54 protein-coding genes and 3 pseudogenes (2 of these 57 cut by a window edge) are annotated in these 55,466 nt (G+C 71.1%); 26 read left to right on the plus strand and 31 right to left on the minus strand.

Annotated elements, in window-relative coordinates; genetic code table 11:
* The 9 genes from IEY89_RS18395 to IEY89_RS18435 all read right to left on the minus strand — a co-directional run.
* Positions 1-53: the 5' end (the start) of an asparaginase gene (locus IEY89_RS18395; protein WP_189148634.1), read on the minus strand. 955 nt of this gene lie to the left of the window's left edge; only the first 53 of its 1,008 coding nucleotides appear in the window; the start codon lies at positions 51-53; its stop codon lies beyond the left edge, outside the window.
* Positions 54-103: 50 nt separating this feature from the next.
* Complete coding sequence (locus tag IEY89_RS18400; RefSeq protein ID WP_189148512.1) at positions 104-1,594, minus strand: amino acid permease; 1,491 nt, start codon at positions 1,592-1,594, stop codon at positions 104-106.
* Positions 1,591-2,280: a FadR/GntR family transcriptional regulator gene (locus IEY89_RS18405; protein WP_189148635.1), complete on the minus strand. Its 690-nt coding sequence runs from the start codon at positions 2,278-2,280 to the stop codon at positions 1,591-1,593. The genes IEY89_RS18400 and IEY89_RS18405 overlap by 4 nt, the downstream gene beginning before the upstream one ends.
* 141 nt (positions 2,281-2,421) lie before the next feature.
* Positions 2,422-3,255, minus strand: a complete 834-nt coding sequence (locus tag IEY89_RS18410; RefSeq protein ID WP_189148513.1) for an undecaprenyl-diphosphate phosphatase — start codon at positions 3,253-3,255, stop codon at positions 2,422-2,424.
* 82 nt (positions 3,256-3,337) lie between these two features.
* A complete protein-coding gene (gene crcB, locus IEY89_RS18415; protein WP_189148514.1) occupies positions 3,338-3,694 on the minus strand; it encodes a fluoride efflux transporter CrcB in 357 nt (118 codons plus the stop codon).
* Positions 3,695-3,812: 118 nt separating this feature from the next.
* On the minus strand, positions 3,813-4,271 hold the full coding sequence (gene crcB / locus IEY89_RS18420; RefSeq protein WP_189148515.1) for a fluoride efflux transporter CrcB: 459 nt from the start codon (positions 4,269-4,271) through the stop codon (positions 3,813-3,815).
* Between the two features lie 445 nt (positions 4,272-4,716).
* Complete coding sequence (locus IEY89_RS18425; RefSeq protein WP_189148516.1) at positions 4,717-5,004, minus strand: ArsR family transcriptional regulator; 288 nt, start codon at positions 5,002-5,004, stop codon at positions 4,717-4,719.
* A 198-nt stretch (positions 5,005-5,202) separates the two neighbouring features.
* On the minus strand, positions 5,203-6,774 hold the full coding sequence (locus IEY89_RS18430) for a glycoside hydrolase family 53 protein (RefSeq protein ID WP_189148517.1): 1,572 nt from the start codon (positions 6,772-6,774) through the stop codon (positions 5,203-5,205).
* A gap of 128 nt (positions 6,775-6,902) precedes the next feature.
* Positions 6,903-8,924 carry a beta-galactosidase gene (locus IEY89_RS18435; protein WP_189148518.1) on the minus strand — a complete coding sequence of 674 codons (2,022 nt, stop codon included), beginning with the start codon at positions 8,922-8,924 and terminating at the stop codon, positions 6,903-6,905.
* Between the two features lie 203 nt (positions 8,925-9,127).
* On the opposite strand from IEY89_RS18435, the gene IEY89_RS18440 reads away from it, so the two are divergent.
* The 5 genes from IEY89_RS18440 to IEY89_RS18460 all read left to right on the plus strand — a co-directional run bounded on the left by IEY89_RS18440 (position 9,128) and on the right by IEY89_RS18460 (position 13,775).
* On the plus strand, positions 9,128-10,444 hold the full coding sequence (locus IEY89_RS18440; RefSeq protein WP_189148519.1) for an ABC transporter substrate-binding protein: 1,317 nt from the start codon (positions 9,128-9,130) through the stop codon (positions 10,442-10,444).
* Positions 10,441-11,364: a carbohydrate ABC transporter permease gene (locus IEY89_RS18445; RefSeq protein ID WP_189148520.1), complete on the plus strand. Its 924-nt coding sequence runs from the start codon at positions 10,441-10,443 to the stop codon at positions 11,362-11,364. Before IEY89_RS18440 ends, IEY89_RS18445 begins: the two co-directional genes overlap by 4 nt.
* Positions 11,361-12,266, plus strand: a complete 906-nt coding sequence (locus IEY89_RS18450) for a carbohydrate ABC transporter permease (RefSeq protein WP_189148521.1) — start codon at positions 11,361-11,363, stop codon at positions 12,264-12,266. Before IEY89_RS18445 ends, IEY89_RS18450 begins: the two co-directional genes overlap by 4 nt.
* Positions 12,263-13,294 (plus strand): LacI family DNA-binding transcriptional regulator, encoded by a 1,032-nt coding sequence (locus IEY89_RS18455; protein ID WP_189148522.1) that lies wholly within the window; start codon positions 12,263-12,265, stop codon positions 13,292-13,294. The genes IEY89_RS18450 and IEY89_RS18455 overlap by 4 nt, the downstream gene beginning before the upstream one ends.
* A gap of 61 nt (positions 13,295-13,355) precedes the next feature.
* Positions 13,356-13,775, plus strand: a complete 420-nt coding sequence (locus IEY89_RS18460; RefSeq protein WP_189148523.1) for a MarR family winged helix-turn-helix transcriptional regulator — start codon at positions 13,356-13,358, stop codon at positions 13,773-13,775.
* 69 nt (positions 13,776-13,844) lie between these two features.
* On the opposite strand, the gene IEY89_RS41925 is transcribed toward IEY89_RS18460, so the two are convergent.
* A complete protein-coding gene (locus IEY89_RS41925) occupies positions 13,845-14,066 on the minus strand; it encodes a hypothetical protein (protein WP_373287257.1) in 222 nt (73 codons plus the stop codon).
* Between the two features lie 49 nt (positions 14,067-14,115).
* Here IEY89_RS41925 and IEY89_RS18470 point away from each other — a divergent pair.
* Positions 14,116-14,316, plus strand: a pseudogene (locus IEY89_RS18470) (FAD-linked oxidase C-terminal domain-containing protein); the annotation flags it as partial.
* Between the two features lie 113 nt (positions 14,317-14,429).
* Here IEY89_RS18470 and IEY89_RS18475 read toward each other — a convergent pair.
* Positions 14,430-14,840 carry an SseB family protein gene (locus IEY89_RS18475; protein ID WP_189148524.1) on the minus strand — a complete coding sequence of 137 codons (411 nt, stop codon included), beginning with the start codon at positions 14,838-14,840 and terminating at the stop codon, positions 14,430-14,432.
* A 239-nt stretch (positions 14,841-15,079) separates the two neighbouring features.
* Here IEY89_RS18475 and IEY89_RS18480 point away from each other — a divergent pair, with 239 nt between their 5' ends.
* Positions 15,080-16,345, plus strand: coding sequence for an alpha-L-fucosidase (locus tag IEY89_RS18480; protein ID WP_189148525.1), 1,266 nt, complete (start codon positions 15,080-15,082; stop codon positions 16,343-16,345).
* Between the two features lie 100 nt (positions 16,346-16,445).
* Here the strand turns inward: IEY89_RS18480 and IEY89_RS18485 are convergent, their stop codons facing one another.
* From IEY89_RS18485 to IEY89_RS18500, 4 genes are all read right to left on the minus strand, one after another.
* Positions 16,446-16,940, minus strand: a complete 495-nt coding sequence (locus IEY89_RS18485) for an NUDIX hydrolase (protein ID WP_189148526.1) — start codon at positions 16,938-16,940, stop codon at positions 16,446-16,448.
* 66 nt (positions 16,941-17,006) lie between these two features.
* A complete protein-coding gene (lnt, locus tag IEY89_RS18490) occupies positions 17,007-18,617 on the minus strand; it encodes an apolipoprotein N-acyltransferase (protein WP_189148527.1) in 1,611 nt (536 codons plus the stop codon).
* A gap of 201 nt (positions 18,618-18,818) precedes the next feature.
* A complete protein-coding gene (locus tag IEY89_RS18495; protein WP_189148528.1) occupies positions 18,819-19,361 on the minus strand; it encodes a hypothetical protein in 543 nt (180 codons plus the stop codon).
* 84 nt (positions 19,362-19,445) lie between these two features.
* A complete protein-coding gene (locus IEY89_RS18500; RefSeq protein WP_189148529.1) occupies positions 19,446-20,231 on the minus strand; it encodes a glutamate racemase in 786 nt (261 codons plus the stop codon).
* 58 nt (positions 20,232-20,289) lie between these two features.
* On the opposite strand from IEY89_RS18500, the gene IEY89_RS18505 reads away from it, so the two are divergent.
* The gene (locus tag IEY89_RS18505; protein WP_229695300.1) at positions 20,290-21,468 is read left to right on the plus strand and encodes a glycosyltransferase; all 1,179 of its coding nucleotides are present in this window, start codon (positions 20,290-20,292) and stop codon (positions 21,466-21,468) included.
* Positions 21,469-21,478: 10 nt separating this feature from the next.
* Here IEY89_RS18505 and IEY89_RS18510 read toward each other — a convergent pair whose 3' ends face one another.
* Positions 21,479-22,759, minus strand: a complete 1,281-nt coding sequence (locus IEY89_RS18510) for a TerD family protein (RefSeq protein ID WP_189148637.1) — start codon at positions 22,757-22,759, stop codon at positions 21,479-21,481.
* Between the two features lie 274 nt (positions 22,760-23,033).
* Between IEY89_RS18510 and IEY89_RS18515 the strand changes: the two genes are divergently transcribed.
* The 4 genes from IEY89_RS18515 to IEY89_RS18530 all read left to right on the plus strand — a co-directional run bounded on the left by IEY89_RS18515 (position 23,034) and on the right by IEY89_RS18530 (position 27,708).
* A complete protein-coding gene (locus IEY89_RS18515; RefSeq protein ID WP_189148530.1) occupies positions 23,034-23,465 on the plus strand; it encodes a DUF6643 family protein in 432 nt (143 codons plus the stop codon).
* 43 nt (positions 23,466-23,508) lie between these two features.
* Entirely contained in the window at positions 23,509-24,333 is an 825-nt protein-coding gene (locus IEY89_RS18520; protein ID WP_189148531.1) for an MOSC domain-containing protein, read from the plus strand.
* Between the two features lie 213 nt (positions 24,334-24,546).
* Positions 24,547-25,152, plus strand: a complete 606-nt coding sequence (locus tag IEY89_RS18525) for an Rv1733c family protein (protein ID WP_189148532.1) — start codon at positions 24,547-24,549, stop codon at positions 25,150-25,152.
* Between the two features lie 117 nt (positions 25,153-25,269).
* Complete coding sequence (locus tag IEY89_RS18530; protein WP_189148533.1) at positions 25,270-27,708, plus strand: right-handed parallel beta-helix repeat-containing protein; 2,439 nt, start codon at positions 25,270-25,272, stop codon at positions 27,706-27,708.
* Here IEY89_RS18530 and IEY89_RS18535 read toward each other — a convergent pair.
* Complete coding sequence (locus tag IEY89_RS18535) at positions 27,678-30,074, minus strand: hypothetical protein (RefSeq protein WP_189148534.1); 2,397 nt, start codon at positions 30,072-30,074, stop codon at positions 27,678-27,680. The two genes, IEY89_RS18530 and IEY89_RS18535, sit on opposite strands and share 31 nt — an antisense overlap.
* 344 nt (positions 30,075-30,418) lie before the next feature.
* Between IEY89_RS18535 and IEY89_RS18540 the strand changes: the two genes are divergently transcribed.
* On the plus strand, positions 30,419-31,237 hold the full coding sequence (locus IEY89_RS18540; protein WP_189148535.1) for a DeoR/GlpR family DNA-binding transcription regulator: 819 nt from the start codon (positions 30,419-30,421) through the stop codon (positions 31,235-31,237).
* Between the two features lie 110 nt (positions 31,238-31,347).
* Here the strand turns inward: IEY89_RS18540 and cds1 are convergent, their stop codons facing one another.
* Positions 31,348-32,481, minus strand: a complete 1,134-nt coding sequence (gene cds1 / locus IEY89_RS18545; protein ID WP_373287258.1) for an L-cysteine desulfhydrase Cds1 — start codon at positions 32,479-32,481, stop codon at positions 31,348-31,350.
* A 335-nt stretch (positions 32,482-32,816) separates the two neighbouring features.
* On the opposite strand from cds1, the gene IEY89_RS18550 reads away from it, so the two are divergent.
* A complete protein-coding gene (locus IEY89_RS18550) occupies positions 32,817-33,140 on the plus strand; it encodes a hypothetical protein (RefSeq protein ID WP_189148536.1) in 324 nt (107 codons plus the stop codon).
* A gap of 243 nt (positions 33,141-33,383) precedes the next feature.
* Positions 33,384-33,956, plus strand: a complete 573-nt coding sequence (locus IEY89_RS18555; protein ID WP_189148537.1) for an ATP-binding protein — start codon at positions 33,384-33,386, stop codon at positions 33,954-33,956.
* 45 nt (positions 33,957-34,001) lie between these two features.
* On the opposite strand, the pseudogene IEY89_RS41675 reads toward IEY89_RS18555, so the two are convergent.
* From IEY89_RS41675 to IEY89_RS18565, 3 genes and pseudogenes are all read right to left on the minus strand, one after another.
* Positions 34,002-34,290: pseudogene (locus IEY89_RS41675) on the minus strand (FtsX-like permease family protein); the annotation flags it as partial.
* Positions 34,291-34,523: 233 nt separating this feature from the next.
* A complete protein-coding gene (locus IEY89_RS18560) occupies positions 34,524-35,744 on the minus strand; it encodes an ROK family protein (protein WP_189148538.1) in 1,221 nt (406 codons plus the stop codon).
* 48 nt (positions 35,745-35,792) lie between these two features.
* Positions 35,793-36,434 carry an alpha-ketoglutarate-dependent dioxygenase AlkB family protein gene (locus IEY89_RS18565; RefSeq protein WP_189148639.1) on the minus strand — a complete coding sequence of 214 codons (642 nt, stop codon included), beginning with the start codon at positions 36,432-36,434 and terminating at the stop codon, positions 35,793-35,795.
* 61 nt (positions 36,435-36,495) lie between these two features.
* Between IEY89_RS18565 and IEY89_RS18570 the strand changes: the two genes are divergently transcribed.
* Positions 36,496-37,644: a methyltransferase gene (locus IEY89_RS18570; protein ID WP_229695301.1), complete on the plus strand. Its 1,149-nt coding sequence runs from the start codon at positions 36,496-36,498 to the stop codon at positions 37,642-37,644.
* Between the two features lie 41 nt (positions 37,645-37,685).
* Here the strand turns inward: IEY89_RS18570 and IEY89_RS18575 are convergent, their stop codons facing one another.
* From IEY89_RS18575 to IEY89_RS18585, 3 genes are read right to left on the minus strand one after another with little or no spacing between them, the layout of a single operon-like run.
* Positions 37,686-38,474 carry an AraC family transcriptional regulator gene (locus IEY89_RS18575; RefSeq protein ID WP_189148539.1) on the minus strand — a complete coding sequence of 263 codons (789 nt, stop codon included), beginning with the start codon at positions 38,472-38,474 and terminating at the stop codon, positions 37,686-37,688.
* Positions 38,475-38,502: 28 nt separating this feature from the next.
* Positions 38,503-39,351 (minus strand): class II fructose-bisphosphate aldolase, encoded by an 849-nt coding sequence (locus IEY89_RS18580; RefSeq protein ID WP_189148540.1) that lies wholly within the window; start codon positions 39,349-39,351, stop codon positions 38,503-38,505.
* A 51-nt stretch (positions 39,352-39,402) separates the two neighbouring features.
* Positions 39,403-40,302 (minus strand): SIS domain-containing protein, encoded by a 900-nt coding sequence (locus IEY89_RS18585; protein ID WP_189148541.1) that lies wholly within the window; start codon positions 40,300-40,302, stop codon positions 39,403-39,405.
* Positions 40,303-40,449: 147 nt separating this feature from the next.
* Between IEY89_RS18585 and IEY89_RS18590 the strand changes: the two genes are divergently transcribed.
* On the plus strand, positions 40,450-41,229 hold the full coding sequence (locus IEY89_RS18590) for a DeoR/GlpR family DNA-binding transcription regulator (protein WP_189148542.1): 780 nt from the start codon (positions 40,450-40,452) through the stop codon (positions 41,227-41,229).
* 59 nt (positions 41,230-41,288) lie between these two features.
* Here IEY89_RS18590 and IEY89_RS18595 read toward each other — a convergent pair whose 3' ends face one another.
* A complete protein-coding gene (locus IEY89_RS18595) occupies positions 41,289-41,744 on the minus strand; it encodes an RpiB/LacA/LacB family sugar-phosphate isomerase (RefSeq protein WP_189148543.1) in 456 nt (151 codons plus the stop codon).
* Between the two features lie 747 nt (positions 41,745-42,491).
* Between IEY89_RS18595 and IEY89_RS18600 the strand changes: the two genes are divergently transcribed.
* The 4 genes from IEY89_RS18600 (at position 42,492) to IEY89_RS18615 (ending at position 46,146) form a co-directional block, all read left to right on the plus strand.
* On the plus strand, positions 42,492-43,331 hold the full coding sequence (locus tag IEY89_RS18600) for an alpha/beta fold hydrolase (protein ID WP_189148544.1): 840 nt from the start codon (positions 42,492-42,494) through the stop codon (positions 43,329-43,331).
* A 93-nt stretch (positions 43,332-43,424) separates the two neighbouring features.
* Complete coding sequence (locus IEY89_RS18605) at positions 43,425-44,192, plus strand: maleylpyruvate isomerase family mycothiol-dependent enzyme (RefSeq protein WP_189148545.1); 768 nt, start codon at positions 43,425-43,427, stop codon at positions 44,190-44,192.
* A gap of 73 nt (positions 44,193-44,265) precedes the next feature.
* Complete coding sequence (locus IEY89_RS18610) at positions 44,266-45,750, plus strand: MFS transporter (RefSeq protein ID WP_189148546.1); 1,485 nt, start codon at positions 44,266-44,268, stop codon at positions 45,748-45,750.
* A 72-nt stretch (positions 45,751-45,822) separates the two neighbouring features.
* Positions 45,823-46,146: a DUF6332 family protein gene (locus tag IEY89_RS18615; RefSeq protein WP_229695302.1), complete on the plus strand. Its 324-nt coding sequence runs from the start codon at positions 45,823-45,825 to the stop codon at positions 46,144-46,146.
* Here the strand turns inward: IEY89_RS18615 and IEY89_RS18620 are convergent.
* Both IEY89_RS18620 and IEY89_RS18625 read right to left on the minus strand, forming a co-directional pair.
* Positions 46,107-46,545 (minus strand): annotated as a pseudogene (locus tag IEY89_RS18620) (LuxR C-terminal-related transcriptional regulator); the annotation flags it as partial. The gene IEY89_RS18615 and the pseudogene IEY89_RS18620 overlap by 40 nt on opposite strands.
* Positions 46,546-46,568: 23 nt before the next feature.
* Entirely contained in the window at positions 46,569-47,270 is a 702-nt protein-coding gene (locus IEY89_RS18625) for a TetR/AcrR family transcriptional regulator (RefSeq protein ID WP_189148547.1), read from the minus strand.
* 178 nt (positions 47,271-47,448) lie between these two features.
* Here IEY89_RS18625 and IEY89_RS18630 point away from each other — a divergent pair, with 178 nt between their 5' ends.
* Positions 47,449-47,904, plus strand: coding sequence for a nitroreductase family deazaflavin-dependent oxidoreductase (locus IEY89_RS18630; protein WP_189148548.1), 456 nt, complete (start codon positions 47,449-47,451; stop codon positions 47,902-47,904).
* 26 nt (positions 47,905-47,930) lie between these two features.
* Here IEY89_RS18630 and IEY89_RS18635 read toward each other — a convergent pair whose 3' ends face one another.
* On the minus strand, positions 47,931-49,139 hold the full coding sequence (locus IEY89_RS18635) for a geranylgeranyl reductase family protein (protein ID WP_189148549.1): 1,209 nt from the start codon (positions 49,137-49,139) through the stop codon (positions 47,931-47,933).
* Between the two features lie 135 nt (positions 49,140-49,274).
* Between IEY89_RS18635 and IEY89_RS18640 the strand changes: the two genes are divergently transcribed.
* Positions 49,275-50,630 carry a dipeptidase gene (locus IEY89_RS18640; protein ID WP_189148550.1) on the plus strand — a complete coding sequence of 452 codons (1,356 nt, stop codon included), beginning with the start codon at positions 49,275-49,277 and terminating at the stop codon, positions 50,628-50,630.
* Positions 50,631-50,646: 16 nt separating this feature from the next.
* Here IEY89_RS18640 and IEY89_RS18645 read toward each other — a convergent pair whose 3' ends face one another.
* Together IEY89_RS18645 and IEY89_RS18650 are read right to left on the minus strand one after the other, a co-directional pair.
* A complete protein-coding gene (locus tag IEY89_RS18645) occupies positions 50,647-51,705 on the minus strand; it encodes an NUDIX hydrolase (protein WP_189148551.1) in 1,059 nt (352 codons plus the stop codon).
* A gap of 141 nt (positions 51,706-51,846) precedes the next feature.
* The gene (locus IEY89_RS18650) at positions 51,847-52,050 is read right to left on the minus strand and encodes a hypothetical protein (RefSeq protein WP_189148552.1); all 204 of its coding nucleotides are present in this window, start codon (positions 52,048-52,050) and stop codon (positions 51,847-51,849) included.
* Between the two features lie 118 nt (positions 52,051-52,168).
* Here IEY89_RS18650 and IEY89_RS18655 point away from each other — a divergent pair, with 118 nt between their 5' ends.
* Positions 52,169-52,600: an ester cyclase gene (locus IEY89_RS18655; protein WP_189148553.1), complete on the plus strand. Its 432-nt coding sequence runs from the start codon at positions 52,169-52,171 to the stop codon at positions 52,598-52,600.
* A gap of 127 nt (positions 52,601-52,727) precedes the next feature.
* On the opposite strand, the gene IEY89_RS18660 is transcribed toward IEY89_RS18655, so the two are convergent.
* The gene (locus IEY89_RS18660) at positions 52,728-53,684 is read right to left on the minus strand and encodes an ROK family protein (RefSeq protein WP_189148554.1); all 957 of its coding nucleotides are present in this window, start codon (positions 53,682-53,684) and stop codon (positions 52,728-52,730) included.
* A gap of 250 nt (positions 53,685-53,934) precedes the next feature.
* Here IEY89_RS18660 and IEY89_RS18665 point away from each other — a divergent pair, with 250 nt between their 5' ends.
* Together IEY89_RS18665 and IEY89_RS18670 are read left to right on the plus strand one after the other, a co-directional pair.
* Positions 53,935-54,972, plus strand: coding sequence for a LacI family DNA-binding transcriptional regulator (locus IEY89_RS18665; protein ID WP_189148642.1), 1,038 nt, complete (start codon positions 53,935-53,937; stop codon positions 54,970-54,972).
* A gap of 8 nt (positions 54,973-54,980) precedes the next feature.
* Positions 54,981-55,466, plus strand: partial view of a hypothetical protein gene (locus tag IEY89_RS18670; protein ID WP_189148555.1) — the 5' portion only. Its footprint extends 324 nt past the window's final position; 486 of the gene's 810 nt are visible here — the first part of the coding sequence; the start codon lies at positions 54,981-54,983; its stop codon lies off the right edge, out of view.

Here is a 55,466-nt window from a genome sequence, read left to right on the forward strand (position 1 = left end):
GAGTGGAGGGGTTCGCGGATCGCGGGGGCGTCCGCGAGAGTGCTGCCGTACATGCCTGCCTGCGCTGCTTCGTGCATTACTTCATCCTGCATCACGGCGTGGTTCACGCGTCGGCCCCGGCCGACCCGGTGGCTTCGGTGGGTCCGTTCGCCTCGGCGGCCTTGCGGGCCACCTGGCCGCGGACGCCGTACCAGCCCGCGACCAGTGCCCCGGCGATCAGCGGCAGACACAGCACGGTGGTGCGGCCGGCGCCGCCGTCGGCGTACATCAGGACGAGGACGGAGGCGAGGAAGGCCAGCGTCACGAGTTCGGTCCACGGGGAGCCGGGGAGGCGGTAGCTCGGCCTGTCCAGCTCGCCGTTCTCGGACTTCCGCCAGAACACCAGGTGGCAGATCATGATCATGCCCCAGGTGGCGAGGATGCCGATCGCGGCGAAGTTCAGCACGATCTCGAAGGCGTCGGCGGGGACGACGAAGTTCAGGCCGACACCGAGTACGCAGAATCCGCTGGTGAGCAGGATGCCGCCGTACGGGACCTGGCTGCGGCTCATGTTGCCGGTGAACTTCGGCGCGGAGCCGGACATCGCCATCGAGCGCAGGATGCGGCCGGTGGAGTACAGGCCCGAGTTGAGGGACGACATGGCCGCCGTGAGGACGACCAGGTTCATCACGCCGCCGGCCGCCGGGATGCCGATGTTGGAGAGGACGGTCACGAAGGGGCTCTCGCCCGACGTGTACTTGTTCCACGGCAGCAGCATCGAGAGGAGGACGACCGAGCCGACGTAGAAGAGGCCGACGCGCCACATGATCGAGTTGATCGCCTTCGGCATGATCTTCTCGGGGTTCTCGGTCTCGCCCGCCGCGACACCGACGAGTTCGACGGAGGCGTAGGCGAAGACGACGCCCTGGATGATCAGCAGCATGGGCAGCAGGCCGTTGGGGAATACGCCGCCGTTGTCGGTGATCAGGGACGGGCCGGGGGTGGTGCCGGCGACCTCGTGCTGGGTGACCAGCAGGAAGATGCCGATCAGCATGAAGACGACGAGGGCGCTGACCTTGATGATGGCGAACCAGAACTCCAGTTCGCCGAACATCCGCACCGATATCAGGTTCACGGTGAGGACGACCGCCAGGGCGATCAGCGCGAGCACCCACTGCGGGATGTCGGAGAACAGACCCCAGTAGTGGGTGTAGAGGGCCACCGCGGTGATGTCGGCGATGCCGGTGGTCGCCCAGTTCAGGAAGTACATCCAGCCCGCGGTGTACGCGCCCTTCTCGCCCAGGAACTCACGTGCGTACGACACGAACGCGCCGGACGAGGGCCGGTACAGGACGAGTTCGCCCAGCGCCCGGACGACGAGGAAGGCGAAGACGCCGCAGACGGCGTAGGCGATGAAGAGGGACGGGCCGGCCTCGGCCAGCCGACCGCCGGCGCCGAGGAACAGGCCGGTGCCGATGGCGCCGCCGATGGCGATCATGTTGACGTGCCGGGCCTTCAGCGACTTGCTGTAGCCCGCGTCACCGGCGTCGACGTGCACGGCCTTCTTCCGCGTCGTTCCGTTCGCCGTGCCGTCCTGGAGGGATTGCTCGCTCACGCCTCGGGTCCGCCTTCCGGGGAGGTCTCGTGGGGGGTGTCCGTGTGCGCGGCGCGCACGATGTCGGTGAGGGTCGTGGAGACCCGGTCGAGATGGTGGGACATGGCCGCCACCGCGTCGTCCTCGCTGCGGTCGATCAGTGCCTCGACGATCGCCCGGTGCTCACGGTTGGACTGCTCACGCCGGCCGCCCAGCTCGTTCAGGAAGGCCGACTGACGGGCCAGCGCGTCCCGGATCTCCTCGATCACCCGGCGGAACACCGGGTTCTGGGCGGCCTGCGCCACGGCCAGATGGAAGAGGGTGTCCATGGCGACCCACGCGGTGGTGTCGGTCTCGTGCTCCATACGGTCCAGCAGGTGCGCGAGGTGGTCGAGATCCTCGGGGGTCCGTCGTACGGCCGCGTAGCCGGCGACCGGGATCTCGACGTGCCGGCGGACTTCGAGGAGGTCGCTGGCCGCGTAGTCGCCGAAGGTGGGGTCCTCGACGGTGCTGGACACGACGAAGGTGCCCTTGCCGGTCCGGGAGACGGTCAGGCCCATGGTCTGCAGGGCCCGCAGGGCCTCCCGCAGCACGGGCCGGCTCACCTCCAGGCGTCGGCACAGCTCGGCCTCGGAGGGGAGCTTGTCCCCCACGGCGTAATCTCCGCGCTCGATGGCGCTGCGCAGATGACCGAGGACCGCTTCCATCGCGCTGACGCGCCGCGGTACCGAGCCACCTGTCTGGCTGTCTGACAGGTTCACGGGGGTGATCCTGCGGGTGAAGGGACGGGACTGTCAAGGGTGTGCGGCCGGTCCGCCCTCGGACCGGCCCCGGCATCCCGCCCCGCCTCAGTTCAGTACACCGGCGCCCAGCAGCCCGAAGAGCAGTACGCCGACGACGATCCGGTAGATCACGAAGGCGTTGAAGGAGTGCTTGGCGACGAACTTCAGCAGCCAGGCGATGGACCCGTAGGCGACGACGAAGGAGACCACCGTGCCGACGGCCAGCGGCGCGGCGCCCACACCCGCGCCCAGGGCGTCCTTCAGCTCGTACAGCCCGGCGCCGGTCAGGGCGGGGATGCCGAGGAAGAAGGAGAGACGGGTGGCGGCGACCCGGTCGAGGTCGAGCATCAGCGCCATGGACATGGTGGCACCGGAGCGGGAGAAGCCGGGGAACAGGAGGGCGAGGATCTGTGAACTGCCCACCATCATCGCGTCCTTGAAGGTGGTCTCGCCCTCACCACGCCTGTGCCGGCCCATCTGGTCCGCCGCCCACATCACCCCGCTCCCGACGATCAGCGAGGCGGCGACCACCCAGAGCGAGGCGAGGGGGCCCTCGATCAGCGGCTTGGCGGCAAGGCCCACGACGACGATCGGGACCGTGGCGCAGATGACCCACCAGGCGAACCTGTAGTCGTGGTGGTGACGCTCGTCGCGGTTCCTCAGGCCCCTCCCCCAGGCCGAGACGATCCGGACGATGTCCTTGAAGAAGTACACGAACACCGCGGCGATCGCGCCGACCTGGATGACGGCCGAGAACCCGACCACGGCGTTGTCGTCGACGGGGATGTTCATCAGCCCCTCGGTGATCTTCAGATGTCCGGTCGAGGACACCGGCAGGAACTCGGTCACACCCTCGACGGCTCCGAGGACGACGGCCTGACCGACGGAGATGGCGCTCATGGAATCCAGTTCTGCTGGGGAGGGACGGGCTGACGGCCGGGTCAGTCCTACTACACGCCGGTAAGGCCCCGACGCCCTCCGCCTACAGCACGCCGCCCAGCCAGACGCCCGCGAAAGCCGCCCCGAGACCGGCGACCACGCTCGCCATGACGTTGACGGCGGCGAGCAGGCCGGCCCCGTCCTCGGCCAGCCGCAGCGTCTCGTAGGAGAAGGTCGAGTACGTGGTCAGCGCGCCGCACAGGCCCGTACCCAGGAGCAGTTGGAGATTCGGCCCCGGCGCGGCGCCGGTGAGCAGGCCGAGGATCAGGCACCCGGTGACGTTGACGGCGAAGGTGCCCCAGGGGAAGGCCGTGTCGTGCCGGGACCGGACCATCCTGTCGGTGAGATAGCGGAGGGGTGCGCCGACCATTCCGCCCGCGATCACGAGCAGCCAGTTCACAACGACTCCTTACCCTTCCTGTCCGCTTCGCCCGGTTTCACATCGGTCCCGTCGGCGGGCCGGACGACCTCGCGGTCGACGATGACGGTCACGCACGGGACGCTGCCGGTCCGCCCTGTCATCGTCGGCTCCGCTTCAGGACCCGGCGGGTCGCGGTCGCCGCGAGTGTCACGGCCGCGAGGGCCGCGAAGAGGGTCGCGGCGAGGTAGGCGAGCCCGATGCCGGGACGGTCGTGGTCGACCAGCTTCTGGATGTCGACGGCGTACGTCGAGAAGGTGGTGAAGCCGCCGAGCACTCCGGTGCCGAAGAACGGGCGTACGAGACGGTGGGCGGTCCGGATCTCCGTGACGGCCACCATGAACACGCCGATCACGGCACAGCCGACGACGTTGACCCAGAAGGTGGTCCAGGGGAAACCGCCGGTCTGCGCGGGCCAAACAAGCGAGGCCGCGTACCGGGCGCAGGCGCCGATCGCGCCGCCGATCGCGACCACCGCGACGAACGGGGCCTGACCACGCAGAACGGAGGGGCGAGGCCGGGCGGCGACGGTCCCGGTGGGGATGTCGGGGGCTGTCATGGACGTACGTCTCCTACTCGCCGGCGCCCGGGCATGCGGGCGCGCCTGTGTGCGCAAGTAGGGACCGTTGGCGGCGGTGCTGCCGCGGTTCGGGTACGGCGGGCCCCACCGCCGCGCCGCGATCGGGGATCGCGGCCGGTCAACAGGGTAACGCCGGGGGCGTGAGGGCTGCACCCGGGTCGGTCGGCGCCCACGGTCGAGATCGCGTTCGCGGCCGTACGACAGCTGCTGCGCCGAGTGAGCGGGGCCTATGAACTGCGGTGCGACGAAGTGCCCCTGAAGGGGCGCGGGGCGGTGTCCGTATGCGGCTCCGCCGCGCGGGCGCGACCAGCCGCCACCGGCCCGCAGGCAACTCCACGCACCAAGTCGCGCGGCATCCCCGGCATCCCAGCCCCGCGGCGGCTTACCGCGCGCAAAAGACTGCCGCCCAGCCGTCGGCAGACAGCTACCAGCCCTTCTCGAACATGCGGGCCACCTCGGCGATCCGCACCTCGTCGGGGCGGTAGAAGGTTCGCCAGCGGATCTTCTTCGTCCGGACCGCGCCGATGCCCGCGAGCAGGCCCAGGTGGGTGGTGGCGACGGCCAGGGGGACGCCGAGTTTCGCGGCGACGGCCGCCGCCGTGACGCCGTCCTCGACGGGATCGCCGTGCCGTTGGGGCGGGAAGTGCGCGGCCGGGTCCCTCAGCCACTCCAGGATCTCCAGGCGTTGGCCGCCTACCGGTCTCTTCAGCATCGCGCCTCCTCGTCCCGGTCACCGCGTGCCGTGCCTCCCAATGTCCCGCAGTCGGGGCCGCCGCGTCCGGGGCTTCACACCTCTTGGCCGAGGTCGAACCTTCCCCGAGATGCACATACGTTCGAGCAAGCCCTTGCATCCCAACGCGCAGAGGCCCGGCCACCCCCCTCAGGCAGCCGGGCCCCCGTCCCTGTCGGCTCAGCGGTGGCTGAACCACGTCATCGCGGGGAGCGCCTTGTCGTCGTAGCCGAACAGGGCCTGGTTCTCCCAGCCGTTGCCGGAGGACGGGGCCGTGGGGTCCCAGCCGTTGCCGGTGACCGCGGTCCAGGTCGCCTCCCAGTAGAAGACGCCGAGCCCACGGCCGTTCGGAACGGCCTCCACGATGTTCAGGATGTCCCGGAACCAGGCCGACTGCCCGGCCGTGGACGCCGCGTACCCGGAGACGAGCTCACCAGTCGTGTCGATGATGTTCTCGTGCGAGTCCTTGCTGTCGAGACGGAAGGGGTAGGCCGTCTCGGCGACGAACACCGGCTTGCCGTAGCGCGCTGCCGCGTCGTCCAGGGTGGTCTGGAAGTCGTGGAGCGAACCGTGCCAGTAGCCGTAGTAGGACAGGCCGATGGCGTCGAACTTCACTCCGTTGGAGACCGCGCTGTCGAACCACCAGCGGGTGCCCGACAGATCGCCGCCCTTGGCCAGGTGCAGTGCGACGGTCGTGCCTGAGCTGACCGCCTTGACCGCGTTGTAGCCGGAGTTGAGCAGCCCGGCGAGCTGCGACCAGTTGTCGGTCGAGCCCTCGGACCACAGCATGCCGCCGTTGATCTCGTTGCCGACCTGGACCATGTCGGCGGTGGTGCCCTGGGACTTGAGGGCGTTCAGGACGTCGTACGTGTGGTTGTAGACGTCCGTCTTCAGCTGGCTGTAGGAGTGGCCGGCCCAGGCGGAGGGCTTGGACTGGGCGCCCGGATCGGCCCACGTGTCCGAGTAGTGGAAGTCGACCAGGAGCTTCATGCCCTGCGCCTTGACGCGCTTGGCGAGGGCGAGGACGCGCGCCTTGTTGTTGTAGCCGTCGGCCGGGTTGACCCAGACCTTGACGCGCGCGTAGTTCATGCCGGAGTTCTTCAGGACGGTGAGCGCGTCGCTCGTCGTCCCCGAAGCGGTCTTGTATACACCGCCCTTGGCCTCGCTCTTGGGGAGGGAGGAGATGTCGGCGCCCTTGACGGACACCCCGCCCGTGCCTGAGGCGAAGGTCAGGTCGTCGACGTTGATCCAGTTGCCCGCGTTGGCATCGGAGTTGACGCTGATCGTGCACTGGTTGTTCGTCACGGCGATCGGCACGACGATCCGGATCCACCCGCTGGCGGAGACGGGCAGGTCGGTGCGCTGCTCGGAGCTGCCGCAGTTCTTCAGCGCCAGGTAGGCCGACTTCTGGCCGCCGCCCGAGCGCACCCACGCGGTGAGCCTGTAGTTGCCGTTGGTCAGCCCGGACAGGTACTGGTAGGTCTCCACCTTGTAGGCGGAGGCGGAGTAGTGGGACAGGCGGTAACTGCCGCTGCGGCCACCGGACTCCACGTACGAGGCACCCGTGTCGCCGTACTCCGACCAGCTGTTGGGAACAGCCGCGCCCGAACCGTCGGCCTCGAAGCCGCCGTTGGTGAGCGTGCTGGCGGCCTGCGCGGAGGTCGCGGGAAGGGTGGTGAGGGCGAGGCCTGCGGCGAGCGGGAGCAGCAGGGCCCTGAGGGTGCGCCTGGGTGTGCGTCTGGGATGGAACATCGTCGTCCGTCGTCCCTTCGACGTGATGGGTTGGGGATGTCCCTCCTGAGGGGCGGGAGGGAACCCCTCCGCCCGCGGCTCTCGTGGCACGCACGGGCGGAGGGGAACTTGCGGCTCAGCCGTCGGGTTCAGCCGTCGAGCCGTACGACCCGGACGGCTCCGGCGGGCACCGCGAGGCGGCCCGCGGCCCGTTCGCCGGTCAGCAGCTCGGTGCCGGGGGCCTCCAGGGTCACCTTGGCGTCCGACGCGGTGTGGTTGACGGCGAACAGATAGGTGCCCGACTCGCCGGTGCGGCGCACGAGTTCGACGTCGTGCGGGAGGTCGGCGCGGGGCGCGACGTCGGCGTCCTCGGTGGCCCAGCCGAGCAGGGCGTCCAGGCCGTGCGCGTCGAGGCGGGTCGACACGTACCAGGCGGTGCCCTCGCCGAGGCGGTGGCGGGTGACGGCCGGGTGGCCGGCGGCGAGTCCGTCGGCGTACGTCCAGACCGTGTCGGCGCCGCGCGGGACGACGAACTCGGTCCACACGTCGCCGGTCAGCTCGGAGCCGTCGGGGCCGGTGATGCGGACGGTGTCGCCCTGGAGCAGCGGCGAGAACTCCTCGACGGTCAGGCCGAGTACGTCGCGCAGGGCACCCGGGTAGGGGCCCTCGTGCACGGCGTCGTGCTCGTCGACGATGCCGGAGAAGTACGAGACGACGAGGGTGCCGCCGTTCTCGACGTACTCCCTGAGGTTGCTCCCGGCGGCCTCCGTCATCAGATAGAGGGCCGGGACGACGACAAGTGGATAGGCCGACAAGTCGGCTTCCGGGTGGGCGAAGTCGACCGTGAGGTGGCGGTCGTACAGGGCCTCGTAGAAGGCGTCGGCGCGCTCGCGCGGGTCGTGGTCCTCGCTGGGGCGCCACTGGAGGTTCTGCGCCCACCAGGAGTGCCAGTCCCACAGGACGGCGACGTCGGCGACGGTTCGGGTGGAGCGGACGGAGGCCAACGAGTCGAGACAGGCGCCGAGTTCGACGACCTCGCGCCAGACACGGGTCTCCGTGCCGCCGTGCGGGAGCATCGCCGAGTGGAACTTCTCGGCGCCGCGCCGGGACTGGCGCCACTGGAAGAACATCGCGCCCTCGGAGCCCCGCGCCACATGGGCGAGGGAGTTGCGGGCCATCTGGCCCGGTGCCTTCGCGGGATTGCGGGCCTGCCAGTTGACGCCCGAGGTGGAGTGCTCCAGCAGGATCCAGGGGGCGCCGCCGCCGACGGAGCGGGTGAGGTCGGCGGCCATCGCCAGGTTGACGTGGGTGCGGCGGCCGTCGGTGATCAGGTAGTGGTCGTTGGTGACGATGTCGACCTCGCGGCCCCAGGCCCAGTAGTCGACGGAGTCGCACTGGCTGAGCGCGGTCATGAAGTTGGTGGTGACCGGGATGCCGGGCGAGAGGCGGTGCAGGATGTCCCGCTCCATACAGAAGTTCTCGCGCATGGTGGCGTCGGCGAACCGCTTGTAGTCGAGGGCCTGGCCCGGGTTGCCGACCGTGGGTGCGGCGCGCGGCGGGTTGATCTGCTCGAAGGTGGCGTACCGCTGGCCCCAGAAGGCCGTCCCCCAGGCCTCGTTGACACCGTCGACCGTCTCGTACGCCGACTCCAGCCAGCGGCGGAAGTGGGCCGCGCAGGAGTCGCAGTAGCAGGCCGAGACCGGGACGCCGTACTCGTTGTGCACGTGCCACATCGCGAGCGCCGGGTGGGCACCGTAGCGCTCGGCGAGCTTCGTGGTGATGCCGGCGGCGGCGGCGCGGTAGTCGGTGTTGCTGTGACAGATCGCGGCGCGGGAGCCGAACTCGTAACGCACGCCCTCGGGGGTGACTGGCAGAGCGTCCGGGTGCTCGCGGTAGAACCAGGCCGGCGGGGCCACCGTGGGCGTACCGAGGTCGGCGCGGATGCCGTTCTCGTGCAGGAGGTCCAGGAGCCGGTCGAGCCAGCCGAAGTCGTACGCCCCGGGGGTGGTCTCCAGCAGTGCCCACGAGAAGATTCCGACGCTGACCATCGTGACGCCGGCCTCGCGCATCAACCGGACGTCCTCCGGCCAGACGCTTTCCGGCCACTGCTCGGGGTTGTAGTCCCCGCCGAAGGCAAGCCCTGTGAGGCCCGTGGGGGTGGTCTCCGGCATGGAATGTCTCCCGGTTGGTGGGTCACTGTGGAACATGTCTTGGGAACGTGCACACACCGCTTTCGCGGTGCGGGCCCTAGATAACCGCACGGCAACAACCATTGACAAGTGTCCAGTGTGTTTCTCTACTGTGAACGCTCACAGACAGCATGGCGGGCTCTCGCAGCAGGCGAGGGCCCCACCAGGTCAGGGGAGAACGTTCCATGCCGAACACGAAGCAGTGGCGCCTCGTGGCAACCGCGGTCGCCGTCACGCTCGGCGCCACCACACTCGCCGCTTGCGGGTCCGACGACGACAGCGACGCCCGGTCGGGCCCGGTGTCGCTGACGTACTGGACCTGGACGCCCGGCATGGACAAGGTCGTCGACCTGTGGAACAAGGGGCCGGGCAAGGAGCAGCAGATCACCGTCACGGTGAAGAAGCAGGCGTCCGGTGACACCCTGGTCACCAAGATCCTCACCGCGCACAAGGCGAAGAAGGCACCGGACCTGGTGCAGGCCGAGTACCAGGCGCTGCCGACGCTGGTCAGCAATGACGCGCTCGCGGACATCTCGGGCGAGGTCGGCGACGCGAAGAAGGACTTCGCCGAGGGTGTCTGGCAGCAGACGACGCTGGGCACGGACGCGGTGTACGCGGTGCCGCAGGACATCGGGCCGATGATGTTCTACTACCGCGAGGATCTCTTCAAGCAGTACGGCCTGAAGGTCCCGGCCACCTGGGCCGAGTTCGCGGACACCGCCCGTGCGTTGAAGGAGAAGGCCCCGGACAAGGACCTCACCACCTTCTCCGCCAACGACTCCGGTCTCTTCGCGGGTCTGGCCCAGCAGGCCGGCGCCAAGTGGTGGACGACCTCCGGCGAGAAGTGGAAGGTCGGTATCGACGACGCGGCGACCCGGAAGGTCGCCACGTTCTGGGGCGACCTCGTCAAGGAGGACGCCATCGACAACCAGCCGATGTACACCCCGGCCTGGAACAAGGCGCTCAACACAGGCAAGCAGATCGCGTGGGTCAGCGCGGTGTGGGCGCCGGGCACGCTGACGACGGCCGCCCCTGACACCAAGGGCAAGTGGGCCATGGCCCCGCTCCCCCAGTGGTCGGTGAGCGAGGACGTGACCGGCAGCTGGGGCGGCTCCTCGACCGCCGTCACCACCGACTCCGGCAACAAGTCGGCCGCCGCGAAGTTCGCCGCCTGGCTGAACACCGACCGTGCCGCGCTGGCCGCACTCGCGAAGGAGGGCGGGATCTACCCGGCCGCCACGGGCGCCCAGCTCAGCGGCGCGTTCGTCAAGTCCCCCGAGTTCTTCTCCAACCAGGCGGACTTCTACACGCAGGCCGCCGAGATCGCGAAGACCACGGCGCCGTCCGCGTGGGGCCCGAACGTGAACGTGGCGTACACCTCGTTCAAGGACGCGTTCGCCTCGGCGTCGAAGAACAAGTCGGACTTCGGTGCCGCCCTGAAGACGATGCAGGACGACACCGTCGCGGACCTGAAGAAGCAGGGCTTCGGAGTCGCGGAGTGAGCATCGCACGCCGGAGGTCGTACGGGGTCAGGTCGGCCCCGTACGCCTTCCTCCTCCCCGCGGTGATCCTGTTCGCCCTCTTCTTCGCGCTGCCCATCGGCTACGCGCTCTGGCTGAGCCTGCACAAGGTGAAGGTGTCCGGCCTGGGCCTCGGTGCCGGGGCACGGAAGGAGGTCTGGGCGGGCATCGGGAACTACGCCGACGCCCTCACCGACAGCGAGCTGCTGGACGGCGCGCTGCGCGTGGTCGGTTACGGCGCGATCGTGATCCCGGTGATGCTGGGGCTCGCCCTCGTCTTCGCGCTGATGCTCGACGCGGACAAGGTGCGGCTCACCTCCTTCACCCGGCTCGCGATCTTCCTGCCGTACGCCATTCCGGGCGCCGTCGCCGCGCTGCTGTGGGGTTTCCTCTACCTGCCCGACGTCAGCCCGTTCTACTTCGTCCTCGACAAGCTGGGGATGCCGCAGCCGGACCTGCTGGACGGCGGTCCGCTGTATCTCGCCCTGTCCAACATCGCGGTGTGGGGCGGTACCGGATTCAACATGATCGTCATCTACACCTCGCTGCGGTCCATCCCGGCCGAGGTGTACGAGGCGGCGACGCTGGACGGCGCCACCCCGCTGCAGACCGCCCTCAGGATCAAGATCCCGATGGTGGCGCCCTCGCTGGTGCTGACCTTCTTCTTCTCGATCATCGCGACGCTCCAGGTGTTCAGCGAGCCGACCACCCTCAAGCCGCTCACCAACTCCGTTTCCACGACGTGGAGTCCGCTGATGAAGGTGTACCAGGACGCCTTCGGCAAGGGTGACATCCACTCGGCCGCGGCCGAGGCGACGATCATCGCGATCGTCACGCTGGTCCTGTCGTTCGGCTTCCTGCGGGCCGCGAACTCCCGTAACAAGCAGGAGGCAGCACGATGAGTTCTCTTGCCGTGGGCACGGCCGAGGCGGCGGCGGCCACCAGGCCCGGCACCGACCGGCGGCCACCACTGCGCAGCCGGATCGCCCTCGTCCCGACGATCACCCTGCTCCTGGGCGCCCTGTACTGCCTGCTGCCGGTGGCGTGGGTGGTGATCGCGGCGACGAAGTCGGGCAGTGAGCTGTTCTCCACGTTCACGTTCCTGCCCGGCAGCGGCTTCACCGGCAACGTGAAGGAGCTGAGCGCCTACCGCGACGGCGTCTACTGGAAGTGGATGGGCAACTCCGCCCTCTACGCCGGCCTCGGCGCCCTCGCCTCGACGGCCGTCTCCGCGATCAGCGGCTACGCGCTGGCGATCTACCGCTTCCGCGGCCGGGAGACGGTGTTCAGCGTCCTGTTGGCGGGCGTGCTGATGCCGCCGGTGATCCTCGCGATCCCCCAGTACCTGCTGCTGGCGAAGGCCGACATCACGGACTCCTACGCGTCCGTGATGCTGCCGCTGATCCTCTCCCCGTACGGCATCTACCTCGCGCGGATCTACGCCGCCGCGGCGGTGCCGGCCGATGTGGTCGAGGCCGGGCGGATGGACGGCGCGGGCGAGTGGCGCATCTTCACCAGGATCGCGCTCCCGATGATGATCCCTGGCCTCGTGACGGTGTTCCTGTTCCAGTTCGTGGCCGTGTGGAACAACTTCCTGCTCCCCTACATCATGCTCAGCGACGACGAGAAGTTCCCGATCACGCTGGGTCTGTTCACGCTTCTCGAACAGGGAGCGAACACCCCGGCCCTCTACACGCTGGTGATCACGGGCGCGTTCCTGGCGGTCCTCCCGCTGATCGCGCTGTTCCTGGTCATCCAGCGGTTCTGGAGCCTGGACCTGCTCTCCGGAGCCGTAAAGTCATGACCATGAGCAATACCGGGGGCCGGCGCAAACCGCCGACGATCCATGACGTGGCCCGCGAGGCGGGAGTGTCCCGAGGCACCGTCTCGCGCGTGCTCAACGGCGGGCACTACGTCAGCCCGACCGCCCACGAGGCGGTGAACGCCGCGATCCGCAAGACGGGTTACGTGGTGAACCGACACGCCCGCTCGCTCATCACAGGCCGCTCGGACTCGATCGGCTTCCTGCTGACGGAGCCTCAGGAACGCTTCTTCGAGGACCCCAACTTCAATGTTCTGCTGCGGGGTTGCACCCAGGCACTGGCGGCCCACGACATCCCGCTGCTGCTGATGCTGGCGGGCACGGAGGACGAACGGCGCCGCATCACGCGGTACATCACCGCCGGTCATGTCGACGGGGTGCTGCTGGTCTCCAGCCACTCCGGTGATCCGGTCGCGCAGGAGCTGTGCGAGGCGGGCGTACCGCTGGTGGCGTGCGGCAAGCCGATCGGCCTCGGCTCCAAGGTGAGCTACGTGGCGGCGGCCGACCGCGACGGTGCCCGGGACATGGTCCGCCACCTCCTGTCATTGGGCCGCCGCCGTATCGCCGTGGTGACCGGCCCGCTCGACACCCCGGGCGGTGTGGAGCGCCTCGCCGGCTACCGCGAAGTCCTGGCCGAGGAGGGCATCGAGTACGACGAGCGCCTCGTCGTCTCCGGCGACTACAGCCGGGCCAGCGGCGAGGCGGGCGCGGAGCGGCTGCTGGCCCAGGCCCCGGACCTGGACGCCGTGTTCGTCGCGTCCGACCTGATGGCCCAGGGTGTGCTCACGGCACTGGAGCGCGCGGGACGCGGCGTCCCCGGGGACGTGTCGGTGGGCGGCTTCGACGACTCCTCGGCCGCCCTGGCCGCCCGCCCCCAGCTGACGACCATCCGGCAGCCCTACGACCGGATCAGCGCCGAGATGGTCAGGGTGCTGCTCGCGCAGATCGGCGGCGAGGATCCGGCGGCGGTGATCCTGCCCACCGAGCTGATCAAGCGGGGATCCGCCTGAGCCGGCGGTCACACCACCTCAGCCACGTCGGTATTTATGCACACGCATTAACATGGGGTGCATGGCAACGAACAAGGCCGGTGCGGGGCTCGCGGACCAGTGGCGGGACATCCTGGTGACGCATGCGCGCACGATGTGCGAGATCGACCGTGTGCTGCATCCGCACGGCCTGGGCGCCAGTGACTTCGAGGTGCTCGACGTCCTCGTCTCCGAGGCCGGTGGCGCGAGAGAGGTCTCCGACTCGGGCGAGCAGTGCCGGGTGCAGGACATCGCCGGGCGGGTCCACCTCAGCCAGAGCGCGCTGTCACGGCTCATCGGGCGGCTGGAGAAGGACGGTCTGGTGGAGCGCAGCATGTGTGTGGAGGACCGGCGGGGGGTGTGGGTGGCTCTGACAGCCCGGGGACGAGAGCTGCACGAAGAGGTTTTGCCGCTTCAACGTGCCGCTCTGGCCCGGACGTTGGGGACCGGGGCGGACAGGTAGTCCGTTTGCTGCGGGCCGGTGGGGCTTGTCACGCGGTTCTCCGCGCCCCTTGCGGGGGCCCGGGAATCATCAGTGCAGCAGTTGTCGTACCGCCGCGAACGCCGCCTCGACCGTGGCCGGGTCCGCGCCCGGGCGGGCCAGGGCGCTCATCGGGATCGGGGGGACCGGGGGCAGGCCCCCGTACGGGGTGAGGCCGTCGGGGGCCGGGCCCACCATGGCCAGCCGGGCCACGCCCCGGCCGGTGCGGGCGAGGTCAAGGACCCCCGCCGGATAGCCCGCGTCGCCGACCACCGACGCCGCGACGCCCTGCTCGGCGAGGGTCGCGATGGCCCGGCGGCGGATGGCGCAGAAGTCCCCGATCGCGACCAGCGGGACGGGCTCCGGGGCGGCCGGGGGCGCCCAGCCGATCATCGTGGTCGACCCGGACCTGAACGGGCTGCCGGACGCGGCCTGGGAGGCTGCGGGCGAGAGCTTCGCCCTGGCACTGCGGCTCGGCGGGACACTGAGCGGCGAGCACGGAGTGGGAGTGCTGAAGCGGCAGCGGGTCGCCGACGAACTGGGGCCCGCCGCCCACGCGTTGCAGCGGCGCGTCAAGGACGCGTCGATCCGCTGGGCGTCCTCGACCCCGGCAAGTCCCTTTGGCCGGCTGAGGGTTCAGTACTGGAACGGCCTGGCCAGCAGGGTGCGTACACCCTCGGAGGTGACCGTCATCCCGTGCGGGGAGGCCGCGTCGATGGTGAGCGAGAGATCGCCGGTGGGCCACTGGTCGGCGAGCGCGCCCAGCGGGATCAGACGGTAGCGGGCGACGGACGGCAGCAGCTCGGCCAGTTCGGGTTCCGAGGTGAACACGGGCACGGCCTCCCGCCCGTCCCGCTCCTCCAGGACGGGCAGGGCCACGGTCGAGGGATTTCCGGCGTCCACGTCACTGACGTCGTCCGGTACAGGGACCAGGACGTCACTCATCGCGAGGACGTCCAGCGCGGCCGGATCCTGGGTGTTGTCGGCCAGGGCGTCGAGCGCCCGTCGGGCCGGAGTGGCGGTGTGATGGTGTGCGGGCGTCTCCATGGGGGGATCCTCCGGTCGTGGCTGTCGTGCGGACCGCCCGGGACGCTGTCGGTCCCGGGCGCGGTGTGCGTCGCCTACCCGACCGGGTCGCGGGCATGCGTCCTGCCGACAGGGGACGTCGGGGACGCGCTGTGTCGCTGATCCAGATCCCACAGCGATCGCCACCCATGGTGAGAACGGACCAGTAATGGTGACCGTCACCCACGCGCGCGCCGACAGCCCGTGCCTAGCGTGGGCGTATGCCGATGCAACCCTGGTTCTCCGATGCCAAGCTGGGCATCTTCATCCACTACGGCATCTACGCCGTGGACGGGTGGGCCGAGTCGTGGTCCTTCTACACGGGCGAGGTCACGCACGAGGAGTACATGAAACAGCTCGACCGTTTCACCGCCTCCCGCTACGACCCGCAGGCCTGGGCGGAGCTGTTCGCCCGCGTCGGCGCCCAGTACGCCGTCCTCACCACCAAGCACCACGACGGCGTGGCCCTGTGGGACACCGACCACCGCGGTCTGGACGTGGTCCGGAACACTCCGGCCGGCCGCGACCTGGTCACCGGCTTCGTCGACGCCCTGCGCGAGCGGAACCTGAAGGTCGGCCTCTACTACTCGCACTCCGACTGGAACCACCCCGACTATGCGAGCGAGCGTCGCCCGGGACCGCACATCGTCGAGCCCAACGACTACTCCCAGGCCCGCCCCGGCGAGGAGGACCCGGAGGCCTGGGCGCGCTATCTCGCCTACCGCGACGGCCAGGTGGGCGAGCTGGTCGAACGTTTCCGCCCCGACATCCTCTGGTTCGACGGCGAGTGGGAGCGCACCGAGGAGCAGTGGCGGATGCGGGAGCTGTCCGAGCTGATCCTCGCGGGCAACCCGGACACCGTCCTCAACGCCCGCATGCTCGGCTACGGCGACTACGCCACCCCCGAGCAGGGCGTTCCGCTGGTCGCCCCGGACGGCCCGTGGGAGCTGTGCCTGACGATCAACGGCTCATGGAGCCACCGGGCCGAGGACCGCGACTTCAAGTCGGTGCGCCAGCTGGTGCGCTACTTCACGGAGACGATCGGCATGGGCGGCAACCTGCTGCTCGCGGCCGGCCCGAGGGAGGACGGCACGATTCCCCCGGAGCAGGTCGAGCGCCTGGAAGGGCTCGGTTCCTGGGTCACGAAGCACGCCGACGCGGTGTACGGCACGGTCGCGGGCCTGCCCGCCGGGCACCACTACGGGCCGAGCACCCTCTCCGCCGACCGGCGCACCCTGTACCTGATCTGCTTCGACGCGCCCCGCGAGGCAGTGTCGATCCGGGGCCTGCGCAACGCCGTACGGCGCGTCTCGGTCGTCGGTACGGGCACCGAGCTGGGCCACCACGTCACCGGGGGCCTGGACAAGGTGCCGGGCGTGACCTGGATCGACGCACCCGGGGCGGCCGACCTCGACGTGTACGCGACCGTCCTGGCGGTGGAGCTCGACGGTGAGCTGGACCTCTACCGGGGCACGGGCCGCGACTGACGGGCGAACGCGGCACGGCCGGCCTGCCGCTGGATACGGAATCCAGGAGCAGGCCGGCCGGATCGTCCGCCAGGCCGTTCTCCGCGCCGCGACGGTCAGGTCATGCGAAACTCGCGAAACCCGTGGTGTCGAACCAGGTGGGAATCTCGGCGTCGGGCATCGCCTGCTTGATCCGGAACAGCGCGAACTCGTTCAGTTCGGGCAGGGCGTCCACCGCGAACCAGCCGACGTCCAGGGACTCGTCGTCGTTGACCCGCGCCTCCCCGCCGACGGCCCGGCAGCGGAAGGTGATGTCCATGTACTGGCAGACGTCCCCGTTCTCGTACGTCACCGGGTCCAGGGCCTGGACGAGCACCACCCGTTCGGGCACGCACCGGACCGCCGTCTCCTCGTAGACCTCCCGCACCGCGCAGGCCGCCGGCTGCTCGCCCGGGTCCGGGATGCCGCCGACCACCGACCACTTGCGGGTGTCGGTACGCCGTCCCAGGAGCACTCTGCCCTCGTCGTCGAAGACAAGGGCGGTGACACCGGGCAGCCAGAGCAACTGACGGCCGGCGGAGGCACGGAGAGCGCTGATGAAGTCAGGAGTAGCCATGCCCCGACCCTAACCGGGTGGCCCTGTCACTCCTGTTGATCACGGGGGCGTGCGACCGGCGTACGACTACACGCCACCGGCGCGCCGCCCGCGCACACCCGCGCCGATCGCCCAGCCGAGACCGCCGGCGGCGACCAGGACGAGGAGCATCTCCGGCAGGATGCCGAGTTTGGTGGCCGGCGTCTCCGAGGAGCGCAGCGGCACCTTCTGGACGAGCGAGTCGGCGACGAACATGCCCGTCCTCTGGGTGATCCTCCCGTCCGGCATGATGATCGCGCTCACACCGCTGGTCACCGGGACCGTGACGGTCCGGCTGTGCTCGACGGCGCGGACACGGGACATCGCGAGTTGTTGGTAGGTCATCTCGCTGCGGTCGAAGGTGGCGTTGTTGCTCGGCACGGAGATCATCTGGGCGCCGTGGGTGACGGTGTCACGCACCGCCCAGTCGAAGGCGGCCTCGTAGCAGGTGGCCAGGCCGACCTTGGCGCCGTCCATGGTGAACACACCCGGCTCGGAGCCCCGGCTGAAGTCCTGGCGGACCATCGTCGTCCAGTTCTTGTTGATGTGGTCGAGCATCGAGCGCAGCGGGAGGTACTCGCCGAAGGGCTGTACCTGCCGCTTGTCGTAGGTGTCGGTCGGGCCCTTCTCCGGGTCCCACAGGATCTGCTCGTTGTAGAGCTTGCCGTCCCGTTCGACGACACCGCCGACCGAGATGGGCGCGTCGATCGCCCTGGCCGCGTTCTCGATGACCGCGGCGGCGTCCGGGTTGGCGAAGGGGTCGATGTCGGAGGAGTTCTCCGGCCACAGCACGAAGTCGGGCTGTGCCACCTTGCCCGCCCTGACCTGCGCGGCCAGCCGCTCGGTCTCACGTGCGTGGTAGTCGAGCACGGCACGCCGCTGGGAGTTGAAGTCGAGGCCCGCGCGGGGCACGTTGCCCTGGATGACGGCGACCGTCGCGGTGCCGACCTCGGCCTTGTCGCTCACCAGCGTCCGCGCGGCCAGGGTGCCCACCACGGGGACGACCACGCTCAGCGCGGCGACGACCGCTGCAACGTGCGGTACGGCACCGGTACGACGCCACTCGATCACCTGGCGGACAACCTCGTTCAGGCCGAATCCGCACAGGACGACCGCGAAGCCGAGTACCGGAGTGCCGCCCAGCGCGGCCAACGGCAGGAAGACGCCGTCCGCCTGGCCGAAGGCGATCTTGCCCCAGGGGAAGCCGCGGAACGGCACACGCGCGCGTGCCGCCTCGCCCGCGATCCACACGGCCGCCGCCCACAGGGGCCACCCGGGCAGCTTCGACACGACGGAGACGCCCGCGCCGACCAGCGCGACGAAGACCGCCTCGATGACGACCAGCGCCAGCCAGGGTCCCGGGCCGACCTCCACGCCCGTCCACACCAGCAGCGGCAGCAGGAACCCGAGACCGAACAGGTAGCCGAGACCGAGCCCCGCCTTCCAGGACCGGCCGCGCAGCACCCAGCCGAAGATCCCGAAGGCCGGCAGGGCGAGCCACCACAGGGTGCGCGGCGGGAAGCTGACGTACAGCAGCACTCCGGCGAGCGCGGCGGTGGCGGCCGGCCAGAGGCGCAGCAGCCGCGCGCGGCGCGAAGCGGGCGCGAGCTGCGGTTCGAGCTGGTCCGGCTCGTCTATGGAAGGAACGGTGGCGGTCACTCCGGGAGTGTACGGCGCCTGCCCAGAGCGCCGACAGCACGGTCCGGCCCGTTCCGGTGGGCCCGCTCCGGCCCGTCTGCCGCATCGTTCCTGCACAACTTGTCCACACGTCCGATCGTGTACGAGATGACGGCCACCGCGCCGACACGCGCGCGGGAAGTGCGGGAACGCCGGTAGGTCCCCGGAGGAGCGACCGGAACGTCAGTGCGCGGCCCCCGCCGCACCCGACCGCAGCTGGTCCCTGATGACGCGTACGGCCGCCTCCGCGTTGTCCACCGTGATCGTGAACAGATGCCCGTCCCCGAGGCGCAGCACGACTCCCTCGCCCCGGCGTACGACGACCGCGGTGCCCTGATGGGGCCGCCAGCGGTAGCCCCAGCCGCCCCACTGACGCGGGGTGACCCTGGCCACGAAGTCGGCGCCGACGATCTGGGACAACGGAATACGGCGGCGCGGCACACCGATGTGGCCGCAGCGCACTTCCAGGGAGTCCTTGTCGATCTTCACGGAGACGTGCACGAACGCGAGGGTGCCGAAGAGGACGAGCAGCCCCGCCGCGATGCAGCCCACGACGGACATGGCGAGCGGTGCGACGCCGGACGTCCACGCCGAGTCGACCGCGAGCTCGATACCGAGCGCCATGAAGGCGCAGCCGCCGAGCGCCAGCAGCCACTGGACGCGGTTGGTCGCCCGGCCGGTCCAGATCTCGCTCGGCACGGTTTCGTCGCGGGGGAGGTCCCTCATACCTACGAGACTACTCAGGTTCCGCTGCGCGGGCACCGGCTTGCGGAGGGTGACTGCTCCGCCTGGCCGCCCCACGGCCCCCGGTCAGCGCACGGGCGTGGCCGCCTGCAGCAGCCGGCCTTCCTCGTAGGCCAGCGCGGCGGCGGGCAGCGGGCTCGCGGTGCCGTTCAGCAGCGCGGTGAGGGTGCCGTCCGCCGGTGCCTCCGGAGCGGGGTGCGCGCCGAGCCTGCGGAGCGTCTGGGCGACCACAGCGCCGGCCGAGCCGTGCAGGACGAGCGGCGGGCGGCCGGGCTGCTGAACGGCCGTGCGGATGCGCTCGGCGACGAGTTCGTAATGGGTGCAGCCCAGGACGACGGTCGTTACCTCGTCGGGGGTGAGGGCAGCCGCGGCGGCGATGGCGGCGTCGATCGCCGTTTCGTCCGCGTGTTCGACGGCTTCGGCCAGTCCCCGGCAGGGCACCTCGGTTACCTGCACGCCCTCGGCGAAGTTCCGGATGAGGCCGCGCTGGTAAGGGCTGCCGGTGGTGGCGGGGGTGGCCCAGATCGCGAGGGGCCCGCCTCCGGCGGCGGCGGGTTTGATCGCCGGAACCGTGCCGATGACGGGAAGTTCCGGTTCGAGGCGGGCGCGCAGGGCGGTCAGGGCATGCACGGTCGCGGTGTTGCAGCCGACGATCAGAGCGTCGGGCCGCTGTGCGGCGGCGGCCTCGGCGACGGCCAGGGCACGCTCGGTGAGATCCTCCAGGGTGCGCAGGCCCCAGGGCATGCCCGCGGGGTCCAGGGAGAGGACGATATCCGCGTCGGGCCGCAGCCGCCGTACCGCTGCGGCGGCCGGCAGAAGTCCGATTCCGGAGTCCATGAGCGCGATCTTCACCCGGTCACTATAAACGGCGTCCCCCTACGGCCCCCTGGGGTGGGGCAGACTGCGGCGGGTGAGCGCCGTTGTGTGGATCGCCGCCGGATCACTCGCCGCCTGGCTGTGGCTGCTGCTGTGCCAGGGCTTCTTCTGGCGTACGGACGTCAGGCTGCCGTCCTACGACCGGGAGCCGGAGTCCTGGCCGTCCGTCTGTGTCGTCGTGCCGGCACGCGACGAGGCCGCCGTACTGCCCGCGAGCCTGCCGTCGCTGCTCGCCCAGGACTATCCGGGGCGGGCCGAGGTCTTCCTGGTCGACGACGGCAGTTCGGACGGCACCGGGGAACTGGCCAGGGAGTTGTCACGCCGCCATGGCGGGCTGCCGCTGACCGTGGACCCGCCCGGTGAACCGCCCGCGGGCTGGACGGGCAAGCTGTGGGCCGTACGCCATGGAATCGGCCTGGCACGCGCGCATGGACCCGAGTTTCTGCTGCTGACGGACGCGGACATCGCCCACGCGCCGGACAGCCTGCGGGAGTTGGTGGCTGCGGCGCGGGGCGGCGGCTTCGACGCCGTGTCGCTGATGGCCAGGCTGCGGGTGGAGAGCACCTGGGAGCGGCTCGTCGTGCCGGCCTTCGTCTACTTCTTCGCGCAGCTCTACCCCTTCCGCCGGATCGGCAGGAAGGGGACCCGGACGGCGGCCGCCGCGGGTGGGTGCGTGCTGCTGCGTACGGAGGCGGCCGAGCGTGCGCGGATCCCGGACGCCATCCGTCACGCCGTCATCGACGACGTGGCACTCGCGCGGGCCGTCAAGGGCGGTGGGGGCCACATCTGGCTGGGGCTCGCCGAGCGGGTGGACAGTGTGCGGCCCTACCCGCGGCTGCACGACCTGTGGCGGATGGTCTCGCGCAGCGCGTACGCGCAGTTGCGCCACAGCCCGCCGCTCCTGCTCGGGACGGTGCTCGGCCTCGCCCTGGTGTATCTGGTGCCCCCGTTCGCCCTGCTGGCCGGGCTCGCCACCGGGACGACGCCCGCGGCGGTGTGCGGCGGCCTCGCGTGGCTGGTGATGGCGGGGACGTACGCCCCGATGCTGCGCTACTACGGACAGCCGCTGTGGCTCGCTCCCCTGTTGCCGTTCACCGCGTTCCTGTACCTGCTCATGACGGTCGACTCGGCGGTGCAGCACTACCAGGGGCGCGGCGCCGCCTGGAAGGGCCGCACTTACGCGCGTCCGGAAACCGTCGTGGACGAGACCTGAGCCGCGTGGGTCACTTGCGGCCGGGGGTCCAGTTCATGCCCCAGCCGTAGACGTGGTCGACGGTCCGCTGCGGGCTCACCCCGCGGTCGGGCACCAGGTAGCGGGCCTCGCGCTGGACAATCAGATCGCCGCCGTTGTTGGTGATCAGGGCGAGCGCGCAGACCGTGGAGGGCACCGTGCACTCGTCGAGCGAGAAGTCGACCGCCGCTCCGTTCGCCGGGGTCAGGGTGACCGTGGCGTGCAGGTCGGCGAAGGAACGCGCCCCGGCGTAGATGGTCACGAAGATGAGGATGCGCCGGAAGGCCTGCTTGTGGTCCAGGTTGACGGTGAGGTTCTCGCCGCTGGACACGGCCCCGGTGCGGTCGTCACCGTCGAGGTGGATGTACGGCGGCTGATGGAGCGCCCCGAAGGCGTTGCCGAGCGACTGTACGACGCCCTTGCTGCCGTCGGAGAGCTCGAAGAGGGCGCACAGGTCGAGGTCGAGATCGGAGTGCTGGGCGACCGCGCGGCCGAGCTTGGCGGCCCAGCCCGAGAACTGCTTGTGGACCTGCCAGTTGAGGTTGACGCGCAGGGCGCCCGAGGTGCCGCCCTGCTTGGTGAGCGAGACGGACGGGGCCTCCTTGGTGAGCGTCACCTTGGTCAGGCGCACCGGCGCCGCAGGAGGGGTGGCCGGGGGCGCGGTCGCGGGCCGTGCGGGCGGCGGGGGCATGGTGGCCGGAGGTGCGACGGGCGGAGCGGCGGGAGCGGCGGCCTGTGGCGTGGGGGCGCGCCGGGGCTCGTCCACGGTGATGCCGAAGTCCGTGGCCAGGCCTGCCAGTCCGCTGCTGTAGCCCTGGCCGACCGCGCGGAACTTCCAGGCACCCTGCCGACGGTAGAACTCGCCGAGCACGAACGCGGTTTCGACACTGGCACCGGCGTTGTCGAAGCGGGCCACCACCGTGCCCTGCGCCGCGTCACGGACCTCGATGTACAGGCCGGGGATCTGCCCGAACGTTCCTCCGTCGGTGGAGGCGGCGAGGACCACGGTCTCGACGGCCGGCTCCACGCGCGCGAGGTCGACGAGGAGGGTGTCCGTCACCCGTCCTCCGGCGTCCCGCTTGCCCTCGTGCCGGACCGCCCCGGAGGAGTGCACGGGCTGGTTGTAGAACACGAAGTCGCTGTCGGACCGAACCCTTCCGACCACCAACAGCAACGCGGAGGCGTCCGCGTCGGGCACGCCCGGTCCGGAGCGCCAGCCCAGTTCGACACGGAGTGCCGCCGTGGGCACTGGTGCATTCGATCCCTTAGCCATGGACATGACCGCCCCCATCTCTCCGGACTCGCGACCAAACCCTATTCTCCCGATCCTGTGAACTCCTGTTGAACCGCCCAGTCGAACGCGGGAAGAACGCGGGGCGACCCGTCGGTAACCAGCCCGGAACCTGGCCTTTACCTGATCTCCGCAGCACCTGGTGCCCCTTTTCGGCGAGTTCGCTCGCATTGGGGATCCCGCGTCGCAGCCGACACGGAAAACAACCCTCTTATCGGTCTCCCCAACCAGCTGATGTGGGTTTAACTTATGTTCCATGACCTCCCCCCGCTCCACCTACGGCGGCGGCTACTACTCCGCCTTCCCGGACACTCCGATCTACGACTCGCTCGTGGCCGAGCGGGGGGCCCCGCAGATCGCCCCGATCCGGGTCCCCTCCGCGTACGACACGGGCAACAACCTGCCCGCGCTGCCGTCCGCGCTTCCCGCGCTGCCGGCCGGCCCCTCCCAGCAGGCCCCCTCCTACGGCTACCAGCAGGCGCAGCAGCCCTCGCCGCTGCAACAGGCGCCGGCGGCGTACATCCCGCAGCAGGCGCCGCAGCGCGGTTACCCCGGCGGCGGTCAGCCGATGCAGCAGCAGCGTCCGGCGGCTGCCACCGGTTACGAGGCGATGCGCCCTGCGGCTCCCCGGCCGGCCCCGACGCCCTACCAGGACCCGTACAACAACCAGCAGTACCGCGGGTACTGATTCTCGCCCCCGGACCGTCCGTGCCTGCTGGCACGATGGCGGGATGGGGAACGCGGAGCTGCACTCGATTCACGTCCATCCGGTCAAGGCGTTCCGGGGCCTGGCGCCCCGGCAAGCCGTGGTGGAGCCCTGGGGACTGGCCGGAGACCGACGCTGGGTCCTGATTGACGCCGGGGGAAAGGTCGTCACTCAACGCCAGCAGCCGCGGCTGGCGCAGGCTGCCGCCGAGCCGCTCCCCGGCGGCGGAATCCGTCTGTCCGCGCCCGGCCGCGCACCCCTGACCGTGCCCGTCCCGGAGGTGACGGGCACGACGACGGTGGACATCTTCGGCACCAAGGTCCAGGCGGTCCTCGCGGGTGACCACGCGCATGACTGGTGCGGCGGTTATCTCGGCGAGGACGTACGCCTTCTGCACATGGACGACCCCGGCGCGCGCCGCGCGATCGACCCGGAGTTCGCACAGCCCGGCGAGACCGTGAGTTTCGCCGACGGCTACCCACTGCTGCTCACCACGCTCGCGTCGCTCGACGCCCTCAACTCCCTGATCGCGCAAGGGGATCATCGGCAGGAGGGCCCGCTGCCCATGAACCGCTTCCGGCCCAACGCGGTGGTGGCGGGGACGGCCCCCTGGGCCGAGGACGGCTGGTCCCGGATCGCCATCGGCGAGGTTTCCTTCCGGGTCGCCAAGATGTGCGGGCGATGCGTGGTGACCACCACCGACCAGGACACCTCCGAACGCGGGCGGGAACCGTTGCGCACACTCGGGCGCCATCGCCGCTTCGGCAACCAGTTGGTCTTCGGCCAGAACCTGGTGCCCGAAACTCGCGGCACGATCAGGGTCGGCGATCCGTTCACGATCCTCGAATAGACGGGCGTGAGCTTCGAGCCCTCCCTTCGGATGTGAACTTCCGATTGACCCCGGGCGCGGGAACACCGGCACGGGGCCCGGCCGTTGCGTTTGTGAGAAGTTCATGAGACAGCCGGCGGGAAAGGGTGAGGGGTGATTTCGCACTCTCTTCGACCGGCATCGTGCGTGAACTGCTCCGACCGGGGTTACACGGATCGGTAAGGGGGTGCGGCTGTGCGGGCGATCGGCGGACTCTGGCGCTGGCGGCACAATCCGCTGCGCCGTGCCACCGACCTCGCGGAGGCCTGGGTGGCGCTCGCGGCCCTGCTGCTGATGCTGCTCGTGGCGCCCCTGATCGGCGTCCTCGTCGGCGGCGCTGCCCAGGACGCGCTGCAACAGGCCGTACGGGAGCAGCGTGAGGTCCGCCATCTGGTGACGGCCACCGTGGTCAAGAAGCTGGCCCGCTCCCCGCTGGAACCCGACCCCGAGTCGGTCTCCCCCCGGGCGGCGAGAAGCCGCGTGGAGGCCGACTGGACGGGGCCTGACGGCACACAGCGGCACGGCAAGGTCATGGCGAGCCTCAAGTCCCCGCATCCGGGCGACCACTTCACGCTGTGGACGGACGAACAGGGGCGAATAGCCGCCCGCCCGTTGGACACCGCCACCGCGACGACGCACGCGGTCCTCGCCGGACTCGGTGCTTCCGTCCTGTCGGCCGGGTTCGTCGAGGGTGGCCGGCGACTGATCCTCTGGCGCATGGTCCGTCGCAGGTATGCCCGTTGGGACCAGGCCTGGGACCGGGCCGGACCCGACTGGGGCCGGACCGGGACCGGCAGTTGACCGCCTTCCGGCTCTGGTCAACCCACCGTGCCCGCGCACGCTACGGTGGACCGGCCGACATCGTGCGGCACCATCCGCGACATCCCGCGTTCCACGAGGTGGGGGCACAGCAGCGCCATGGCACAGGGCACGGTCCAGGTGACGCACACCGGTACATCGAGGTGGCGGCGCCGCACGGGTGAGTACGCGTCGCTCGCCGCGGCCCTGGAGGCCGCGGCGGACGGTGACGTCCTCACCGTCGCGCCCGGCACCTACCGGGAGAACCTCGTCGTCGAGCGGGCGGTGACGCTGCGCGGCCCCGAGGGCTCCCCCGGCTCGGTGCGCATCGCGCCCGTGGACGGCGTGCCGCTCACCGTGCGCGCCTCGGCGGTGGTCCAGGACCTCCATGTGGAGGGCCAGGACTCGACCGCGGCGGCGGTGCTGGTCGAGGAGGGCACCCCGGAGCTGTTGGACCTGCGGATCGTCACGCGGTCCGCCGCGGGCATCGAGGTGCGCGGCGGCGCGCGCCCGACGGTGCGGCGCTGCACGATCGACAACCCGGCGGGCGCCGGTATCGCCGTTCTGGACGACGCGGGCGGGGTGTTCGAGGAGTGCGAGGTCGTCGCGGCCGGCCAGGCGGGCGTGACCGTGCGCGACGGCGGCCATCCCCGTCTGGAGCGCTGCCGGGTGCACCACTCCTCGGGCGTCGGACTGTCGGTCTCGGGCGAGAACTCGGCGCTGGAGGCGGTCGGTTGTGAGGTCTACGAGGTCAAGGGCAGTGGCGTCCAGATCACCGGCCGGGCCACCGCCCACCTCACCGACTGCGATGTCCACCGCACGTCCGCCGACGGCGTGACGCTCGACACCGACGCCGTGCTGACGCTCGCCGACTGCCGTATCCACGACATCCCGGAGAACGCGGTCGACCTGAGGTCCCGCTCGGTCCTCACGCTGACCCGCACGACGGTGCGTCAGTTCGGGCGCAACGGGCTGTCGGTGTGGGACCCGGGCACGCGGGTGGACGCCAACCAGTGCGAGATCTTCGACAGCACCGGCGACTATCCGGCGGTGTGGATCAGCGACGGCGCCACGGCGGTCCTCGAGTCCTGTCGCGTGCACGACGTGCCGGACGCGCTGTTCGTGCTCGACCGGGGGTCCCGCGCGGACGTCATCGACAGCGACCTCTCGCAGGTGCGCAACACCGCCGTGTCGGTCAGTGACGGCGCGACGGCACAGCTCGACGACTGCCGCATCCGGGACGCGGCGACGGGTGCCTGGTTCCGCGACCACGGCAGCGGCGGCACGCTCAACGGCTGCACGGTGGTCGGCACCCAGACGGGCGTGATCGTCACCAAGGGCGCCGACCCCACCATCGAGCGCTGCACGGTCGACTCCCCCGCCGAGGCGGGCTTCTATGTGTCGGCGGGCGGCCGGGGCAGCTTCCTGCACTGCCGGGTGACGGGCAGCGAGGGCTACGGCTTCCATGTCATAGACGGCTGCCGCACGACGCTGACGAAGTGCCGTACGGAGCGGTGTGCGCGCGGTGGTTACGAGTTCGCCGACGGTGGTTCCGGCGCGGCCTCCGGCGGTGGGCCGCTCGTCGAGGACTGCACCAGCGACGAGAGCGCGGCGCTGCGGACGCCCCCGGTGCCGGAGACGGCCGTACAGACGGTTGTGCGGTCGCCGGGGCTGCTGGGCGCGATCCCGGGCCAGCACACCACCGAGCAGGACCCGAAGGTGGCCGCGACGGAGCCGGAGAAGGCAGCGCGGTCCTCGAAGGACGTCCTCGGTGAACTCGACGCGCTGGTCGGCCTGGAGAGCGTCAAGCGCGAGGTGCGGGCCCTCACCGACATGATCGAGGTCGGCCGGCGCCGCCAGCTGGCGGGCCTCAAGGCGGCCTCCGCCCGCCGCCATCTGGTCTTCACGGGCTCCCCCGGCACCGGCAAGACGACGGTCGCCCGGCTCTACGGCGAGATCCTGGCCGCGCTCGGTGTCCTGGAGAAGGGACACCTCGTCGAGGTGTCCCGGGTGGACCTGGTCGGCGAGCACATCGGTTCGACGGCGATCCGCACCCAGGAGGCCTTCGACCGGGCGCGCGGCGGTGTGCTGTTCATCGACGAGGCGTACGCGCTGTCCCCGGAGGACTCCGGCCGTGACTTCGGCAAGGAGGCCATCGACACGCTGGTGAAGCTGATGGAGGACCACCGGGAAGCCGTGGTGGTGATCGTCGCGGGCTACACGGCCGAGATGGAGCGCTTCCTGGCGGTCAACCCCGGTGTCGCGTCCCGTTTCTCGCGGACCATCACCTTCGGTGACTACGGCCCCGAGGAACTGCTGCGGATCGTGGAGCAGCAGGCGGAGGAGCACGAGTACCGGCTCGGCCCCGGCGCCTCCGACGCCCTGCTCAAGTACTTCGAGGCGATCCCCAAAGGGGCGACGTTCGGCAACGGCCGTACGGCGCGGCAGACGTTCGAGGCGATGGTCGAGCGGCACGCGGGCCGGGTCGCCCAGCACGCCGAGCCGAGCACGGACGACCTGACCCTCCTCTACTCGGAGGACCTGCCCGAGCTCTCCTGAGTCCCGGGCCGCGGACCGGGCAGCGTCCCGCCGGGCTGCAGCCGCCTCAGCAGGTTCTCGCGCTCCTCGACGAAGGCGGGGTCGGCCTGGTAGTCGGAGTGGCCGAGGATCGGTGAGGGCAGCGGATGCTTCTCGTTGCGGCCGTAGGAGAGCGGGTCCCTGAGCGGTGCGCGGTCCACCTCGGGGCCGCAGTCGCCGGGCAGGTGGACGGGGCCGCCGATGGGGTCGGTGAGCCGGTACAGGTTGCGCCAGCAGGCCACGTCGTGGTGCAGCGAGGTGAGCGCGGCGGGACCGAAGTGGGCCGGGAACCAGCGTCCGTACAGGCGCTCCAGCGGTGAGCCGTACGTCAGCAGCGCCACGCGCGCCCGCACGGCGGGCTTCAGCTGCCAGGCGGCGGCTGCCGCGAGGACGCTGCCCTGGGAGTGCCCGGAGATGACCAGACGGCCGCCGGTGGCCTCGGTCCAGGTGGCCATCCGCCAGGTCAGGTCGGGCACGGCGCGCTCGGCGTAGCAGGGCGGCGCGAAGGGGTGGGAGGCGCGCGGCCAGAAGGTGCCGACGTCCCACAGGATGCCGATGGTCCGCCGCGCCGCCGGGTCCTTGTAGGCACGCCGCCCCCAGGTGACGAACAGCAGGAAGCCGAATCCGATCAGCCAGGACCCGAGGGCCTGGGCGGTCTCGGCGGCGCCCTCGACGACCGCGTACGCGCCGTGCGATGCCTCTCCCGGCGTGTCGCCCGTGGCCTGGGCTCCGATCAGCGCGGCGGCGCCCAGGAGCAGTGTCACCGTGGAGGTGATGCCGACGATGCGGGGAGCCCGGTCGGTCAGGGCGGCCATCGCGCGCATGCTCGCGATGCGGCGGGTGCGGCCGGCGTCCATCGGCTCCCCGGAACCGTCCTCGTAGTCCTGTTCGACGGCGGCCAGCTCGGCGCGGCGCAGTTGCAGGGTGCGCCGGGCCAGCCAGCCGACCAGGCCCAGGACGACCAGAAGGACGGCCGGGATCACGGATGCCTGCCAGGTCAGCAGGACGGGCGGGCCTTCGATGGTGCCGCCGGTGCCGTCCAGCCAGTCGGCCACGCGCTGGGACACGCCGCCGGACATCACGCCGCCCAGTGCGCAGGCGAGCGTCGTGACCGCGGGTCCGCCGAGACCGCGCATGGCGGCACGCGGGTCGGGGTGGGCCCGGTGCAGCAGCTGGGCGACGACGGCCAGGACGAGGACGATGACGCCCTGGAGCAGTGTGAGAGCGCCGAAGGTCGTGTCGCCCGGCAGCCGCCCCGCCGACTGCCATCCCGGGCGGGACCAGCCTGCGTACACGGCCGTCAGGAGCAGCAGGGCGAGCGCGCCGCCCGGGAGGAGGCGGACGAGCCGGGCGTCGAGTTCCCGGTCCAGGTGTCTCTCGCTGCGCCCCCTGCGGCACACCACCCACACCACGGCGACGGCCCCGGCGATCAGCGCCGCGTACAGGAGCCCGGCCAGGGTGGCCAGAGCCTCCGGACCACCGGGCTCACGGTCGTGACGGGCGGCGGCGGAGCCGAGCGCGGCGGCGACCGTCAGCAGGCCGGCCGCGGTGTGCGCGGCGCGCAGCCGGGCGACCAGCCGCCGTCCGTACCAGAATCCGGGCCGCCCCAGTGCCGTACGGATGCTCTCGTCCGCGGGCTCGGGGGCATGGGCCATCGGCTGCTGGGACTCGTACGCGCTCCAGGTGCGGCGGGACAGGAACCACAACAGGCCGGTGAGCGCGGCGGGCACCACGGCGGCCAGGGCCAGGCGGCGGCCCGGCGCGCTCCACCAGCCGCCGCCCGACTCGGTCGGGGAGAGGAAACCGAGCCAGGAGTGCGCCTCGGCACACGCGCGCGTGCCCGCGCACTGCCAGGCCGTGAGGTCGAGGGCGACCTCGCAGGCGGCGGCGACCAGGAGGACGGTGAGGCTCAGGCCGGCGAGGCGCACCAGAAGGCCGTAGAAACGGACCGTGCCCTGCCGGTTGCGGGCGGTCGGGCGCATCCAGTGGGCGAGGTTGACCACCATGAACGGCAGCAGCAACAGCCACAGGGCGCGCGTGCCGTTGCCGGAGGTGAGGTTGCACCAGACGTACGCCTCGCGCACCGGTGCGCGGTGCGGGTCGGCACGTTCGTCCTCCGCCTCGGCGTCGTCCACGCGGCGGAAGACGGCGGCCGTGTCGTCGCCGGTGACGCGGACGATCCGCGGATCGTTGAGCATCTTCTCGGGCCTGGCACCACCCACGCCGTGGACCAGTAGTTCCAGGGCGATGCCGGTGGTCACCCCCGCCCCGGTCCGCTTGCTTCCTCCGGGCGGCTCGGCCGCGCCGTTCACCCCGCTCGTCGAGACCCGTTCCTGTGCACGCTCCACTGTTCGCACTTCCCCCGTTGCTCGTACTTCCCCCGTGCCGCGCGGGACTGGAGGATCTCCGCCCGGCGGGCTCCGTACACCTCTCGTCACGGAATCTCCCCGATCCGTGTGACGAGCGAGGAGCCCGTGTTGCCAGAGTGACATGTCCGCGTCGTGACGGGCAGTGGCGCGACGAGTACCGGCCCATGCGAGTATGGGACGTCCGCCGGGCGGTTAGCAGGAGGAATGTCCTTGTCGGAGCGGGTGCGCAGCAGGTTCGCAGCGGGTGTGCGGGACGTGTCGGAGATGGTGGGGGCGAGTGGACCGACAGGCCCGAAGGAACCCCGGAAGGACGTGGAGCGGTCGTGAATGACAACCAGAACCTCCTCGCGGAGCAACGCCGCGCCCTGATCCTGGACGAGGTACGGCGCCGCGGGGGCGTTCGCGTCAACGAGCTGACCCGCAAGCTCGGCGTGTCGGACATGACGGTCCGCCGTGACCTCGACGCGCTGGCCCGCCAGGGCGTCCTCGAGAAGGTGCACGGCGGCGCGGTGCCGGTGGTCGAGGCGAGCACCCACGAGCCGGGGTTCGAGGCCAAGTCCGGCCTGGAACTGACGGCCAAGGAGGACATCGCGCGGGCCGCGGCGGAGCTGGTCGCGCCGGGCTCGGCGATCGCCCTGTCGGGCGGTACGACGACGTACGCGCTGGCGCATCAGCTGTTGGACGTGCCGGATCTGACCGTGGTGACCAACTCGGTGCGCGTGGCCGACGTCTTCCACGCCGCGCAGCGCGTGTCGGGGCAGCGGCAGGGGGCGGCGACGGTGGTGCTGACCGGTGGGGTGCGGACGCCGTCCGACTCGCTGGTGGGGCCGGTGGCCGACCAGGCGATCGCGTCGCTCCACTTCGACGTGCTGTTCCTCGGTGTGCACGGGATATCGGTCGAGGCGGGGCTGTCCACGCCGAACCTCGCTGAGGCGGAGACGAATCGGCGGCTCGTGCAGTCCGCACGGCGGGTTGTCGTGGTCGCCGACCACACCAAGTGGGGGACGGTGGGGCTCAGTTCGTTCGCGGCGTTGGAGCAGGTGGACACGTTGGTGACGGACTCGGGGTTGGTGCCCGAGGCCCGGGGTGAGGTGTCGGAGCATTTGCGGCGGCTGGTTGTCGCCGGTGAGGTTGGTAGTTGAGGGGGCGCCTGAGGGGGGCTCAGTAGGTGTGCTTGCGGGTGCGGTTCCGTTGTGGCTTGGCGCGCCCACGCGGCGGAGCCGCAAATGTCACAGCCCCGCACCCCTATAGGTCAGTTCGGCCATACGCCGGTCTTCAGGAACCCCTCGATCGTCGCCCCGTAGGGCTCGATGTTCAGGTTCTGGTCCTTCAGCCAGGTGTCCGAGTAGTACTTGTCCAGGTAGCGGTCGCCGTGGTCGCACAGGAGGGTTACCACGCTGCCCTGTTGGCCTGTCGCAACCATGTCCGCCACGATCTTGAGGGCGCCCCACAGGCCTGTCCCCGTGGAGGCGCCCGCCTTGCGGCCGATGGCTCGGTCCAGGGCTCTCACCGCGGCGATGCTGGCCGCGTCCGGCACCTTCATCATGCGGTCCACCGCGCCGGGGACGAAGCTGGGTTCCATGCGGGGCCGGCCGATGCCCTCGATCCGGGAGCCGCAGTCGCAGGTGACGTCCGGATCGCCGGTGGTCCAGCCCTCGAAGAAACAGGAGTTCTCCGGGTCGGCGACACAGATCCGGGTGTCGCGCTGCGTGTAGTGGACGTAGCGGGCCAGCGTCGCCGAGGTGCCGCCTGTGCCGGCCGTGGCAACGATCCACGCGGGCTCCGGGAAACGTTCCCACTCCAGCTGCCGGAAGATGGATTCGGCGATGTTGTTGTTCCCGCGCCAGTCCGTGGCCCGCTCCGCGTAGGTGAACTGGTCCATATAGTGGCCGCCCGTCTCGGCCGCGAGGGCTGCCGAGGCCTCGTACATTTTCCGGGAGTCGTCCACGAAGTGGCACCGCCCACCGTGGAACTCGATGAGGCGGCACTTCTCGGCGCTGGTCGTGCGGGGCATCACCGCGATGAACGGCACGCCGATCAGTTTCGCGAAGTACGCCTCCGAGACGGCGGTGGAGCCGCTGGACGCCTCGATCACCGGGCGGCCGGGGCGGATCCAGCCATTGCACAGACCGTAGAGGAAGAGCGAGCGGGCGAGGCGGTGTTTGAGGCTACCGGTGGGGTGGGTCGACTCGTCCTTCAGATACAGGTCGATACCCCACTTCTCGGGGAGCGGGAAACGCAGCAGGTGTGTGTCGGCCGAGCGGTTGGCATCGGCCTGGACCCTGCGGACGGCCTCTTTGAGCCAGCTGCGGTAGTCGGCGTCACTTCGGTCAACGTCGAGCGTGTCCAGGGTTTCGGCGGTCCCGGTGGGGTCGGGGATGCTCACGTCAGACTCCTTGTGGTGCGCTCGCCGACGGCTCCTGAAGCGGCCGGACACCTCGATCATAGTCACCCTCGACACGCCTCCCACCTGCATAAACACACCTTTGGGCGACCCAAAGGCAGGCCTGGGGTGGGGAGTCGGGGACAGGCGGGGCGGAGGCCGGAAGGGCCCGGGGCGCATCCCGCCGAGTGCTTCCACCGGTTACCGGAGAGCGTCGTACGCACTGGTGCTCGACGCCGGAGGCGGGCAGACTGCTCGGCACGGGGGCGCACACTGGATCACGTTCCAGGCGGGATCACCACGCATCTCGGCGGTAGCCGACTAGGGGGCGGAGCATCATGGCGGAGCCGGAGTTCACGGCCACGGGCGTGCGGATCGGAAAGAGGTTGCGCTCCCTCACCCGGGCCGGGCAGGTCCGGATCAGCGGCGGCAGGCTGGAGTTGCTCACCAGTTACGGGAGCGAGATCGACAGCGCTCCCGTCCAGGCGGTGCGCGCGTCGAAGCCCTGGTTCGCGGCCGACGACAGGGCGCTGGCGGACCTCAACGGCCAGCGTTATCTGCTGACCCTGGGGGAGCACGATCCCGCGCCGGGCCGGCCCGGACCACCCGCGGCGCGCCGGTTCATCGAGGCCGTACGCCGGGCGGCGGGGCGCGGGCACTGAACAGGGCGGGGACGGTGGGGCCGTACCTCGCGCGGACACGGAGCGTGTCGGGCGGGACGCGCCGCGAGTTGCGGGTTTCCACCCCCTGAGCCACGCTTGTCACACATCACTCTGGGTTTACCGGCGATAACGCTGCGAACCAGCCCGCCGGCCATCGACAGCAGGCGGCCCAATGCACGCAGGCACTCTGCTGGATCGGATCTCGTGTCTTCTTCCGGACCTCAATTCGGGGAGTCGCAAGCCGTGATCAGTCACCCAAGCAGGCACTGCACGGTGGAGCTCCAAGCCCTGCCGTCGCGGATCGGCCAGGTCCGCAGAATCGTCTCTGCACAATTGCGCTACTGGCATCTGGATCCCTTGATAGACCGGGCCTCGCTCGGTGTGACCGAACTGCTCACCAACGTCCACCGGCACGCCCAGCCCGACAAGATGTGCACCGTGGACATCGAGGTCCTGCTCGACCGGCTCACGGTCTCGGTGCACGACCACGACCCGCGCATTCCCGAACTGCGGGACGCGGATCCCACTGCCACCTGCGGACGCGGCCTCGCCATGGTCGCCGCGGTCAGCGAGAGCTGGGGAGTGCGGCCGGACGGCGAGTCCGGAAAGGTCGTCTGGTTCACTCTGCCGACGCTCACGCCGGTGGTGGCGACCCCGGAGACCAGGCCCGCTGCGGCACCAGCAATTCAGTCATTCGATGAACAACTGTGCGCTGGCCCCGGGTACGAAGAACTGGCGTACGACAAGGGGCGCAAGCCGGGGGCAATCCGGCGCAGGCCGGAACACGCTCCCGCCCGGTCGGCCGTTGTCGGCTGACCGGGCGGTGACCAGCGGTATCCCTCCCCCGCCTCTGTCCGTACGTCACTCGGTGGCCATGGCACGCAGTACGTCCAGGCGTGCCGCCCGCCGGGCCGGGCCGCAGGCCCGCGAATGCGTCGGCCGCGACGCCCACCAGGGCCACCATCACGAGCTGTGCGGGCGGCAGCGCGAAGGCGAAGGCACTGTCGCTCGCGCCGTCCGAGGCCTTCACCAGTACCCAGCCGAGGAAGCCGCCGCGGGCCAGCCCGCCGACCGTGCCGAAGGCGGCGACGAGGACCGGCTCCCAGCGGACCATGGCGCGCAGTTGGCCGCGGGTCTGGCCGACGGTTCGCGCCGGGAGGGGCTCCGGGACGTCGTACGAGCCAGCGGCAGTGCGCGTACCTCCTCGGATCGGAAGTACCCGGGGCACGTTCGGCTGCTTCCCGGGGGTGTCGGCGCGGGGATGTCCAAGGACGGCCGGACCGGTCCTGACTGCCGGGTCAGGTCGCCCCTGGGCTGCGGGGCGGGGATCGCGCCCGCCCACATCCCGGTCGTGCGGTGCGTGCGGCGGGCCTCGGCGGCGTACTACGCGAGCGCCCTCAGCGGATCGTCCAGCACCGGCTGCCACGCCAACTCGGCCGCTCCGACGAGGCTGTTGTGGTCCAGCGTGCAGGCGAGGATGGGGACGCTGCCGCTGCGGCCCCACAGGCTGCGGTCGGCGACCACCGCGCGCAGGCGGTCCGGGTCGGCGTCGAGGAGGGTGCGGTGCAGACCGCCGAGGATGATGCGGTCCGGGTTGAGGATGTTCACGAGGCCTGCCAGGCCCAGGCCCAGGCGGTCGATCAGGGTCTCGGCGGCCGTGCGGATCGCCGGGTCCGGGTACTGGTCGCGGATCAGGTCGTTGGCCTGCTGGAGCAGGGACACCTCGGGGCCGGGGTCGCGGCCCGCCACCGTGAGGAAGGCGAGCGGGTCGGCCTCGACGTCCAGGCAGCCCCGGCTGCCGCAGTGGCAGGAGCGCCCCTCGGGGTTGACGGTGAGGTGGCCGACTTCGAGCGCGAGGCCCGAACTGCCCGTGTGCAGGCGCCCGTCGAGGACCAGCGCCCCGCCGACACCCCGGTGCCCGGTGGCCACACAGAGCAGGTCGCGGGCGCCGCGTCCGGCGCCGTGCCGGTGTTCGGCGAGCGCGGCGAGGTTGACGTCGTTGCCCGCGAAGGCCGGACCGGCGATGCCCGCCGCCCGTACCCGCTCGGCGAAGATCTCCCGTACCGCCGCGCCGGCCGGCCAGGCGAGGTGCAGCGGGTTCAGGGCCAGGCCCTCGGGTTCGGCGACGGCCGACGGCACCGCGAGACCGGCGCCCACGCACCGGCGCCCGGTGTTGTGCAGCAGGTCGGCGCCCGCTTCCACGACCGAGCCGAGCACCTTCGCCGGGTCGGCGTCGACGGTCTCGCAGCCGGGCGCCGTGGCGACGATCCGCCCGCCGAGCCCGACCAGCGCGGCCCGGAACCCGTCCGCGTGCACCTGCGCCGCCAGCACGACCGGCCCGTCCTCGGCGACATCGAGCCGGTGCGAGGGGCGCCCCTGCGAGCCGGCCGCCGCCCCGGGCCGCGCGTCCACGCTGATCAGCCCGAGCGCCTCCAGCTCGGCTGCCACCGCACCCGCCGTTGCCCGGGTGACCCCCAGCTCGGCGGTGAGCACGGCCCGGGTGGGCGCCCGGCCGGTGTGCACGAGCTCCAAGGCGGGCCCGAGTGCGCCGCGCCCCCGGTCCAACCGCGTCCTTGAGGTGGTCCCCTCAACCTTGCCGCTCATGAGGGCGAGTCTCCCATGATCCCCACGACCGCCGACCGCGCGGTCTGCCTAGAAACCGCTGACCCGGAGCGTGATGTTCAACCGGCCGGTCAGCCCCAACTCCGGCGGCGCCGTGCCCGCGTACACCCGTGACACCCCGTGGTACGCGAGCCTGGAGGCACCGCCGAATACGAACAGGTCGCCGCTGCGCAGCTCGACGTCGGTGTACGGCCGGGTCCGGGTCGCCGTGTTCCCGAAGCGGAAGACGCAGGTGTCGCCGAGGCTCAGGGACACCACGGGCGCGGCCGACTTCTCGTCGCTGTCGCGATGCATGCCCATGCGGGCGTCGGCATCGTAGAAGTTGACCAACGCGATGTCGTAGTCGCCAGCGCACTCGTACGCCGCTGTGCCGGCCGCCTGCCTCCCCAGCTCGCCCAGCCACTCGGGGAACGGTTTCACGGGCGAGCCGTCGCCGTCGACGACCGTGTTCGCATAACCGTACGGATACCAGTGGCGGCCTAGACACACCTGCCGGGCGGTCATCGTGCCGCCGCCGGGCGTCCGGACCGTACGCAGGCCGGCGGGTGGGCGCGCCCAGTCGCGGCAGGCGCCCAGCAACTCGCGCTGACGCGCCGCGTCCAGCCAGTCCGGCACATGCATCGCGCCCGGCGCGATCTCCGTACGAGGTCTGGGGAACAGTTCGGCCTCCATGGTCCCATCCTGCCCGACCGTGCGGACGGGGGTGAGCTGCTGATCGGTAGGGTGGGACACGATGACCGACCGTATGAGAACTCCCTGGTCCGAGCTGACGCTGACCCGTTTCCCCGCCGATCCGCGCGAGCGGCTGCGCGCCTGGGACGCCTCCGACGACTACCTCCTCGGGCACCTCGCCGAGTCCGGGACCGAGCTGTCCGGCACGGTCGTGGTCGTCGGCGACCGCTGGGGCGCTCTCACCACGGCGCTCGCGGCACACCGGCCGACGCAGATCACCGACTCGTTCCTGGCCCAGGAGGCGACGCGGGCGAACCTGCGGCGGGCCGGTGCGGACGAGGGTTCCGTACGGCTGCTCACCACCCAGGACCCGCCGCCGGAGCGGATCGACGTGCTGCTCGTGCGGGTCCCGAAGAGTCTGGCGCTCCTTGAGGACCAGTTGCTGCGGCTGGCGCCCGCGCTGCACGAGGGCACGGTCGTCGTCGGCACCGGCATGGTGAAGGAGATCCACACCTCCACGCTGAAGCTGTTCGAGCGGATCATCGGCCCGACCCGGACCTCCCTCGCGGAGAAGAAGGCCCGGCTCATCCATGCCACCGTCGGTCCTTCGGTGGACGGGGGTGCCAGTCCCTGGCCGTACCGCTACGAGCTGCCCGACGGTGTCGGCCCGGCGTCGGGGCGCCCTGTCGTCAACCATGCGGGCGTCTTCTGCGCCGAGCGCCTCGACATCGGCACCCGGTTCTTCCTCCGGCATCTGCCGGAGCCGTCGGGCACCGCCCGGGTGGTGGACCTGGGCTGCGGGAACGGTGTGGTCGGTACGGCGGTGGCACTGGCCGCGCCGGAAGCCGAGCTGCTGTTCGTCGACGAGTCGTTCCAGGCGGTGGCCTCGGCGCAGGCGACGTACCGGGCCAACGGGTTGCCCGACGGGCGTGCCGAGTTCCGGGTCGGGGACGGGCTGGCGGGGGTCGCGGACGAGAGCGTCGATCTCGTCCTCAACAATCCGCCGTTCCACACCCACCAGGCGACGTCGGACGCCACGGCCTGGCGGATGTTCACGGGCGCGCGGCGGGCGCTGCGGCCGGGCGGTGAGCTGTATGTGATCGGCAACCGGCATCTCGGCTATCACATCAAGTTGCGGAAGCTGTTCGGCAACAGCCGGCTCGTCGCGAGTGACGCCAAGTTCGTGGTCCTGAAGGCCGTGAAGCAGTGAGGTGGTCGGCAGTAGGAGTCGGGGAGTGAATTTTGACAACTTCATGGAGTGTTCGGCGTTGCCTCTCCCCGCAGGGCCCGGGGTGACGCGCCGAGTTCGCGTCGGCACGCCTTGTTGAAGGCCTGTAGGTCGGGGATGCCGACGGAGGCCGCCACGGCGGGGATGGAGAGGGTCGTGGCACGCAGCAGGTGGCGGGCGCGGTCGAGTCTGCGGCGGCGGACGTAGCCCACCACCGTGTCGCCGGTCGCGGCCTTGAAGAGCCTGGTCAGGTGGTTGTGCGAGACACCCGCCGCCCGAGCGACGGCGGGCACGGTGAGCGGGGCGGCCAGTCGGCTCTCGATGTACGCGATGGCGGCGCCGACCGCCGGATGCGGGCCGGGACCGGGGCGTTCGGTGTCCGGGGGCAGGTGGGCGATACGCCACAGCGCGGTCCAGATCTCGGCTCTCGTGCGCTCGGGTGTGCGCGGCAAGGCGGCGATCGCCGCGAGCAACAGGCCGGTGAGGTTGGGGAGTTCGGGGCCGGAGTCCTGAACGACGGGAACCGTGCGCGACGGGCCGACGGCCGGGATGCGCAGGTGGGCGTAGAGGTGCTCGGAGCGGCCCTGGTAGCGGAAGCGGACCGTGCTGCCGGGCGGTACGAGGCTGACCCGGCCCGGGCGGACGACGTGCACTGTGCCGTCGACGGTGAGCTCGGCCTCGTACTGGTAGAGGTGCAGCTGCCACAGCTCGGGCAGCCGGAAGACGTCGGTCCGGCTCGCGACGCCGTGTACGCCGACGCCGGCGTTCGCCACGTGAGGCGGCTCACCCAGATACAGCTCCGTTTCCCGCATGGTGAAAAACTACCAGCGGACCTCTCTGTCAGCACAGCACGCCGATGATCCGCGTCACCGCCCGCGCCATCGCCTCCCGGCCCACGCCGAGGTACTTGCGCGAGTCGACGGCCTCGGGGTGGGCGCCGAGGAACTCCCTGATGGCGCCGGTCATGGCGATGTTGAGGGCAGTACCGATGTTGACCTTGGTGATCCCGGCCGCGACGGCGGCCACGAGCTGGTCGTCCGGTACGCCGGAGGAGCCGTGCAGGACGAGGGGGACGTCCAGGGTGGCGGACAGCCGCTTCAGGAGATCCTGGTCGAGGGCTGCCGTCCGGGTGGTCATGGCGTGCGAGCTGCCGACGGCCACGGCCAAGGCGTCCACCCCCGAATCGGTGACGAAGGCACGGGCCTCTGCGGGGTCGGTACGGGCTCCGGGTTCGTGCGCGTCCAGCGGAACTCGTCCGTCCTTGCCGCCCACCTGTCCCAACTCAGCCTCGATCCAGAGCCCTTGGGCGTGCGCCCAGTCGGCGGCGGCGCGGGTCGCGGTGAGGTTCTCGGCGTAGGACAGCCTGGCCGCGTCGTACATCACGGAGCTGAATCCGGCGCCGGGGGCCTGCCGCAGCAGGTCGTCGCTCTGCACGTGGTCGAGGTGCAACGCGACGGGCACGGCGGCGCGTTCGGCGGCCGAGACGGCGGCGCGGGCCAGCGGGAGGAGCCGTCCGTGGCGGAACTTGACGGCGTTCTCGCTGACCTGGAGGACGACGGGTGAACCCGCCTCCTCGGCACCGGCGATGACGGCCTCGACATGCTCAAGGGTGACGATGTTGAACGCGACGACCGCCGAACGTGCGGCGGCGGCCCTGGTGATGAGCTCGCCGGTGGTGACGATCGGCACCTGTCACTCCTTTCGGTCGGCAACCATGCAGCATCTGGTGCCGACGAGGCCTCAGGGGGTGAGGATCACCGAGCGGGTGAGGTGACGCGGGCGGTCCGGATCGAGACCCCGCCTCGCCGCCACCGCGACCGCGAGGCGCTGCGCGCGCACGAGTTCGGCGAGCGGATCGAGGGTCCCGGCCACCCACAACGCCCCCGTGGCCCGCACCTGTTCGGCCAGCCCTTCCGGCGCCTCGCCGAACATCCAGGTCGCCGTACCCCGGGTGGTGACGCTGATGGGACCGTGCCGGTACTCCATCGCCGGGTACGCCTCGGTCCAGGACAGGGACGCCTCGCGCATCTTCAGCCCGGCTTCGTTGGCGAGCCCCACCGTCCAGCCCCGGCCGAGGAAGGTGAACTGCGCGCAGTCGACGAGCCCTTCGGGCAACGCAGCGGCCAGCGCCGTACGGCAGTCGTCGACCGCGGCCTCGTCGTGCAGTCCGAGATGGGCGCGGAGAAGCGTGACGGCGGTGGTGGCGAACCGCGTCTGCACGACGGACCGTTCGTCCGCGTAGCCGATCACGACGAGTGCATCGGCGGCTTCCCTCACGGGAGTTCGGGGATCGGCGGTTATGGCTGTCGTCCGCGTCCGGGCACCCTCGGGCGCGGCGCTCCGCAGCCGCCCGAGCAGTTCGAGCACCTCGGTGGTGGTACCGGACCGGGTGAGGGCGACGACCCGGTCGTACGGGCGGCCGTAGGGGAACTCGGAGGCGGCGAAGGCGTCCGTCTCGCCCTGGCCCGCGCCTTCCCGCAGGGCCGCGACGGCCTGCGCCATGAAGTACGAGGTGCCGCAGCCCACGATCGCGACCCGCTCCCCCGCCACCGGCAACGCGCCGGCGTGCCCGGCAGCCTCCCCGGCAGCGCGGGACCAGCACTCGGGCTGGCTGTTCAGCTCGTCCTCTATATGGGTCATGCCCTGCCCCTCCCCCAGAGAGTCATCGCAATGCTTTTTTCTGCAAAATATAGCCAGCTTTCGAGCAGAATCAAGCATTATCTGGAAGGAGTGAGGTGAACTTTCGGTGCGCTAGGGTCGCCGAAGATCGAGGAACGGAGAGTCCGAATGTCCCGCGACGCCCGCTGGAAGTCCCTGCTGGAGCTGCTTGTCGAGCGGGGCCGGCTGGAGGTCGAGGAGGCGGCGGCCGAGCTGGAGGTGTCGGCCGCGACGATCCGCCGCGACTTCGACCAGCTCGCAGAGCAGCAGATGCTCGTGCGCACCCGGGGCGGCGCGGTCGTGCACGGCGTGTCCTACGAACTGCCGCTGCGCTACAAGACCGCTCGCCGCGCCTCCGAGAAACAGCGCATCGCGAGAGCGGTCGCGGACCTGGTCTCCCCCGGCGAGGCGGTGGGCCTGACGGGCGGTACGACCACGACGGAGGTGGCGCGCGCGTTGGCCGTACGCGGCGATCTGACCGCCGGGTCGCCCGCGCTGACGATCGTCACGAACGCGCTGAACATCGCCACCGAGCTTGCCGTACGGCCCCAGTTCAAGATCGTGGTGACAGGTGGGGTCGCCCGTCCGCAGTCGTACGAACTCATCGGGCCGCTCGCCGACGGCGTGCTGGGCCAGATCACGATCGACCTGGCCGTGCTGGGCGTGGTCGCCTTCGACGTCACGCACGGAGCGGCGGCGAACGACGAGGCGGAAGCCGCGGTCAACCGGCTGCTGTGCGAGCGCGCCGAGCGCGTGGTGGTCGCCGCCGACTCCAGCAAGCTGGGGCGGCGGGCGTTCGCCCGGATCTGCGCGGTGGGATCCGTGGACACACTGGTCACGGACACAGCGGCGGACGAGGCGACGGTGGGACTGTTCGAGGAGGCCGGGCTCAGGGTCATCACGGTCTGAGCAACCATGGCCCGGGCGGCGGACCGGCGCCCGAGGACGACGCCCTCAACTGCCTTGCCTCACAGGGCACTTCTGCCACTGTCGAGTCGGTCCACGCGGGCCACGTTCTCCCTGTCCTCGGAGTCCTCGCTCGCCTCGGCGGCGAACCAGGCGTCGAGGATCTCCTTGAGCAGCGGCTCCGATGTCAGACGCAGGCCGAGCACGAGCACGTTGGCGTCGTTCCAGCGGCGCGCGCCGTCCGCCGTGTAGGCGTCCGTGCACAGGGCCGCGCGCACACCGGGCACCTTGTTCGCGGCGATCGACGCGCCCGTACCGGTCCAGCAGCACACAACGGCCTGGTCGGCGTTCCCGGCGGCGACCTCGCGAGCCGCCGCCTCCGTGCAGGCGGCCCACTGCGGATCATCGCCGGCGCTCAGCGCACCGAACGTCACCACATCGTGGCCACGGTCGCGCAGTTGCCCCAGGAGAGCGCGAGCCACGGGTTCGTCCATGTCCGAGGAAACGGAGATCCGCATGGCCTGAGCCTACCCAACCCCGGGACGGGCGGCGGGGCGGACGAGCACGCCGGCGGACCGGGTGGACCGGTGGCCTCGGTCAACCCCCGCTCCCGGGGAGGCGGACTCGAAGGCGTCGACCATGTCGGCCTGCTCGAAGGGGACGCCCGTGTGGGTCCTCAACCATGTTTCGTCCGACCCCGGCGTCATCTTCTCGGTCACCCGTGTCCCGGTTCCCACTGGCCACACACAGCACCGTCTCGCCCCGGTCGTCGGCGGTGACGTACAGGAAGTACCAGGCAAGGGAGGGCCGTCCACGTGGCTCAGATACCAGTACGAGGCCGATTCGGCGCCGGCATCCCGCCGGAGTCCGGCCGCCCGGTCAACACAGCAGTCGAGGGCTGTCGGGCGGCCCGCCGAGGAACCGCCAGTGCACGAGGTTCCTGGAGTGGGGCAGGCGTACGCCCGGATACCCCTCCCCCGAACGTCGGGGTCGCCGCATGGCAGGGGAGAAGTCCGGTCCCACCCGGCACGGGGGGTGCTGATGATCCGCGCCTCGACTGCGGTATGAGCGCTCACTTCCCCCGACCCACGCCGGAAGAACCCTGCCGAGCGACGGACCGGCGACCGGATGGCCGGATGGCCGGATGGCCGGATGGCCAAGGGAAGCCGTGGGCCGAACATGTTCGCAACCAACGCCTTCTCCGTAGTCCGGCCCCACCCAAAACCCGGTTGCCCGGCCGGCACACCGCTGCGAGAGTCATGGCCATGTCTGCCTTCTCCGCGTACGACGGAACCAAGCTGGCTTGTCGCGAACTCGGGGAGGGGCCACCACTGATCTGCCTGCCCGGCGGCCCGATGCAGGACTCCGTCTACCTCGGGGACCTCGGCGGTCTGTCCGCGCACCGGCGCCTGATCATGCTCGACCTCCGGGGAACCGGCCGGTCGGCCGTACCGGAGGACCCCGCGTCCTACCGCTGCGACCGCCTCGTAGAAGACGTCGAGGCCCTGCGCGAGCACCTCGGCCTCGACCGGCTGGACCTGCTCGGTCACTCCGCCGGCACGAACCTGGCCGTGCTGTACGCGGCCCGGCATCCCGAACGCATCGGCAGGCTCGCGCTGATCACGCCCAGCGTGGCGGCCCTCGGCGTCACCGTCACCGGCGACATGCGGATCGGGACGGCACAGTCACGCCGGGACGAGCCGTGGTTCCCGGAGGCGTTCGCCGCCCTGGAGGCGCTCGTCGCGGGCCGGGCCGGAGCCGACGCCTTCCAGGCCATCGCACCTTTCTGGTACGGCCGTTGGGACGAGGCCGCCCGCGTCCACCGGGCGGCGGAGGAGGTGCAGCGCAACAACGATGCCGCGGCGGTCTTCGCCGCCGAGGGCGCCTTCGACCCGGTCGGCACCCGCGCGGCACTCGCCCGTCTCACTTCACCGGTGCTCGTACTGGCCGGGGAGGTCGACCTCAACTCCCCACCGCCCGCGATGGCCGAGCTCCCGGGACTGTTCCCGCACGCCGAACTGGTCGTCCAGCCGGGCGCCGGACACTTCCCGTGGCTCGACGACGCGGACAGGTTCGTGGCGACCGCCGAAGCGTTCCTGAGGTAGGAACCACCTCAGAGAGCACTCGGAATCCTCGCCCCTCTCGACTCGCAGCTCTCTCGACTCTCGACTCTCGACTCTCGACTGGAGAACGCTCTGATGGAGACCGCGCGCTTCGTGGAAATCCTGGACGCGGAGGGCCAGTTGCTGGCCGCCGCCGCCGAGCAGGCGGGGACCGACGCCAAGGTGCCGACCTGCCCGGACTGGCGGGTGCGCGACCTGGTGCGACACATGGGCGCGGTGCACCGCTGGGCCGCCTCGTACGTCGCCGAGCGGCAGATGTCGCCCCAGCGCCTCGGCGGCCCGCCCGACCTCGACGGCAGCGCGCTGCTCACCTGGTTCCGGGAGGGCCATCGCGCTCTCGTCGACACCCTCACCTCGGCCCCGCCCGACGTGGAGTGCTGGAGCTTCTTGCCCGCCCCCTCACCGCTCGCGTTCTGGGCCCGGCGGCAGGCCCACGAAACCGCCGTGCACCGGGTGGACGCCCAGTTCGCCCTCGGCATCACGCCCACCCCGCTCGCCCCGGACTTCGCCACGGACGGCATCGACGAACTCCTGCTCGGTTTCCACGCCCGCGCCAAGAGCCGGGCCCGCACGGAGGAGCCGCGGGTTCTGCGGGTGCGGGCGACCGACAGGGGCGACGCGGAGTGGACCGTACGGCTGTCGTCGGAGCCGCCGGCGGCCCAGCGCACCACGAATCAGGCCGATCAGGCCGATCAGGCCGTTCCAGCAGCCCAGGAAGCCGACTGCGAGGTGACCGGCCCCGCCGCGGCTCTCTACCTGGCGCTGTGGAACCGGCAGCCGTTCCCCGGCGTGAGCGGCGATGCAGCGCTCGCCGCCCTGTGGCAGGAAAAGTCGGCCGTCTGAGGCCGACCCGTCATTTGTTGCGCGAGCATTACATGCATTTGCATTCGATGCACGCGCATGTAATGTCTCTGCCATGACCTCTCCGCTCAACACCCCGGCGTCCGACGGACGCTGGACTCCCCGCCTGTGGGGCACCCTGCTCGTGCTCTGCGCCGCGATGTTCCTGGACGCGCTGGACGTGTCGATGGTCGGTGTCGCGCTGCCGTCCATCGGCTCCGAACTCGGCCTCTCCACCTCGACGCTGCAATGGATCGTCAGTGGCTACATCCTGGGATACGGCGGACTCCTGCTCCTCGGCGGCAGGACCGCCGATCTGCTCGGCCGCCGGCAGGTGTTCCTCGTGGCGCTCGGTGTCTTCGCACTCGCCTCGCTGCTCGGCGGGCTCGTCGACTCGGGTCCGTTGCTGATCGCCAGCCGGTTCGTCAAGGGGCTCAGCGCCGCCTTCACCGCGCCGGCCGGCCTGTCCATCATCACCACGACGTTCGCGGAGGGCCCGCTGCGCAACCGGGCCCTGTCGATCTACACCACCTGCGCGGCCACCGGCTTCTCGATGGGCCTGGTGCTCTCCGGCCTGCTCACCGAGGCGAGTTGGCGCCTTACCATGCTGCTGCCGGCGCCGGTCGCCGTGCTCGCCCTGGTCGCGGGCCTGAAGCTGCTGCCGCGCAGCGAGCGCGAGAAGAACCACAACGGCTACGACGTCCCCGGCGCGATTCTCGGAACCGCCTCGATGCTGCTGCTGGTCTTCACCGTCGTCCAGGCACCGGAAGTCGGCTGGGCATCGGCCCGCACGCTGTTGTCGTTCCTCGCGGTGGCCGTGCTGCTGACCGTCTTCGTCCGCGTCGAGCGGCGCTCCGCCGGACCGCTGATCCGGCTCGGTGTGCTGCGCTCCGGTCCCCAGATCCGCGCCCAGCTCGGCGCGTTGACCCTCTTCGGCTCGTACGTCGGATTCCAGTTCCTGGTGACCATCTACATGCAGTCGCTGCTCGGCTGGTCGGCGCTGCACACGGCGCTCGCCTTCCTGCCTGCGGGGGTGATCGTCGCGCTGTCCGCGACGAAGATGGGCGCGATCGTCGACCGGTTCGGCACCCAACGGCTGATCGTGGCGGGCTTCGCACTGATGATCACCGGGTACGCGCTGTTCCTCCGCGTCAGCCTCGACCCGAGCTACGCCACCCTCATCCTGCCGTCGATGGTGCTGATAGGCGGAGCCTTCGCGCTGGTCTTCCCCTCCCTCAACATCCAGGCCACGAACGGCGTCGACGACCACGAACAGGGCATGGTCTCCGGCCTGTTGAACACCTCGGTCCAGGTGGGCGGCGCGATCTTCCTGGCCGTCGTGACGGCGGTGGTCACCGCCGGCACCCCCGAGAACCCCTCACCGCAGGCCGTCCTCGACGCCTACCGGCCCGGGCTGATCGTCGTGACGGGCATCGCCCTCGCCGGCCTGCTCGCCACGCTCCCCGGTCTGCGCACCCGGCGCCCGAGTCGGTCCGTCGTGGTCGCGAAGTCCCCGCAGCAGCAGGAGGCGTTGGCCGAACCGGTGCCGGCACGCGACTGAGAGGGCATTCCAGCCACCGTGCCCGGCCGGGGCGCCTTGCCCGGCCGGGCACCCGCCTGTTTGACTCGGCGGATGGACAACTACGGGGGACACATGGGGCAGGGCCGCGCGCGAGACTCCCAGGCGCGGCGGGACGCGGTCACCGTGGAGATCGGATACGCCCTGTGCAGCGCCGCGTTCCTGGCGGCCCTCGTCTTCGCGGTGGTGGCCGGTCCCGCATGGGTCTTCGGGCTGTCGGGTACCGCGCAGACCACGCTCATCGCCTCGGGGGCGACGCTGGGCGCCGTCCTGTTCGCCGTGCGCGTGGTCAGCGTGCTGATCCGCTTCGCCCGCGAGAACGACGGCACCGGTAGGGCTCAGCCGATCCAGCCCGGCCGCACCAACCCCGACTCGTAGTCCGGCACGACCAGTTGGGCCCGGTCGCGGGTGCCCGGCTTCACATCGTGCGGCTCACATGAGTCTTCGCGGTGAGTGGGCCGACGACCAGGCGCCGGGCGATCTCCTAGTCGGACAGGCCGATTCCGACGAGGGCCGTCACTCCCGTTCCCGCTCGGTGAGCCGGGCGAGGGCACCGGCGGCGGCCGGTTCCTTCGAACGGGCGGCGAACTCGCCAATCAGATGCCGGGTGGCTCCGGGCGAGAGCAACGCGTCACCCACGACCACCGCCCGTACGGCGCGCAGGAGTTCGTCCGGTTCGCTGTCCTTCACCAGAAAGCCGGAGGCACCGCACCGGATCGCCGGATCGCCGGATCGCCGGATCGCCTCAAAGACGTACTCGCCGAGTTCGAAGGTGGTCCGAGAGCTCGCCGGCCGCGCCCCTACTCCTTCTCGGGGAACACCAGCCCCACCTCGTGGGCGATCCGGCTGACGGAATACCGGAAGAACGTCTCCCGGTCCTCCACCACCCGGTTGAACTGGCCGAACAGCTCGAACCCGATCAGGCCGTACACCTGGGCCCAGGCCGCGACGAGCGCCATCGTCACCTCCGGCGGGAGGTCGGGGGCGAGGTCGGCGGTCAACCGCTCGGCCTCGGGGCGCAGTTCGACGGGGATCGGGGTACGCGCCACGCCGACGCTCCGGTGGGCGTCCCGCACGATGCGGGTGAGCAGCAGGCCGACCCGGGAGGCGGCCCGCACGGTCGTGTCGGGCGCGGTGTAGCCAGGGACGGGCGAGCCGTAGATCAGCGCGTACTCGTGGGGATGGCCCAGTGCCCAGCCTCGCACCGCGTCGCACACCGCGACCCAGCGCCGCAGCGGGCCGGTGTCCGAAGCGGCTGCGTGGGCGGCTTCGGCGGCCTCGCCGAGGGAGTCGTAGGCGTCGATGATGAGAGCGGTCAGCAGGTCGTCGCGGCTGGGGAAGTAGCGGTACAGCGCGGAGGAGACCATGCCCAGTTCTCGGGCGACGGCCCTCAGCGAGAGCTTGGCGGCGCCTTCCGCCGCGAGCTGTCTGCGCGCCTCGTCCTTGATCGCCGAGGTGACTTCGATCCGGGCGCGGGCGCGGGCTCCTTGTGCGGTGCTCATGGATGCGAGTGTTCCATGCTTTTAGATCAGTGCACACAAACGAGAGCAACGAACTAAAAAGAGAGCAGCGCTCTTGCTCTAGACCACCGATCTCCGGCAGACTGCTCTCAAGCGAGAGCAGTGCTCTCGTAAGTGGCGGCGCTTCCGCGCTCTGCTGCCAGAACTCCAGGAGGACACCATGCCGTCGTCGTCAGCCCACTATGTGAAGCCCAAGGCGTTCGACAAGGTGCTGAACGGGATCATCGGCCGGCTCGCACGCCACGGCGTGAGCCTCATGGGTACCGCCGAGCTCTCCGTGCTCGGCCGCAAGAGCGGCGAATGGCGCCAGGTGCCCGTCAACCCGCTGCCCTACGAGGGCGGCCCGTACCTCGTCTCGGCTCGCGGCCACTCCGAATGGGTGCGGAACATGCGCGCCGCCGGCGGCGGCCGGCTCAAGGTCGGCCGCCGGGTACAGGAGTTCACCGCGGTCGAGCTGCCCGACGCGGAGAAGCCGGTCGTACTGCGCACCTACCTCAAGAAGTGGGGCTGGGAAGTAGGGCGCTTCTTCGGCGACGTCGACGCGAACTCGACCGACGAGGAACTGCTCGCCGCCGCTCCCAAGCACCCCGTCTTCCGGATCACCGTCACACCGTGACCACCGCTCGGGACCTGTACTAGGCCTCAGGGCCTGTCGAGCACGGTCAGCGCGCGCCCGGCCATGGGGTGGGTGCGCACCAGCTCACCCAGTGAGGTGGAGCCACGGGTGATGTCCCGGAAGGCGTTCCACGCCGGGCGGAAACCGGTCAGGGCGGCGTGGAAGAGGCCGGGCCGCCGCTCGAACGCCTTCAGCATGCTCCGGCCGACGGCCATCTCGACGCCGAGACCCGCCTTGATCGCGAACGCGTAGTTGAGGGCCTGTCGACGCGTGTCCACGGCGTCGTGCGCCTCCGCGATCCGTACCGCCCACTCCCCCGCGAGCCTCCCCGAGCGCAGGGCGAACGAGATGCCCTCGCGGGTCCACGGCTCCAGCAGGCCCGCCGCGTCACCACAGACCAGCACCCGGCCGCGGGACAGCGGCGAGTCGTCGGCACGGCAACGCGTCAGGTGGCCGGAGGAGATGCTCGGTTCGAAGCCGGCCAGCCCCAGCCTGGCGATGAAGTCCTCCAGGTACCGCTTGGTCGCCGCGCCCTCACCGCGCGCGGAGATCACTCCCACCGTCAGCGTGTCCCCCTTGGGGAACACCCAGCCGTAACTGCCGGGCATGGGGCCCCAGTCGATGAGCACCCGCCCCTGCCAGTCCTCGGCGACGGTCTCCGGGACCGGGATCTCCGCCTCCAGGCCGAGATCCACCTGGTCGAGTTTCACCCCGACATGCGCTCCTATGCGGCTGGCGCTGCCGTCCGCGCCCACGACAGCGCGGCCGAGCACGGTCTCACCGCCCTGCAGGACGACGGCGACCGTCCGCCGGTCCGGCACCGCCGAGCCGTGCTGCTCGACCCGCGACACCGTGACCCCCGTACGCAGCTCGGCGCCCGCCTTCTGGGCGTGCTCGACGAGCTGCTGGTCGAACTCCGGCCGGTTGATCAGGCCGAACAGCATCTGCCTGGAGCGGCGGGTGCGCGTGAAGCGGCCGTTGTTGGAGAACGTGACCGCGTGCACCCGGTCCCGGAAGGGCAGTTCGAAGCCGGGCGGCAAGGAGTCCCGCGAGGGGCCGATGATCCCGCCGCCGCACGTCTTGTAGCGCGGCAGTTCCGCCTTCTCCAGCAACAGCACACTGCGGCCCGCGACCGCCGCCGCATACGCGGCCGAGGCCCCCGCGGGTCCCGCCCCCACCACAACGACGTCCCACACCTGCGCCACGTCGTCCGCCGAAGAGTTCTCGCTGCTCACGATGGTGTAGTGCTCCCGATCCGTCCGCCTGCCGCACCTGTTCTCCCGCATCCTACGGCGGGCGTCGCCACAGTCCGCTGTGGGAGGATCTCAGGACTTCTTTCGTACAACGTCGCACCCACAAGGAGCGTGCCCATGTCCTCGAATCCGGTCGCCGAGACCGTCGCCTCCCTCATGCCGAGGGCACGGGCGGAGCTCACCGAACTGGTGGCGTTCAAGTCGGTGGCGGACTTCGAGCAGTTCCCGAAGAGCGAGAGCGAGGCCGCCGCGAACTGGGTCGCCGACGCGCTGCTCGCCGACGGCTTCCAGGACGTGGCCCTGCTCGACACCCCGGACGGCACACAGTCGGTGTACGGCTTCCTGCCCGGCCCCGAGGGCGCGAAGACCGTCCTCCTCTACGCCCACTACGACGTGCAGCCGCCGCTCGACGAGGCCGGCTGGGCGACCCCGCCGTTCGAGCTGACCGAGCGCGACGGCCGCTGGTACGGGCGCGGCGCCGCCGACTGCAAGGGCGGCCTCATCATGCACCTGCTCGCGCTGCGGGCCCTCAGGGCGAACGGCGGCGTCCCGGTCAACGTCAAGGTGATCGCCGAGGGTTCGGAGGAGATGGGCACGGGCGGGCTGGAGCGGTACGCCGAGCAACACCCGGAACTGCTCGCCGCCGACGCGATCGTCGTCGGCGACTCCGGCAACTTCCGGGTCGGTCTGCCGACGGTCACCTCCACCTTGCGCGGCATGGCCCTCGTACGCGTCCGGATCGACACCCTGGAGGGCAACCTCCACTCGGGCCAGTTCGGCGGGGCCGCGCCCGACGCGCTGGGCGCGCTGATCCGCGTCCTCGACTCGCTGCGGGCCGAGGACGGTTCGACGACGGTCGACGGGCTCACGGACGAGGCGTCGTGGGACGGGCTCCAGTACGACGAGGGGCAGTTCCGCACGGACGCCAAGGTGCTCGACGGTGTGGAGCTGATCGGCTCCGGACCGGTCGCCGACCGGATCTGGGCGCGCCCGGCGGTCACGGTCCTGGGCATCGACTGCCCGCCGGTGGTCGGCGCCACCCCGTCCGTGCAGGCGGGCGCCCGCGCGCTGGTCAGCCTGCGGGTGCCGCCGGGCGTGGACGCGGCGGCGGCGACCAAGCTCCTGGAGGCCCATCTGACGGCGCACACGCCGTGGGGCGCGCGGGTCAGCACGGAACAGATCGGCCAGGGCCAGCCGTTCCGCGCCGACACCGCGAGCCCCGCGTACGCGGCGATGGCCGAGGCCATGGCGGTCGCGTACCCCGGCCAGGAGATGCAGTACGCGGGCCAGGGCGGCTCGATCCCCCTCTGCAACACGCTCGCGTCGCTCTATCCGGAGGCCGAGATCCTGCTGATCGGACTGAGTGAGCCGGAGGCCCAGATCCACGCGGTGAACGAGAGCGTGTCCCCGGAGGAACTGGAGCGCCTGTCGGTGGCAGAGGCCCTGTTCCTCCGGAACTACGCGGCGTCCTGATCCCGCCGGGAGCGGGTTACTCCGCCTCGGCCTGTCCCACCGCCACCCCTGCCTCCAGATAGAGCGCGGCGCCCTGCTCGCGCGCCCGCAGCGCCCCGCGCAGACGCTCGTAGCGGACGGGAGGGAGCAGCTCGGCGGCCTCCTCCTCGGTGACGAAGCGCCAGCCGCGCAGTTCGGGGCCGGGCAGCAGCAGCCGCCCGGCCTCGGCGCTGTCGAGCCGCCCGCCGTCGAAGAGGAGGCGGAGCCCGCCGTAGCCGGGCGGCGCGGGCGGCTCCCAGTCGATGACGAGGAGCCGGGGTACGCCGGTGAGGTGGATGCCCGTCTCCTCGGCGACCTCGCGGATGCCCGCACGCGCGGGTGCCTCGCCCCGCTCGACGACCCCGCCGGGGAACTCCCAGCCGGCCTTGTAGGTCGGGTCGACGAGCAGGACCCGGTCCTGTTCGTCGAAGAGCAGGACCCCGGAGGCCACCGTCTCGCCGGTGGGTTCCGGGGTCTGCACGATGTCGCACACGGGCGCGGTCCCCGCGCTGACGGCTCCGGCGATCCGTACGGCCGTCTCGTACGGGGTGAGGGTGCTGGTGTCGACCGGGTGGGCGTCGGCGGTGAGCCAGGAGGCGAGCGCCGTCCGGTACGGCTCGATCTGGTCGTACGACCACTGCCGTATCCGTATCTCCCCGTCCGGGAGGTCCGGGGGGACCTCCCGGGTGGCTATTCGCTCGCGCAGGATCGTTTCCGCCGGGGCGAGGAGCATATGCCGGACCGCGATCCTGCGGGCGGCGAGACCGCCGAAGATCTCGTCGCGGTACTCCTGGCGGAGCAGCGTCATGGGCACCACCAGGGTCCCTCCGAACTCGGCGAGCATGGCGGCCGCGGTGTCCACGACGAGCCGCCGCCAGATCGGCAGGTCCTGGAAGTCGCCGACCTCGGCGAGGCGCTTCGGCGGCAGCAGGTGCATGAGTGCGCCACCGATGACCTCGGGGTCGAAGAGCGTGCTGTTCGGGATCAGTTCGATCAGCTCCCGTGCGGTGGTGGTCTTCCCCGCACCGAACGCGCCGTTGACCCAGACGACGATCACGTTTCCCCCTCTTCTGTTGGACCCCTGAGGCTTGCCCGTTCCACCCTGCCACGGAAACCAGATCGCGTTGAGGCCGCAGACACAGTGGCGGGGGGGCCCCGTCACACGGGTCACCGGCGCCACCTGGACACCTTCCGGCCGTCAGCCGGTGGTGCTGTCGCCTCCCAGCGCGTTCTCGTCCACGGCCAGGCTGTCGCTGGCGACGGTGTGGTCGAGGGTGCTGAGCGTGTCGTCCACGCTCAGATCACCGAGGGCGTCGGCTCCGAGCCCGTGGGAGGGGGTGATCGCCGCGACGACGAACCCGGTGGCGAGGGAGGCGATGGCGAGCATGCTGCGCTTCTTCATGCCCGGTTCAACTGCCGAACCGGGCCGGGGGTCACGGCATTCGCGCATCGCGTCACATTTACGGCGGCCACGTCGTCCTTCTGCCGAGGCACAGCCCACGGACCGGAGGAGAGACCGCATGTCGACAGCCGGGGCAACCGGCGACACGGAGTCGCTCCACCGACTCCACTCCGCCATGAACAGCGGCGACCTGCACATCATCTCGAAGGCCGTCGACGACTTCGTCGCACCCGACGTGCTCTTCCACGCGCCTGTGCCGATGCCCGCGACGGGAGCGGGGGCTCTGAAGCGGGTGTGGGATGTGCTGTTGGACGCGTTCCCGACATCCGCGTCGCCGTCGAGAGGACGGTCGCGGAGGGCGACAAGGTCACCTCCCGGAGCACGGTGCCGGGAGCCACCGGGACGAGTGCCAGGGCCTGCCGCCCGCCGGGAGGCCGTCACCTACAGCGAGATCTCCATCTGCCGGTTCGCCGACGGGCGGATCGCCGAGATCCGGGGTGTCGTCGACGTCCTCGCGCAACTGCGCCGGGTCGGCACCCTGCCGGCCTGACGTCGCTCGGCATGACAGGACCTTGTGCAGCGGCCGGGTTCCGACACCGCGGCTGCCGCCAGAAGGTCCTGTCGTTCGGAGTCACTTCACCGGTTCCCGCCCGCATCGGGCGATCGGCTCGTGGCTCTCAGACGCTCGCCTCGGCCGCGTCGTCCGCCCTGCGCGTCAGGGCCGCCGCTGCCGCGCCGACCAGGCCCGCGTCCGTGCCCATCTGCGCCGGCACGATCTCCAGCCGCTGGACGAACGACAGCGTCGCGTATGTCTTCAGGGCCGCGCGCAGGGGCGTGAACAGGACGTCGCCGGCCTTGCCCACGCCGCCGCCGATCACGGCGACGTCGATCTCCACGAGGGTCGCGGTGGCGGCGATGCCCGCCGCCAGCGCCTGGGCCGCCCGCGCGAAGGAGGCGACGGCGACCGGGTCGCCGGTCCGTGCCGCCTCGGCCACGGCGGCGGCCGAGGTGTCGCCGTCGGGGCCCGGCTGCCAGCCGTTTGCCAGCGCGCGGCGCGCGATGTTGGGGCCGCTGGCGATGCGCTCCACGCAGCCGCGGGAGCCGCAGGCACAGGGGTCACCGTCGAGTTCGACGCTGATGTGCCCGATGTGGCCGGCGTTGCCCGTGGGTCCGGGGTGCAGCCGTCCGTCGAGGACCAGGCCGCCGCCGACACCGGTCGAGACGACCATGCACAGCGCGTTGTCGTGGCCGCGGGCGGCGCCCTGCCAGTGCTCGGCCGCCGTGATCGCCACTCCGTCACCGATCAGTTCGACGGGCAGGCCACCGGTGACGGCGCGGACGCGTTCGACGAGCGGAAAGCCGCGCCAGCCGGGTACGTTCACCGGGCTCACCGTGCCCGCGGAGGCGTCCACCGGCCCCGCGCTGCCGATTCCAACGGCCGTCGCGCGGATCCACAGCGGCGATCCGGTCAGCTCCGCGAGGACCTCCTCGACGGCCCGCATCACGCTCTCGCCGGCCTCCAGCGCGGGCGTCGGGCGCTGTGCGCGCAGCAGGATCCGGCCGTGGCCGTCCACCAGCGCTCCGGCGATCTTGGTGCCGCCGATGTCGAGCGCGGCCACGAGGTCGGTGTGCATCAGTCTCGGATCTCCCTGTCAACCATGGCAAAAGCGGGCAGGCCGGTCTGATGGTGGGGGCGCAGGCCGGAGATAGCGGTGGACAGTGTCCCCTGCATCTGACAACGTTGTCCAGGCTCTATGCTCGACGCCACATCCTCATACACAACCTGGGACGACGCATCCCCCGTACGCCACACGGTCCGAAGCATCGACACGCCTCGCCGTGGACCGCCGTCGTCCCGTGGCCGACAGGACAGGACAGCGCATCGTGGCCGACACCGCCCGCCGCCCGGAGAACCGCTACGGCAACCGTCCGACCATGAAGGACGTGGCCGCGCGCGCCGGGGTAGGTCTGAAGACGGTCTCGCGTGTCGTCAACGCCGAACCGGGGGTCACCCCGGAGACCGAGCGCCGCGTACAGGAGGCGATCGACGCGCTGGGGTTCCGCCGCAACGACAGCGCGCGGGTGCTGCGCAAGGGCAGTACGGCGAGCATCGGCCTCGTCCTGGAGGACCTCGCCGACCCGTTCTACGGCCCCCTGAGCCGGGCGGTCGAAGAGATCGCCCGCGCGCACGGCGCCCTGCTGATCAACGGGTCGAGCGCCGAGGACCCGGACCGCGAGCAGGAGTTGGTGCTGGCGCTGTGCGCACGGCGGGTGGACGGACTGGTGATCATTCCGGCCGGCAACGACCACCGGTACCTGGAGCCGGAGCTGAAGGCGGGCGTCGCCACGGTGTTCGTGGACCGGCCGGCCGGAAGAATCGACGCCGACGTCGTCCTGTCGGACAGTTTCGGCGGCGCCCACGACGGTGTGGCCCATCTGATCGCACACGGCCACCGCCGGATCGGCTTCATCGGCGACATGCCCCGCATCCACACCTCCGCCGAGCGGCTTCGCGGCTATCGCGCCGCGATGGAGGACGCGGGCATACCGGTCGAGGACGCGTGGATGTCGCTCGGCGTCACCGACCCGGAGCGGGTGCGCCGCGCGGCCGAGGACATGCTCACCGCGCCGTCCCCCGTCACGGCGATCTTCGCGGGCAACAACCGGGTGACGGTGACGGTCGTCCGGGTCCTCAACGAGCAGCGCCGTCCCGTCGCCCTCGTGGGCTTCGACGACTTCGAACTCGCCGACCTGCTCCGGCCGGGCGTCACCGTCGTCGCCCAGGACGCGGCCCAACTCGGCCGCACGGCCGCCGAACGCCTCTTCCGCCAGCTGGACGGCACCCTGCTCACCCCGGAGCGCATCGAACTCCCGACCCGTCTGATCACCCGGGGGTCAGGAGAACTGCCCCCGGCCGACTGAGCGCGGGGATGCCCACACTCGATTCCCTCGGCCTCGCCGAGGCCCCGCGCGAGCACCCGCTCACCTGTCCGGGCGTATGGCCGAGCGAGTCCGGGATCCTGGACGGCGACCGGTTCCCCCCGCTCCCCACCGGTGCGCCACCCGGCTTTCCCCGCATCTTCCCCGACCGCGTGCCCGTCCTCGCCGTGGGCTCCCACGCCTGCCCCGGTCAACTGCGGCACAAGATGGCGGAGTTCGACATTCGCGAGCCGCTCCCGATGACCCGGGCCCTGGTCATCGGGATCGAGGCCGGTGTCCCGGCCCACGTGAGCCGGCTGGGTTACGTGTCCGCGTCGCCCTTCCAGGCCCCCGGGAACGTAAGGGAGTTGTTCGTCACCTGGCTCGACGCGGACCAACTCGCCGTCGTCGACGCCAGCGAAGGCGTGCCGGTGCCGACAGGGCCGTACGACCGTGCGTGGCTGCCCTCCCCCGAGGTGGGCGTCGAGTTGGAGTCC

It is taken from the genome of Streptomyces lacrimifluminis (assembly GCF_014646095.1).
Taxonomy (GTDB): Bacteria; Actinomycetota; Actinomycetes; order Streptomycetales; family Streptomycetaceae; genus Streptomyces; species Streptomyces lacrimifluminis.

What these genes read in the sequence shown, in the direction of transcription:
- IEY89_RS18435 (WP_189148518.1), bottom strand. Translation starts at nt 8,924, where the DNA reads ATGCCGGAGACCACCCCCACGGGCCTCACAGGGCTTGCCTTCGGCGGG.
- crcB (WP_189148515.1), bottom strand. Translation starts at nt 4,271, where the DNA reads ATGACAGCCCCCGACATCCCCACCGGGACCGTCGCCGCCCGGCCTCGC.
- IEY89_RS18460 (WP_189148523.1), top strand. Translation starts at nt 13,356, where the DNA reads ATGGCAACGAACAAGGCCGGTGCGGGGCTCGCGGACCAGTGGCGGGAC.
- IEY89_RS18530 (WP_189148533.1), top strand. Translation starts at nt 25,270, where the DNA reads ATGGCACAGGGCACGGTCCAGGTGACGCACACCGGTACATCGAGGTGG.
- IEY89_RS18575 (WP_189148539.1), bottom strand. Translation starts at nt 38,474, where the DNA reads ATGCGGGAAACGGAGCTGTATCTGGGTGAGCCGCCTCACGTGGCGAAC.
- IEY89_RS18650 (WP_189148552.1), bottom strand. Translation starts at nt 52,050, where the DNA reads ATGAAGAAGCGCAGCATGCTCGCCATCGCCTCCCTCGCCACCGGGTTC.
- IEY89_RS18410 (WP_189148513.1), bottom strand. Translation starts at nt 3,255, where the DNA reads ATGAGCGCCATCTCCGTCGGTCAGGCCGTCGTCCTCGGAGCCGTCGAG.
- IEY89_RS18485 (WP_189148526.1), bottom strand. Translation starts at nt 16,940, where the DNA reads ATGGCTACTCCTGACTTCATCAGCGCTCTCCGTGCCTCCGCCGGCCGT.
- IEY89_RS18660 (WP_189148554.1), bottom strand. Translation starts at nt 53,684, where the DNA reads ATGCACACCGACCTCGTGGCCGCGCTCGACATCGGCGGCACCAAGATC.
- IEY89_RS18630 (WP_189148548.1), top strand. Translation starts at nt 47,449, where the DNA reads ATGCCGTCGTCGTCAGCCCACTATGTGAAGCCCAAGGCGTTCGACAAG.
- IEY89_RS18430 (WP_189148517.1), bottom strand. Translation starts at nt 6,774, where the DNA reads ATGTTCCATCCCAGACGCACACCCAGGCGCACCCTCAGGGCCCTGCTG.
- IEY89_RS18600 (WP_189148544.1), top strand. Translation starts at nt 42,492, where the DNA reads ATGTCTGCCTTCTCCGCGTACGACGGAACCAAGCTGGCTTGTCGCGAA.
- IEY89_RS18640 (WP_189148550.1), top strand. Translation starts at nt 49,275, where the DNA reads ATGTCCTCGAATCCGGTCGCCGAGACCGTCGCCTCCCTCATGCCGAGG.
- IEY89_RS18560 (WP_189148538.1), bottom strand. Translation starts at nt 35,744, where the DNA reads ATGAGCGGCAAGGTTGAGGGGACCACCTCAAGGACGCGGTTGGACCGG.
- IEY89_RS18450 (WP_189148521.1), top strand. Translation starts at nt 11,361, where the DNA reads ATGAGTTCTCTTGCCGTGGGCACGGCCGAGGCGGCGGCGGCCACCAGG.
- IEY89_RS18610 (WP_189148546.1), top strand. Translation starts at nt 44,266, where the DNA reads ATGACCTCTCCGCTCAACACCCCGGCGTCCGACGGACGCTGGACTCCC.
- IEY89_RS18495 (WP_189148528.1), bottom strand. Translation starts at nt 19,361, where the DNA reads ATGAGGGACCTCCCCCGCGACGAAACCGTGCCGAGCGAGATCTGGACC.
- IEY89_RS18515 (WP_189148530.1), top strand. Translation starts at nt 23,034, where the DNA reads ATGACCTCCCCCCGCTCCACCTACGGCGGCGGCTACTACTCCGCCTTC.
- IEY89_RS18655 (WP_189148553.1), top strand. Translation starts at nt 52,169, where the DNA reads ATGTCGACAGCCGGGGCAACCGGCGACACGGAGTCGCTCCACCGACTC.
- IEY89_RS18550 (WP_189148536.1), top strand. Translation starts at nt 32,817, where the DNA reads ATGGCGGAGCCGGAGTTCACGGCCACGGGCGTGCGGATCGGAAAGAGG.
- IEY89_RS18510 (WP_189148637.1), bottom strand. Translation starts at nt 22,759, where the DNA reads ATGGCTAAGGGATCGAATGCACCAGTGCCCACGGCGGCACTCCGTGTC.
- IEY89_RS18425 (WP_189148516.1), bottom strand. Translation starts at nt 5,004, where the DNA reads ATGCTGAAGAGACCGGTAGGCGGCCAACGCCTGGAGATCCTGGAGTGG.
- IEY89_RS18455 (WP_189148522.1), top strand. Translation starts at nt 12,263, where the DNA reads ATGACCATGAGCAATACCGGGGGCCGGCGCAAACCGCCGACGATCCAT.
- IEY89_RS18625 (WP_189148547.1), bottom strand. Translation starts at nt 47,270, where the DNA reads ATGAGCACCGCACAAGGAGCCCGCGCCCGCGCCCGGATCGAAGTCACC.
- IEY89_RS18570 (WP_229695301.1), top strand. Translation starts at nt 36,496, where the DNA reads ATGACCGACCGTATGAGAACTCCCTGGTCCGAGCTGACGCTGACCCGT.
- IEY89_RS18590 (WP_189148542.1), top strand. Translation starts at nt 40,450, where the DNA reads ATGTCCCGCGACGCCCGCTGGAAGTCCCTGCTGGAGCTGCTTGTCGAG.
- IEY89_RS18585 (WP_189148541.1), bottom strand. Translation starts at nt 40,302, where the DNA reads ATGACCCATATAGAGGACGAGCTGAACAGCCAGCCCGAGTGCTGGTCC.
- IEY89_RS18605 (WP_189148545.1), top strand. Translation starts at nt 43,425, where the DNA reads ATGGAGACCGCGCGCTTCGTGGAAATCCTGGACGCGGAGGGCCAGTTG.
- IEY89_RS18565 (WP_189148639.1), bottom strand. Translation starts at nt 36,434, where the DNA reads ATGGAGGCCGAACTGTTCCCCAGACCTCGTACGGAGATCGCGCCGGGC.
- IEY89_RS18615 (WP_229695302.1), top strand. Translation starts at nt 45,823, where the DNA reads ATGGACAACTACGGGGGACACATGGGGCAGGGCCGCGCGCGAGACTCC.
- IEY89_RS18480 (WP_189148525.1), top strand. Translation starts at nt 15,080, where the DNA reads ATGCCGATGCAACCCTGGTTCTCCGATGCCAAGCTGGGCATCTTCATC.
- IEY89_RS18520 (WP_189148531.1), top strand. Translation starts at nt 23,509, where the DNA reads ATGGGGAACGCGGAGCTGCACTCGATTCACGTCCATCCGGTCAAGGCG.
- IEY89_RS18405 (WP_189148635.1), bottom strand. Translation starts at nt 2,280, where the DNA reads ATGGAAGCGGTCCTCGGTCATCTGCGCAGCGCCATCGAGCGCGGAGAT.
- IEY89_RS18440 (WP_189148519.1), top strand. Translation starts at nt 9,128, where the DNA reads ATGCCGAACACGAAGCAGTGGCGCCTCGTGGCAACCGCGGTCGCCGTC.
- IEY89_RS18475 (WP_189148524.1), bottom strand. Translation starts at nt 14,840, where the DNA reads ATGGAGACGCCCGCACACCATCACACCGCCACTCCGGCCCGACGGGCG.
- IEY89_RS18595 (WP_189148543.1), bottom strand. Translation starts at nt 41,744, where the DNA reads ATGCGGATCTCCGTTTCCTCGGACATGGACGAACCCGTGGCTCGCGCT.